Source organism: Betaproteobacteria bacterium (assembly GCA_016713305.1).
GTDB lineage: Bacteria > Pseudomonadota > Gammaproteobacteria > Burkholderiales.
In genome coordinates this window covers 858651-911427 of sequence record JADJPK010000004.1, presented here as the reverse complement: position 1 = coordinate 911427, position 52777 = coordinate 858651, and the positions used below count along the sequence as shown (strand labels likewise).

General features: G+C 64.6%; 42 protein-coding genes, 8 pseudogenes and 1 riboswitch (1 of these 51 running past the window's edge). Of the genes and pseudogenes, 20 read left to right on the top strand and 30 right to left on the bottom strand.

From position 1 onward, the window contains the following. Positions 1 to 75: 75 nt before the first annotated feature. The 12 genes and pseudogenes from IPK20_04945 to IPK20_04890 form a co-directional block, all read right to left on the bottom strand. A pseudogene (locus IPK20_04945) lies at positions 76 to 705 on the bottom strand (LysE family translocator). A gap of 165 nt (positions 706 to 870) precedes the next feature. Continuing rightward, positions 871 to 2406: pseudogene (locus IPK20_04940) on the bottom strand (IS1182 family transposase). Between the two features lie 177 nt (positions 2407 to 2583). Then, a complete protein-coding gene (locus IPK20_04935) occupies positions 2584 to 2850 on the bottom strand; it encodes a hypothetical protein (protein MBK8016115.1) in 267 nt (88 codons plus the stop codon). A 334-nt stretch (positions 2851 to 3184) separates the two neighbouring features. Next, positions 3185 to 4168 (bottom strand): DUF2971 domain-containing protein, encoded by a 984-nt coding sequence (locus tag IPK20_04930; GenBank protein ID MBK8016114.1) that lies wholly within the window; start codon positions 4166 to 4168, stop codon positions 3185 to 3187. Between the two features lie 99 nt (positions 4169 to 4267). Then, complete coding sequence (locus IPK20_04925) at positions 4268 to 4975, bottom strand: hypothetical protein (protein ID MBK8016113.1); 708 nt, start codon at positions 4973 to 4975, stop codon at positions 4268 to 4270. An 81-nt stretch (positions 4976 to 5056) separates the two neighbouring features. Then, the gene (locus tag IPK20_04920; protein ID MBK8016112.1) at positions 5057 to 5482 is read right to left on the bottom strand and encodes a hypothetical protein; all 426 of its coding nucleotides are present in this window, start codon (positions 5480 to 5482) and stop codon (positions 5057 to 5059) included. Positions 5483 to 6236: 754 nt separating this feature from the next. Then, complete coding sequence (locus tag IPK20_04915; protein ID MBK8016111.1) at positions 6237 to 6887, bottom strand: DUF4304 domain-containing protein; 651 nt, start codon at positions 6885 to 6887, stop codon at positions 6237 to 6239. 256 nt (positions 6888 to 7143) lie between these two features. After that, on the bottom strand, positions 7144 to 8676 hold the full coding sequence (locus IPK20_04910) for an IS1182 family transposase (GenBank protein ID MBK8016110.1): 1533 nt from the start codon (positions 8674 to 8676) through the stop codon (positions 7144 to 7146). A gap of 209 nt (positions 8677 to 8885) precedes the next feature. Next, positions 8886 to 9476: a DUF1780 domain-containing protein gene (locus IPK20_04905; protein ID MBK8016109.1), complete on the bottom strand. Its 591-nt coding sequence runs from the start codon at positions 9474 to 9476 to the stop codon at positions 8886 to 8888. 1130 nt (positions 9477 to 10606) lie between these two features. Then, complete coding sequence (locus tag IPK20_04900; protein ID MBK8016108.1) at positions 10607 to 11026, bottom strand: hypothetical protein; 420 nt, start codon at positions 11024 to 11026, stop codon at positions 10607 to 10609. Positions 11027 to 11152: 126 nt separating this feature from the next. Next, the gene (locus tag IPK20_04895; GenBank protein ID MBK8016107.1) at positions 11153 to 12406 is read right to left on the bottom strand and encodes a pentapeptide repeat-containing protein; all 1254 of its coding nucleotides are present in this window, start codon (positions 12404 to 12406) and stop codon (positions 11153 to 11155) included. Between the two features lie 110 nt (positions 12407 to 12516). Next, a complete protein-coding gene (locus tag IPK20_04890) occupies positions 12517 to 13032 on the bottom strand; it encodes a hypothetical protein (protein MBK8016106.1) in 516 nt (171 codons plus the stop codon). 186 nt (positions 13033 to 13218) lie between these two features. Here IPK20_04890 and IPK20_04885 point away from each other — a divergent pair. Together IPK20_04885 and IPK20_04880 are read left to right on the top strand one after the other, a co-directional pair. Next, positions 13219 to 13896 (top strand): annotated as a pseudogene (locus IPK20_04885) (integron integrase). Beyond that, complete coding sequence (locus IPK20_04880) at positions 13835 to 14215, top strand: tyrosine-type recombinase/integrase (GenBank protein MBK8016105.1); 381 nt, start codon at positions 13835 to 13837, stop codon at positions 14213 to 14215. Before IPK20_04885 ends, IPK20_04880 begins: the two are co-directional and overlap by 62 nt. A 56-nt stretch (positions 14216 to 14271) precedes the next feature. On the opposite strand, the pseudogene IPK20_04875 reads toward IPK20_04880, so the two are convergent. From IPK20_04875 to IPK20_04840, 8 genes and pseudogenes are all read right to left on the bottom strand, one after another. Next, positions 14272 to 15148: pseudogene (locus IPK20_04875) on the bottom strand (helix-turn-helix transcriptional regulator). Beyond that, the gene (gene xerC, locus IPK20_04870) at positions 15145 to 16053 is read right to left on the bottom strand and encodes a tyrosine recombinase XerC (GenBank protein ID MBK8016104.1); all 909 of its coding nucleotides are present in this window, start codon (positions 16051 to 16053) and stop codon (positions 15145 to 15147) included. Before xerC ends, IPK20_04875 begins: the two are co-directional and overlap by 4 nt. Further along, on the bottom strand, positions 16053 to 16712 hold the full coding sequence (locus IPK20_04865) for a DUF484 family protein (protein ID MBK8016103.1): 660 nt from the start codon (positions 16710 to 16712) through the stop codon (positions 16053 to 16055). Before IPK20_04865 ends, xerC begins: the two co-directional genes overlap by 1 nt. 22 nt (positions 16713 to 16734) lie before the next feature. Beyond that, positions 16735 to 17583 carry a diaminopimelate epimerase gene (gene dapF / locus IPK20_04860; GenBank protein MBK8016102.1) on the bottom strand — a complete coding sequence of 283 codons (849 nt, stop codon included), beginning with the start codon at positions 17581 to 17583 and terminating at the stop codon, positions 16735 to 16737. A 28-nt stretch (positions 17584 to 17611) separates the two neighbouring features. Then, positions 17612 to 18133, bottom strand: a complete 522-nt coding sequence (locus IPK20_04855; protein MBK8016101.1) for a GNAT family N-acetyltransferase — start codon at positions 18131 to 18133, stop codon at positions 17612 to 17614. Continuing rightward, positions 18130 to 18579 carry a CoA-binding protein gene (locus IPK20_04850; GenBank protein MBK8016100.1) on the bottom strand — a complete coding sequence of 150 codons (450 nt, stop codon included), beginning with the start codon at positions 18577 to 18579 and terminating at the stop codon, positions 18130 to 18132. The genes IPK20_04855 and IPK20_04850 overlap by 4 nt, the downstream gene beginning before the upstream one ends. Before the next feature lie 13 nt (positions 18580 to 18592). Beyond that, positions 18593 to 19453, bottom strand: coding sequence for a lysophospholipid acyltransferase family protein (locus IPK20_04845; GenBank protein MBK8016099.1), 861 nt, complete (start codon positions 19451 to 19453; stop codon positions 18593 to 18595). A gap of 5 nt (positions 19454 to 19458) precedes the next feature. Continuing rightward, positions 19459 to 20331 (bottom strand): lysophospholipid acyltransferase family protein, encoded by an 873-nt coding sequence (locus tag IPK20_04840; protein ID MBK8016098.1) that lies wholly within the window; start codon positions 20329 to 20331, stop codon positions 19459 to 19461. Between the two features lie 84 nt (positions 20332 to 20415). Between IPK20_04840 and IPK20_04835 the strand changes: the two genes are divergently transcribed. Then, positions 20416 to 21579: a methionine adenosyltransferase gene (locus IPK20_04835; protein MBK8016097.1), complete on the top strand. Its 1164-nt coding sequence runs from the start codon at positions 20416 to 20418 to the stop codon at positions 21577 to 21579. 59 nt (positions 21580 to 21638) lie between these two features. Here IPK20_04835 and IPK20_04830 read toward each other — a convergent pair whose 3' ends face one another. Next, complete coding sequence (locus IPK20_04830) at positions 21639 to 22979, bottom strand: DEAD/DEAH box helicase (GenBank protein ID MBK8016096.1); 1341 nt, start codon at positions 22977 to 22979, stop codon at positions 21639 to 21641. A 483-nt stretch (positions 22980 to 23462) separates the two neighbouring features. After that, positions 23463 to 23544: riboswitch (S-adenosyl-L-homocysteine riboswitch) on the top strand. A 77-nt stretch (positions 23545 to 23621) separates the two neighbouring features. On the opposite strand from IPK20_04830, the gene IPK20_04825 reads away from it, so the two are divergent. The 5 genes and pseudogenes from IPK20_04825 to IPK20_04805 all read left to right on the top strand — a co-directional run bounded on the left by IPK20_04825 (position 23622) and on the right by IPK20_04805 (position 29403). After that, positions 23622 to 25043: an adenosylhomocysteinase gene (locus IPK20_04825; GenBank protein MBK8016095.1), complete on the top strand. Its 1422-nt coding sequence runs from the start codon at positions 23622 to 23624 to the stop codon at positions 25041 to 25043. A 218-nt stretch (positions 25044 to 25261) separates the two neighbouring features. After that, positions 25262 to 26031: pseudogene (locus IPK20_04820) on the top strand (methylenetetrahydrofolate reductase). 149 nt (positions 26032 to 26180) lie between these two features. Then, complete coding sequence (locus IPK20_04815; protein MBK8016094.1) at positions 26181 to 28013, top strand: adenylate/guanylate cyclase domain-containing protein; 1833 nt, start codon at positions 26181 to 26183, stop codon at positions 28011 to 28013. Beyond that, on the top strand, positions 28010 to 28525 hold the full coding sequence (locus IPK20_04810; GenBank protein MBK8016093.1) for an SH3 domain-containing protein: 516 nt from the start codon (positions 28010 to 28012) through the stop codon (positions 28523 to 28525). Before IPK20_04815 ends, IPK20_04810 begins: the two co-directional genes overlap by 4 nt. Then, a complete protein-coding gene (locus IPK20_04805) occupies positions 28522 to 29403 on the top strand; it encodes a M48 family metalloprotease (protein MBK8016092.1) in 882 nt (293 codons plus the stop codon). The genes IPK20_04810 and IPK20_04805 overlap by 4 nt, the downstream gene beginning before the upstream one ends. 90 nt (positions 29404 to 29493) lie before the next feature. Here IPK20_04805 and IPK20_04800 read toward each other — a convergent pair whose 3' ends face one another. Continuing rightward, positions 29494 to 30738 (bottom strand): alanine--glyoxylate aminotransferase family protein, encoded by a 1245-nt coding sequence (locus IPK20_04800; GenBank protein MBK8016091.1) that lies wholly within the window; start codon positions 30736 to 30738, stop codon positions 29494 to 29496. Positions 30739 to 31251: 513 nt separating this feature from the next. Between IPK20_04800 and IPK20_04795 the strand changes: the two are divergent. From IPK20_04795 to IPK20_04760, 8 genes and pseudogenes are all read left to right on the top strand, one after another. After that, a pseudogene (locus tag IPK20_04795) lies at positions 31252 to 32228 on the top strand (ABC transporter permease). A 15-nt stretch (positions 32229 to 32243) separates the two neighbouring features. After that, the gene (locus IPK20_04790) at positions 32244 to 33470 is read left to right on the top strand and encodes an amidohydrolase (GenBank protein ID MBK8016090.1); all 1227 of its coding nucleotides are present in this window, start codon (positions 32244 to 32246) and stop codon (positions 33468 to 33470) included. Beyond that, a complete protein-coding gene (locus IPK20_04785; protein ID MBK8016089.1) occupies positions 33470 to 35053 on the top strand; it encodes an ABC transporter substrate-binding protein in 1584 nt (527 codons plus the stop codon). Before IPK20_04790 ends, IPK20_04785 begins: the two co-directional genes overlap by 1 nt. A gap of 16 nt (positions 35054 to 35069) precedes the next feature. After that, complete coding sequence (locus tag IPK20_04780; protein ID MBK8016088.1) at positions 35070 to 36026, top strand: ABC transporter permease; 957 nt, start codon at positions 35070 to 35072, stop codon at positions 36024 to 36026. A 3-nt stretch (positions 36027 to 36029) separates the two neighbouring features. Further along, entirely contained in the window at positions 36030 to 37043 is a 1014-nt protein-coding gene (locus IPK20_04775; GenBank protein MBK8016087.1) for an ABC transporter ATP-binding protein, read from the top strand. Next, positions 37040 to 38035, top strand: a complete 996-nt coding sequence (locus tag IPK20_04770) for an ATP-binding cassette domain-containing protein (GenBank protein MBK8016086.1) — start codon at positions 37040 to 37042, stop codon at positions 38033 to 38035. Before IPK20_04775 ends, IPK20_04770 begins: the two co-directional genes overlap by 4 nt. 289 nt (positions 38036 to 38324) lie before the next feature. Further along, positions 38325 to 38759, top strand: coding sequence for a GFA family protein (locus IPK20_04765; protein ID MBK8016085.1), 435 nt, complete (start codon positions 38325 to 38327; stop codon positions 38757 to 38759). Between the two features lie 110 nt (positions 38760 to 38869). After that, on the top strand, positions 38870 to 39595 hold the full coding sequence (locus IPK20_04760) for a hypothetical protein (protein MBK8016084.1): 726 nt from the start codon (positions 38870 to 38872) through the stop codon (positions 39593 to 39595). A gap of 31 nt (positions 39596 to 39626) precedes the next feature. Here the strand turns inward: IPK20_04760 and ttcA are convergent, their stop codons facing one another. Next, the gene (gene ttcA, locus IPK20_04755; GenBank protein MBK8016083.1) at positions 39627 to 40541 is read right to left on the bottom strand and encodes a tRNA 2-thiocytidine(32) synthetase TtcA; all 915 of its coding nucleotides are present in this window, start codon (positions 40539 to 40541) and stop codon (positions 39627 to 39629) included. Beyond that, the gene (locus tag IPK20_04750; GenBank protein MBK8016082.1) at positions 40538 to 41278 is read right to left on the bottom strand and encodes a pteridine reductase; all 741 of its coding nucleotides are present in this window, start codon (positions 41276 to 41278) and stop codon (positions 40538 to 40540) included. Before IPK20_04750 ends, ttcA begins: the two co-directional genes overlap by 4 nt. Before the next feature lie 225 nt (positions 41279 to 41503). On the opposite strand from IPK20_04750, the gene IPK20_04745 reads away from it, so the two are divergent. The 4 genes and pseudogenes from IPK20_04745 to IPK20_04730 all read left to right on the top strand — a co-directional run bounded on the left by IPK20_04745 (position 41504) and on the right by IPK20_04730 (position 47266). Further along, on the top strand, positions 41504 to 42559 hold the full coding sequence (locus tag IPK20_04745; protein MBK8016081.1) for an SAM-dependent methyltransferase: 1056 nt from the start codon (positions 41504 to 41506) through the stop codon (positions 42557 to 42559). Positions 42560 to 42763: 204 nt separating this feature from the next. Beyond that, positions 42764 to 44776, top strand: a pseudogene (locus tag IPK20_04740) (DUF1926 domain-containing protein). A gap of 277 nt (positions 44777 to 45053) precedes the next feature. After that, positions 45054 to 45443: a ribosome-associated translation inhibitor RaiA gene (locus tag IPK20_04735; GenBank protein ID MBK8016080.1), complete on the top strand. Its 390-nt coding sequence runs from the start codon at positions 45054 to 45056 to the stop codon at positions 45441 to 45443. A gap of 92 nt (positions 45444 to 45535) precedes the next feature. After that, on the top strand, positions 45536 to 47266 hold the full coding sequence (locus IPK20_04730) for a dihydroxy-acid dehydratase (GenBank protein MBK8016079.1): 1731 nt from the start codon (positions 45536 to 45538) through the stop codon (positions 47264 to 47266). A gap of 79 nt (positions 47267 to 47345) precedes the next feature. On the opposite strand, the gene IPK20_04725 is transcribed toward IPK20_04730, so the two are convergent. The 6 genes and pseudogenes from IPK20_04725 to IPK20_04700 all read right to left on the bottom strand — a co-directional run. Continuing rightward, positions 47346 to 48503 carry an alpha-D-ribose 1-methylphosphonate 5-triphosphate diphosphatase gene (locus IPK20_04725; GenBank protein ID MBK8016078.1) on the bottom strand — a complete coding sequence of 386 codons (1158 nt, stop codon included), beginning with the start codon at positions 48501 to 48503 and terminating at the stop codon, positions 47346 to 47348. A gap of 7 nt (positions 48504 to 48510) precedes the next feature. Then, positions 48511 to 48920: pseudogene (locus IPK20_04720) on the bottom strand (hypothetical protein). Beyond that, positions 48913 to 49707: a phosphonate ABC transporter, permease protein PhnE gene (phnE, locus tag IPK20_04715; protein ID MBK8016077.1), complete on the bottom strand. Its 795-nt coding sequence runs from the start codon at positions 49705 to 49707 to the stop codon at positions 48913 to 48915. The pseudogene IPK20_04720 and the gene phnE overlap by 8 nt, the downstream one beginning before the upstream one ends. Continuing rightward, positions 49682 to 50470: a phosphonate ABC transporter ATP-binding protein gene (gene phnC, locus IPK20_04710; protein ID MBK8016076.1), complete on the bottom strand. Its 789-nt coding sequence runs from the start codon at positions 50468 to 50470 to the stop codon at positions 49682 to 49684. The genes phnE and phnC overlap by 26 nt, the downstream gene beginning before the upstream one ends. Positions 50471 to 50484: 14 nt before the next feature. Then, positions 50485 to 51354 (bottom strand): phosphonate ABC transporter substrate-binding protein, encoded by an 870-nt coding sequence (gene phnD, locus IPK20_04705; GenBank protein ID MBK8016075.1) that lies wholly within the window; start codon positions 51352 to 51354, stop codon positions 50485 to 50487. A 178-nt stretch (positions 51355 to 51532) separates the two neighbouring features. Next, on the bottom strand, positions 51533 to 52777 hold the 3' portion of the coding sequence (locus tag IPK20_04700) for a beta-lactamase family protein (GenBank protein MBK8016074.1). 168 nt of this gene lie beyond the right edge of the window; only the last 1245 of its 1413 coding nucleotides appear in the window; its start codon lies beyond the right edge, outside the window — the gene reads right to left on this strand; its stop codon occupies positions 51533 to 51535.

Here is a 52777-nt window from a genome sequence, read left to right as displayed (position 1 = left end):
GCCGCCTAACCTTCAAGGTAACCGGCGCTCTGCCGGCTTTCGGCGGAGCGTCCGTGTTGACCGCAGGGTTAGCCGTCACGCGCGACGCTCCAACGCCAGCCTGACGCCGAGGCCAATGAGTACGGCCCCGCTCGTGCGATAGATCCACGCGAGGAAGCCGGGGCGAGAGCGCAGCCAACCGGACAACAGGCCGGCACTGAAACCAACTGGCCCCTTAACCAAGAAAGTGAGAGCAGCAAACGCGAGGCCGAGGACGAAACACACAGCGTAGGGTGGACAGCACCAGGCGACACAAACTGCGGCAAGAACGCGAAGTAAAAAAGACCGCGACCTTTGGATTGGAGACATTCGATAGCGCACCATTCAGGAACAACCGCGGCAGCGAGCGCGGAGCACCAGACGAAACGGCCAGTACCTGCTCTTTGGAGCGAAGCAACTGGATGCCCAAGTAAACGAGATATGCCGCGCCAACAAGCTTTAGGACCAGAAATAGCCACTCGGAAGTGCGCAAGACTGCACCTAGCCCCAGCGTGGCGAGGACGGTGTGGCCCACGAGGCTGACACTCACACCGGCAGCGGTAGCAACGCCAGCGGCAGCGCCTTGTGCAATTGAGCGTGACATGACGAGAACCATATCTTGCCCAGGTGTCACGATCAGCACGAGAGCGAAGCGACAGTAAATAGCAACCAAGAAATTTCAAGCATTGGCGATTCCTTGTGACGGCTAACGAGGCTGTAGAAAAAGCCGTCTGCGCGGCCAGATGGTATCGATCATACGTGGACACCGTTTTCCATGATGCTTGCGACTGTCGCACGCGGCAATCGCGACTATTGCAAACACGTCTCGATTCTCGTCCTCGCAATGGCCCCTCATCTCGCTTGCCTCGCCCTCATCAGCTTCTCGATGTCTGGAACCAGGCAGTACAACCGCCACTGCCCCTCCACCTTTTCCTGCTTCCGCAGCGTGAATCGGTCGAGCCCCTTGTTGTGCCGCTGATTCGCGAACACGGGCTCCACCGTCGCGAAGCGGCGGGTGATCATCCGGCGGCCTTGCTCGGTGTCGATCTTCCGGCGCATGCGCTCAATGGGACGTTCCATGGCGTGGGCGTGCTTGCCGATGAACACCGCGATCGATCTTGGTGAGTGCTGAGTGGGCTCTCTCAGGCAGCGCTGTCTCAGCGGGCAGTTCGCACAGCTGCTCTGCGCTGCCTTGAACTTGATCGCCCGCTGGCCGCCGATGTTGCAGTTGCCGCCGCTTCGGTAGAGCTTCTTCCCGGCAGGGCATACCGCGTGAGTCCCGTTCTCGCCTACGGTAAAGGCGGTCACAGGAAACCGTCCCTTCTTCGGTCGCTTGCCCGTCTTGTCCCAGAGCGCGTCTTCCTTCGCCTTGTGCTTCTCCTGTCCGGCGTAGCGCTCGTCACGCTCCCGGTAGCCGCGGTCGGCGATGTAGGCCTCGACCTTCTCCGGACTCCAGGTGGGCGAGGTTGGCTTCGCTGTGGTAGCCCGCATCGGCCACGATCACGCTCTCGGGCGTCAGAACAGGCTTCAGGTCTTCCACCATTCTCGGCAGCAGTGCCTGCTCCGAGCCTGTCCCGTGCGCCTGGGCGGCGACGATGATCCGGTGCTTCTCGTCCACCGCCGCCAAGCCGCAGTAGCCCTGCACGACGCCCTTGTCCGTGGACATCTTCGCCGACTCGTTGTCGGTGCGGTTGCTCAGCACCGGCTTCCCGCTCGCGCCGAGGCGGTCCCTGGGGTGCTTCTCCAGCCACGCCCGGATCTACCTGGCGTGCTCCCTCATCCGCTCGATCTTCTGCCTCTCCACGCGTCCGCTGTTCCTGCTCCGGTGGGATCTTCGCAGCGTCCTGCCTCCGATGCTCCGCGAGCATCTTTTCCACGGACTGTTCGACCTTCTGCGCTTCCCGTTCGAAGTCCTCCCGAAGACCGCTGCGGGACTTGGCCGCATTGCTCGGGAGCTTGACCCCGTCGATGGCGAACATCTCGTGGCCGATGAGGCCTTCGCGGTTGCAGATGACCAGCACCTGGGTGAAGAGCGACTGGATCGCCTCAGTGTGACGGCTGACGAAGCCTGCGAGGGCGGAGAAGTCCGGCTGGCTGTCCACACTCAGGGCGATGAACTGCACATGCTGGCGGCAGGCCCGCCGCGATGGCGCGGGAGCTGATCAGGCCGCGGCTGTAGCCGAACAGGATGACTTTGAGGAGAACGGAGGGGTGATAGGCGGGCGCGCCGGTGGCGTCGTTGCGGTAGGTCTCGATGAACGGCGTGAGGTCGAGTTCCTGATCTACCAGCACACTGACGGCGTGCTCGAAGGTGCCGGGGAGGATCTGCGCATCGAAGTCGACGGCGATGAACTTGAGGTTCCTGTCGACGGATCGGAAGTTCGGCATCGGCGACTTCTCCGCAGCAACGCTGTTGCGACGATGATGCCGAGGCCGGGATCGGCGATCAAGGGGAGAAAAGGGGTATTTCTACAGTCTCAACGTGTGAAATAACCGGCCGGGGAAAAGCGCAGCTTTTTCCCGGTCCGGTTGATTGATGGGTTAGCTTGCCATCCGATACGCACGCTAGCTTTTGAAGATGACATAGATGGCGGCTAGGGCGCTTATGACGGCAGCGCATGCCGCTACCCATGCTGCCATATGGGCGCTCTTGGTGGTTTTCAGGTTTTCATTCGCCAATATATCGGCGCGGGATTGTTCTTTCTGGTGCAGCCACTCGATCACGAGAGGTGTCTTTTGCTGCCCATACACGCCTTGGGCAAGCCGAGTTCGCACAGTAGGCTCTCCCTCCTGCTCCAGCTTTGCGAATAATTCTTCTGCGTCTGGGATCATTTCAGGTCGCTGCTCGGCCCGTTGTTAATTTAGGAACCCGATCCATTCTCCATCCTTGGAAAAGAGATTGAATCCTCGGTCAGAGTTATGAATGAGATAGCCTCGCCACTCACCTTCAACGCTGAACCAGTTGTACCCAGTGTCACTATTCGACGCAAAATATCCCTGCCATTTGCCGCTTAGACCGAAGAACAGCAGGAACCCACGTTCGGCTCGAACGGCCACTCCCGCAAGATCACCGTCGAGATCGAAGACCTAAAGCCCAGACCAAGTGGTTTTCGTAGGATCGATTGACGAGTTATACCGAGGGTTTAGCGATGAGTTGTACTGGGGGTTAATCGACGAGTTGTACTTGGGGTTTATTGATGAATTGTACGAAGGATTGATGGACGAGTTGTAGCTTGGGTTTGCCGAGGAGTTGTACTTCGGATTGATCGACGAGTTGTACTTTGGATTTATCGACGAATTGTATTTTGGATTGATCGAAGAGTTGTATTTCGGATCTCGGTCTGCCGGAAGGGTGAGAGCACAAGCAGCCGTCACATAAAGGCAAGACAGGAACCCCGCCAGAATCCTCGATACGTACCTCGACGCTACGTGATCCACAGATTTCACCAAGGCAAGGTAACGTTTGACTTGAGCGGCGCCGGTAGGCGTCCGCTTGAAGGATGGGTTCTGCGTCATCGGGAATATCAATCCTCGCTGCCCGATAGAGCGCCGACCGCGACACAGGCCCCTCAAAGTTTAGAGACTTCCTGAGGAAGTACGTCGCCATACGGATGTATGTCGCTTCCGCTCTTGGATCAAAAAGAATCGAGTCGACCAGGGAATGGGGGTCGATCCGCACGCGCAGATGCTGCGGCGGTTGAACGCCCTTCTTCGGCTGCAGAAAGGCGACGGCTCGAACCTCTGCTTCGTAGTCGAAGGCATCCCGCTTGACGTACAAGGCATCGACCGCTCGGTTCATGCTGAACGTCTGCTTGAGCTCCGCAGCGATCGTAGCCAAGCCTTCATCGACCTCCCTCGCTTGCTTATAAACAACTTCATCAAGTCGAAAAGTGGCGTTATAGGTTGCCTTGATTCGAGCCCCCACGACCAGAAGCTTCGATCGTGTCGACCGAATGCGAATAGCAGTTCGATCAGATGAATAGATGCGCCACATCGCATCAGAGACGGCTCTGGTACACCAGCACTGCGCAAAAGCTAACGAGCTTCCCTTATGCCGCAATACCTTCTCGTACGGGTCGTCCCATGATTCGGGACTGGCGAAGTGCAACTCGCGGGTTTCAAACAGGTCAACGACATGCCGCAGCGGCATGATGCGATAGAGATATGAGTGGCTGCTTCTGAGCATTCTCGTCGCTATGGGGCCGAACGACGCGGCTCAGCGGCGCAGCTTAGAGCCGCTGTATGCCTACTATTCATGCATTCTCGCCTGTACTACGACCTCTAGTTCTTTCAGCATTGCTTCGCCTTCCTTGCGAAAGCGATCGACGGCTGTGTTCGGTTCCTTATGTGGCTTGACTCGCTCCAAGGTTTCGCGAGCGACGAGTGCGTGCCAGATAAATTCGTCCATCACACTAAACCTCTCCTTTATGTCGCGCTTTAGAAAAATGCCATTCTTTGAAAGGTAGACATGCGATTCTCTTGATGCAGCCTTTGCGTCCGCTATGGAATGCCAGAAGATGTGCTCTTGGTAATACTTGTTCCTCTCTCGCGCGGATATCAACTCTTGCTTCTCCCAGTCCTGAAGCGGACACGCGGATAGGAACTCCGCAAGGTGCGCGTCCGTCATCCTTTCGAGGTCCGGATAGGATTGGAAGGGAGAGACGATAACGGAAGCTTTCCAATAAGCCTCGTTCAGTCTCCCCCACGCCTCTGGCAGAACGTCGTACTCCTTCTCGTTGAGCTTCGTCGCGCGGTCGAAGAGGGAGTTAATTCTGAATCGGAACTGTTCCAAGTCCTTCGCTTGCTCGTGCCTGAAGGCCTCGAGCCGTTCAGAGAATCGGGCGTCAATCCACTTCACAGCGAGCACTTTGAAGAGTCCGTACGCTATGGCAACTGCTCCGCCTCCATAGACAACGAGCTGTCCCAAATATCGAAAGAGCATCTCAAGCGTCAGCATGCGTGCGGCTCTAACGAAAAAGCTGTGAGGCCGAGCGCCGCAGACGACCGGTCCCGCACGAGCGCCGGGTTGGACTCCATGCTACGCGCACCCTTCAACGTATCTGAGATGCTTCCAAAGCCCAGCGTAGAAACGAACAACACGGCGGTTCTCGGTCTCGAATCGCCTGCCGAAGCGACCGTCTTGTAAGCGGAGAGTAAGGTAGTGGCCGTTACCCTCGAGATACTTGTGGGGTTCGACTTTCACCCTGGCACCATAGATCTTCTTTATCTGCTCCTCCGTGCTTCCAATCCGCACACCCGACCACGACACAACGCTCAGCGTGTCCACCTCTATCCGGGCGACTTCGCCGCCAATCATCATGAATGAGACGCCGCTCAGGTTTCCAGTTCTGCGTAGATGAAAGCACTCGTTGTTCGGAGAGAAGTCTTCCGCGACATGTGGACCCACTGCCTTCCCTACTTGAGCCGCCGTCATCCCAACACTGATCGGTCCGAGGCGATCCATACGCAATCGCCACGTCTCGCCTGCAGCGCTTGCGACAGAGGCAATCGCGGCAAGAGCCAGAAGGAATGCCGCGCACGGGGCGAACACTACGGGGTCCAACGTCTGACATAACCGGCGCTGCGCGGCTTCATCGCGCAGCGTCCGTGTTGATGGATGGGTTGGGCAGTGTTAGCTGGCAGGTTGTGACTACGATGTTCTCTCCTGGTTGAGCTTCTTGGTAAGTGTATTGATCCCCCCTTAGTACGCCCCATCCGCCCGGCTCGATCCAGTTACCGGAACAGAGCGGGGATTGGTTTAGATCATGGCCCCGATGGCCCTTGGCCACCCAAATGTAATGAGCCTCAAACTGATTTCCCCGATAGATGTAGCCAAACTTGAACATGTAGAGGCCGCGGCTGGGTTGAGATAGGTTGGCTAGATAACGGTATCCGCTTATTTCACGCTTACCCTCCGACAGCTTTACCCCCGACACATTCGTGCCAATTTGTTCTGGCCTGAGTGCCAGCAAGTAGGCTCGCACTTTGGGTTCATTTTGCTCAAGCCACCGCCCGAGCGACATTTCGCCACGAACCGCTGAGGTGACTATGAAGGCAGATATGGCAGCAATAGATTTCACGGCCCAACGTTCGAGCTGAGCGGGCCGGAACCGGCAGAGGCGCCTGGCCCTGTAGGGGACGATATGCGACTGGCCCCGCAAGGGCCAGGCGGCTCTGCCGGTGGAGGTCCGCTCGAGCGAGGGGTTAGGCATCACCGCTCAGGCGAGACCGTAAAGGTGCTTGAGGTACGCGACCTGCTGCACGTAGTTGCCGGGCCGGAGCAAGGTAGAAGGCGACGGGTTGGCCGCCTCTAGAGCGATGGCCGGCTCCAAGTCTGGTCTGTCGCGCAGAAAGCGATTCAGGACTGCCTGAGCTTGGTCCTTCCCGCCAAAACAGTGCGCAAACTCGACCGACGGGACCAAGTCAAAGGCCGGGACTGCTTGCTCTGCCAGCAAAGAGATCAGTCCAGCTGTGTCGCTGAAGCGCGCAAAGTAGGGGAGTACGTCGCTGCGTATGAACGCGACGGCATCTTCGATCGTTTGTCGACGGTCTCTGGGATCAGCTAGTTCCCACTGCACCAAGGCGTACTGAGTGCCGAGTAGGTGCACCATGCCTCCTGCAACGTGCGCGCTTGCCAGTTCGCTGGGCAGACGCTTCTGCCGCCACGCTTGAAGCGCACGCGAGGCCACCGTGGCATGTAGCCAAAGTTGTACATGGCGACCTGAAGCGTTGTAGTGGCTTGACTGGAAACTGACTTCCTCCTGGAAGTCTCCAGCTTGCCGCGAACAGCGTTGTTTACTTTTTGCGTACTTGAACCCTAGCCGAGCAAGCGCTTCGGCGATGGATAGGCAGGCGGCTTGGTACACCACACGAGCTGGCTCATTGCTAAGCAGGCCCGGTTCGGGGCGCTCAGGTGGCCACGGCTCAGTTTGTGGATGCGGCGGCTTGTATAGGACTTGGCGTGGCACAGCCTGTGATGCCTAACGAGGCTGTAGAAAAGTCGCCGTCGCGGCCAGACGTTGTCGATCATACGTCGACCGCGCTTTCGGCGACTTGGATGCCCGCAGCCGTCGATTTTGGCGACCGCCGGCGTGCGTACCGCGGTAGCGGTGTCCATACCGCCCCTCATCTCGCTTGCCTCGCCCTCATCAGCTTCTCGATGTTGTGAACCAGGCAGTACAACTGCCACTGCCCCTCCACCTTCTTCCTGCTTCGCAGCGTGAATCGGTCGAGCCCCTTGTTGTGCCGCAGATTCGCGAACACGGGCTCCACCGTCGCGAAGCGGCGGGTGATCATCCGGCGGCCTTGCTCGGTGTCGATCTTTCGGCGCATGCGCTCGATGGGTCGCTCCGGCGCGGACTCATGCTTGCCGAGGAATAGCGCTACCTGACGGACCGGTGTCTTGTCCGGTTTGCGCAGACACTGTGCTCTGAGCTTGCAGTTGCTGCACGCCGTCTGTGTCCCCTTGAATCCGATCGATCGCAGCCCACTGCGGTTGCAGTTGTTCCCGCTCCGGTAGAGGCGCTTCCCAGCGGGACAGATGCAGGTACTCAGGTCATCGGCAAACTTGAAGGCAGAGGGCGGGAACTGCTTCGGCCTCTGGTCCTTCGGACTCTTGTCCCAGAGCGCGTCGTCCTTCGCCTTGTGCCTCTCCTGTCCGGCGTAGCGCTCGTCCCTGTCCCGGTAACCACGGTCGGCGATGTAGGCCTCGACCTTCTCGGACTCCAGGTGGGCGAGGTTGGCTTCGCTGTGGTAGCCCGCGTCCGCGACGATCACGCTCTCCTCGGTCAGCACGGGCTTGAGGTCCTCCACCATCCCCGGCAGCAGTGCCTGCTCCGAGCCTGTCCCGTGCGCCTGGGCGGCGACGATGATCTGGTGCTTCTCGTCCACCGCCGCCACGCCGCAGTAGCCCTGCACGACGCCCTTGTCCGTGGACATCTTCGCCGACTCGTTGTCGGTGCGGTTGCTCAGCACCGGCTTCCCGCTCGCGCCGAGGCGGTCCCTGGGGTGCTTCTCCAGCCACGCCCGGATTTGCCTGGCGTGCTCCCGCATCCGCTCGATCTTCTGGGCCTCACGTGCCCGCTGTTCCTGCCCCGGTGGGATCTTCGCAGCGTCCTGCCTCCGATGCTCCGCGAGCATCTTCTCCACAGACTGTTCGACCTTCTGCGCTTCCCGTTCGAAGTCCTCCCGCAGCCCGCTGCGGGACTTCGCCGCATTGCTCGGGAGCTTGACCCCGTCGATGGCGAACATCTCGTGGCCGATGAGGCCTTCGCGGTTGCAGATGACCAGCACCTGGGTGAAGAGCGACTGGATCGCCTCGCCGTGACGGCTGACGAAGCCTGCGAGGGTGGAGAAGTCCGGCTGGCTGTCCGCGCTCAGGGCGATGAACTGCACGTGCTGCCGGCAGGCCGCGGCGATGGCGCGGGAGCTGATCAGGCCGCGGCTGTAGCCGAACAGGATGACTTTGAGGAGAACCGAGGGGTGATAGGCGGGCGCGCCGGTGGCGTCGTTGCGGTAGGTCTCGATGAACGGCGTGAGGTCGAGTTCCTGATCTACCAGCACGCTGACGGCGTGCTCGAACGTGCCGGGGAGGATCTGCGCATCGAAGTCGACGGCGATGAACTTGAGGTTCCTGTCGACGGATCGGAAGTTCGGCATCGGCGACTTCTCCGCAGCAACGCTGTTGCTACGATGATGCCGAGGCCCAGATCGGCGATCAAGGGGAGAACGGGGGTTTTTCTACAGCCTCAACGATAAGCTTCAGACGACGCCGACGGTGGGCGAAGCCCGCCTTTGGCGGTCGGCTGTAAGCGCTGGTTGGGCAGCGTGCCTTTCACGCGGACTTCCGCAAGGTGACACTCCCAACCTTATCTATAAGGAACTGCGGAGCAGTGGACTTGGCAACAAAGACGTAACTTCCCCATCCAAATACCGCGGAAACCGAACGCCACGAAAACTCCGAGAGCCGCTCGCAGTTCGGCCACGCTCCAGGACACGGCAAGTGCTCCAAAAGATTCACGTAGATCAAAGAGATCCGTCGTCGCGCGAAATGCGCGGACATACTTATCCGACATCGACGGCATTCGCGATTCAACTAGGTTCACGAGTTCTGATGGCAGCAAGTGTTTCGGGGAGAAGTCCTTAAGAAGTTCTTGTGGATCACGCGCACGCTCCGCTTTGAGCAGTGCCTCTTTGTACTCTGCATGCCTCTTACGCCCAGGGTCGAGTATCTCCTTAACCTCGGCATGGAAGTCACGGAATATCAGGTCAGGGGGATCCGAGGGCGGGGCCATCACCTCGCCTTCGACAAACGAGAGGTTAAGGTTCTGAAGGAACTCGCGTCCAACCCAGAGATTGCGTTCGATGGCGTTGCCACTCCGGAAGTATTCCACCGAGGCCCGTAGCGCCTCTCTTTGGTCCTGAAGATACCGGGAGGTATTCACGTCAAAGATGCCCAACGTTTGAGCTGAGCCGACCGTGGAGGCGAGGCGCCCTGGCCGCGAAGCGGATGATAGACAGCACCGGTTCGCGGCCAGGGTGCCTTGCCGGTGCGGGTCGGCTCGAGCGAAGGGTTAGGCCTCACTCTTCGCCCCAGGCGAGTTGCGGATCGGGTTTGCCAGTTGCTAGCCAGTGCGTCAGAGCGCCTAGAGCAGCCGCGAGAGGGACGGTTGAGTTCTCGTCTACGGAGAACGTGGTGCCTACGTCGCTTGTGAACGCGACCGTGCGACCTGTAGCGATCGCCTCAGTTCGTTTGGCGTAGTAGCCCATGTGCTACAGCAAACGAACATGGGCGACGCCATCGTGGTTGTTGAAGACTAGGAAGTTGCCAAGATCAGCGCCGTCACGAATGTTTGCCACGGTGAGCACTGAGTTCGGTTGAACTCGATCGGTCACCCAACGCAATGTCTCCTCTGGCGTAGGAAAAGACGCGATCAGGGGTGGATTCAGGTACGCCCCCGTAGACCAACTCAAGCTCGAACTTCGATGAACTGGGCGGACGGTGCATATGAGGCCTAACGATTGAGTTGAGCGGCGCGCGCGCCGACGCATGAGCTTGGCACTTTATCCCTCACGCGTCCGCTCCAACGAATTGTTGGACGCACCCCGCAAGCGAGTCCGAAGAGATCGCCAAAAGTGACGGCGTCTGACACTTCCGCGAAGCGTGCGCCCTTATACCGGGCCGAGAGCGTACGGAAAAGTGACTCCACTTCCATCGCGTCTGGTGCGGATTTGTCTGGATAGCACGCCCTGTAGAGTCCTAAGAGGGTGTCAGCAGGACCCAATTGCAACGCGCGTCGGCGCTCAAAGCCGAACTCGTCCACGACGAAGTAGAGAAACTCGCGTATGGCATCTCTTGGCTCGTCCGGGAACGCCTCTCGCCAGGCGCTGCCTGCACAGCTTCGCGTCCAATAGACTTTGAGCGCCGCGCGACGCCGCCGCTCGAGTGCACAGACCAGGCAGCACCGAGACCAAACACGACAAGCAGGGCAACTGTCTCGACGTTCACGTGCGTCCTAACGTTTGAATGCACCGGCCTTGCGCGGCTTTATGCGCAAGGTCCGGTGGAATGATGGGTTGGGCGACTGCCTCAATTGCACGTTGCTGATCCCTTGCGAAGTCGCCTCTTAAGGTAGAACACAGCAGCCCTTGCATGTCCTGCTACTACCGAGTTTTCGTGAGACGTGAAAGGCGCAATGCGTTTTAATTGGGCCTCCGTCCCGACCACTGCTGCAACCTGAACAGCACGACACAGGAAATTCGGATCAGCGGATAACAGCGCCAGTTCGGTAATTTGGTTGGCCCGGGTGAGAAACGATGGGTTGCCCTTCATTCTATCGGCAACAATTTCTTGCAGGTGCTCAACACCAACATAGCCAGGCGGCTCACCACGGGTCTGACTCCAGGTGAATGAATTGCCGTGCGGCCCGTTGCGTAGAAACCACCTCCATAGCTCATCCGTCGGGTCACCACCGAGGCGTCGAATCTCAGCTGTAAGTGCACCATTCATAACTAGTGTGGCCGAGTACTAAGCCGCCCAACGCTTCGCATCACCTGCCGGCAGAAGCGGGCGCAGCCCGCTGTAGCCGGTCGGGTGCATGCATTTGTTGGGCGTCACTTCCGAATGGAAGACGATTCATTTGCATGCCCGATCCCTTAGCGACTTCACATTTGAGCGATCACGTGTGTCGTTGACCAGCCAATGGTTTGGCCTTGAGGGATGCTTAACTACTTGCCATCGCTCTCGCTCGAAGCCCTTAGGCAATTCACCTCTGAAATCCGGATCAAACCACAATAGATCCGGACCCAAGATCACGTCTTGGAAGTCCGCGTTAGTCAGATCCGCACGCCCCAAGTGTACGGTGTCCAATGATGGCACGCTGAAATCGCCGTATCCTGGACGCTTGCTTCCCACGAAATCAAAGCCGCGCATTTCCACATGCGCAAACTTGGCTCGATCTAGAGTTGCCGATATGAGAAATACGTCAGTAAAGTCCGCGCACGTGAAATCCGCATCATCGAGACGAGCAGGCGACTGAATCTGAGGTTCGCTGAACCTTACAAACATGAGCCGCGACCCTCGAAGACTGGCGCCCTGCAGGTCCACCCCACTCAGGGAGATGTCCCGAAGTAGGGTGCCTGATAGATCTGAATTTGCGAACGTGCCGCCCTGCAAGGATGACGCGCCGAGGTTCACGCGGCTCGCGGCTAAACTCATGAGCAGTTGGGCTCGCTCGGGACTAAGTGGCCGAGTTCCGAGGACCGGCGAATTGGGCCCCATGAATTGAAATGTCATAACTCGAGCCCAGAAGTCGCTAGGTAAGGGAGATTTGGCTTCCTCGGCACTTCCACCACCGGTTGGATACGTTACGAAGTAATAAGGCCTTAGCGATCTCGATAGCGCGACGATCCGCGCACCTAGCTCGGCAGAGGGATTGAAAAGCCTTTCGCGATCTTTGCTGGACGCCTTCGATCGCTCATCTCGGAGCTGATCGAGGATGCTTGTAAGTTCGAAGATCAAAGCTGCTCGTCGCTGGGCCTCCGCTAGATGAGTCTGAACATCGAGACGCTCATTCTGGCTCTGCAGCAGCGCATTGGCCTGCCACGCCAGTATTATTCCGAGTACACCTGCAATTCCGACCGCGCTGATCACCGATGTTGTCGTAGCACGGCCAAGCACAGTCCACGCTAGCGCTGATACGGACGCCTTTCGATAAGCTCCTCCTCTGCGCCAGTTTTGGACGCAACTAATAACTGCTTGCGGAAATCGGCGTTCACGCTCGAGCAATTCGAGTTGCACCGCTTCCCGGTGTTCCGCGATCGCCTTCGCGACGGGCTCAGGTATTTGCGAATCGGTTGCCTCGACTCCATTTGTCTGTTCGGAATTCATGGGGGACTAAGTTGCTCGCGACGCCCAACGTAGAGCTAACCGGCGCTGCGCGGCTTTATCGCGCAGCGTCCAGCGACCGAAGGGAGCGAGGTTGAGCGCCATGTTGGGCGTCATTGCTGCTGTTTGCAGTTCTTACCTTCTTTATCACAGACACCTTTCGTCGTCTTCTTGGAAGTTGTCGTGGTAGTTGGACCGGAGCCAGACAGGCAAACCGTGCAATTTAGATCACCATGACAGTTCTCGATGTGGTTAATGGCGTCGCCTTGACATTGAGCTAGATCCAACTCGCGACGCTCAATCTTTGGCTTGCAGGAATCGCACACTAGTTTGTTTCCTTCTACTCGGCACTTTGCGCAGCTTTTGACGTACGAGCCACCCGGCAGCTCCGAGTAGGATTCTCGCGTTGGTGCATTCAGACAGTAGTATTTGTACTCGTCAAGCGGCTGTGATTGTCGGCAGATTGCGCGAGCGTTGGCTAGCGCTGTCTCTTTGGTAGAGCCGGTCGCGCTGTAGGTCGGCGCGGCGCCGCCAATTTGCCAAGTGGCATTCACCTGCCACCAAGCGTGCGCGGTGGTAGCCACACTCAGGATAAGAACTGCGACGACAGTTTTCAGGGTTGAATACATGTGATAACTCCTCTGTTGTTAGCATTTCGATAGGTCTTCTTACACTGACGCCCAACTAAAAGTCGACCGCAGTTTGACGCATAACATTCTGAGCCTCCTCTGTGACGCGAAACAACACGTCGACGAGACGCATAAAATGCGGCGTATACTGTATTCAATAACAGTACTCGGTTCGGATGTCTTTCAATGGACCCTTTACGCTCGCCAGGCGATGCTGCGCTGCCGCAACCCCGTCTGCTTGATGTCGTTCGCGACCGCATCCGCGTCAAGCACTACAGCATTCGCACGGAAAAGTCCTACGTGGACTGGGTCCGGCGCTTCGTACGCTTCCACGGGTTGCGGCATCCACGAGAAATGGGGGCACCCGAAGTCGAGGCCTTTCTAACGCATCTTGCCGTTGCTGGCAATGTGGCATCGTCCACACAGAATCAGGCCAGGAGCGCCTTGCTCTTTCTCTACAAGGAAGTTCTTGGCACTGAACTTCCGTGGCTCGACGGCGTGACATCGGCCAAGGCTTCGCAGCGGCTGCCCGTGGTGCTCACTCGTGACGAAGTGGCGGTCCTGCTTTCCACGATGTCGGGCGTCGCGGGATTGATTGCCCGCCTGCTCTACGGTTCCGGATTGCGGGTGACCGAGGGCGTCCGCATGCGAGTGAAGGATGTCGATCTCGCGCGCGGCGAGATTCTGGTTCGAGACGGCAAGGGCGCAAAGGACCGGGTGACAATGCTTCCCGCCTCGTTGAAGCAACCTCTCGGCGAACAATTGGAATTCAGCCGGCTGCAGCACCTCAGGGATCTGCGGGATGGCTTCGGCAGCGTCTACCTGCCCCATGCGCTCGAGCGGAAGTATCCGTCCGCACCGAAGGGAGTGGGCTTGGCAGTACGTGTTCGCCGCCGACCACATCTCCGTGGACCCTCGGTCCGGTGTTCGCCGCCGTCATCACTTCGATGTCCAGCTCGTTCAGCGCGCGTTGCGGCACGCCTTGGGCGCCTCTGGCATCGCCAAGCCCGCCACGCCGCACACGTTGCGCCACTCGTTCGCCACTCACCTCCTGGAATCCGGCTACGACATCCGCACGGTGCAGGAGCTCCTGGGCCATTCGGACGTGCGTACGACGATGATCTATACGCATGTGCTCAATCGTGGCGGCCGTGGAGTTGCGAGTCCGCTCGATCGGCTGTGATGTCGGCTCCGGTCTGCGGCCGTGCTGAACGGTGGCATGCCGCCCAGCGATTCGGTTCAGGAGGTAGGCAACGCGCCGTCTCGGGCGGCTTTCACTCCGTGCAGCAGGGCCTTCGCGGCTGCGTCCACCGACTGGCCGCAGGTGTCGAAGGTGGCGTCGGCCTGGGCATAGAACGGAGTGCGGCCTTCGAGAATCCTGCGCAGGTCGTTCATCGCTTCGTCGTTGCCGGCCATGGGCCGCAGGTCGCCCTGCGCGATCACCCGGTTCATGTGTTCTTCCGGTCGCGCGCGCAGCCAGATGGTGTAGCAGCGCGACAGCAGCAGATGAAAGGTCTCGTCGTCCGACACGATGCCCCCGGGCGTCGCAATGACGGCGCGGGGGAACTCCTGCAGCGTGACTTCCAGGGCACGGCGTTCGTAACGCCGGTAGGCCGCGGCGCCCGAAAGCGCGTGGATCTGATCGATGGCCAGGCCGGCGATGGATTCGATCTTCCGGCTCAGTTCCACGAAGGGCAATTGCAGAGAATCGGCCAGGCGCCGGCCCAGGGTGGACTTGCCTGCGCCGCGCAGACCGATGAGGGCGATGCGAGACATGCGATCGCTCGGGACTGCCGTTGCCGGCAAAGAGCGCCTCGAGTGCGGCGCGCGCGGCGCGCAGTTCGGATTCGGAACGATTGGCGAGCAGGTTGCGGATGGCCGCCGACTGGGGCGAGTTGTGCGCCCCCGGTTCGAGCAATTCGCCCAGCGGACACCGCAGCGCCTTGGCGACCTGCTGCAGCACCAGGATGGACGCGTTGCCCGTGCCGAGTTCCAGATTGGCCAGATGCCGCTCGGACAATCCCGATACCGCGGCGAGACTCTTGCGCGTGTGGCCCTGTTGCGCGCGCAGGGCGCGAATGCGTTCCCCCAGCAGCGCGAGAAAGGGGTCGGTCACTTCCTTCGGGCGCGGGGGTGCGCGGCGTCGTAGACCTTGGCCAGGTGCTGGAAGTCCAGGTGCGTGTACACCTGCGTGGTGGAGATGCTCGCGTGCCCCAGCAGTTCCTGCACCGCCCGCAGATCTCCGCTCGACTGCAGCAGGTGGGACGCGAACGAGTGGCGCAGCATGTGGGGGTGCACGCCGCGGTCCAGTCCGCTGGCGAGCGCCCGTGCCCTCAAGCGCAATTGCACGGACCGCGGCGAGATGCGCTTGCCCGTCTGCGACACGAACACGGCGGTTTCGTCCGGGGCGGCGATCTTGTCGCGCTCGGGCAACCAGCGTTCGAGCGCTTCGGCCGCCACGCTGCCGACCGGGACCACGCGGGTCTTGGAGCCCTTGCCCAGGACGGTGACGGTGCGTGCGCGCAGGTCGAGGTCGCTCAACGACACGCCCACGGCCTCGGACAACCGCAAGCCCGACGAGTACACCAGCTCGAACAGCGCGCAGTCCCGGATGAGGAGAACGTCGTCTTCCTTTCGATCCAGCAGCTGTGCGGCCTGGTCGGGCGTCAGGGTGTTGGGCAGCTTGCGCGGAGAGCGCGGTGCTTTCAGTCCCACGGCCGGGTTCACCGGCAGCCCGTGGTCACGCGCGAGATAGTCGAAGAACGATCGCCACGCAGAGAGCTTGCGGGCCAGGCTTCTGCCACCGAGCCCCTTGGCGTGGAGCCGCGCGACGAAGCGGCGAAGATCGTGAACGGTCAGGGTCGACGGATGCGCGGTGCCGGCCAGCGCGAGAAGATCGCGGACGTCGCGGGCGTAGTTCTCGACCGTGAGGGCTGCCAGCCGCTTTTCCGCCGCGATGTGCTCGAGGTAGCGCTCGAGCAGCCGCACGGGCGGAAGGGAGTCGGCCGGCGTGCCGGACATCAGCCCGGCACCTTGAGGAACCGCGACAGCACGGCGCTGGCGACTTCGCCCAGACGCTGCACGTAGAGTGAGCCCATGTCGGGACGGAATCGCTGCGGATCGCCCGAGGCGAGGGCGAGCACGCCGAAGGTGTCGCCGGCCTTCAGGGCCACGTAGCCGAACGAGGCCAGCTCGGCGCCGGATTCGCCGAACCAGTCGCGCGTTTCGAACATGGGCGTGGCGCTGAAGTACGGGTTGGCGAGGCTCTCCGCAAACACGCGCACTTCTGTGCTGGCGGTCCCGAACTCGGGGCGGTCCCAACCGCCCTCGGCCCACAGGCGCAATGCCACCTGGGGCACGGCGAAGTCTTCGCGCAGGTTGAAGTAGAGCGCAGCGAGAAAGGCATCGATGTCCCGCGCTGCGACCATCGCCAGCGTGAGCCGGTGCAGCTTCTCGATGATGGCGTCGTTCTCCTGCCCGAAGCGGACCAGCTCGCGCAGCTTGTCCTCCAGCAGACGGGACTTGTCGCGCAGGGTGACGATCTGCCGCTCGGCGATGGGAATCGCCCGGCCTCCGTGGGGATGCGGCACGAAGATCTCCGCCAGCATCTCGGCGTATTCGTCGAAGAACTCGGGGTGGTCCTTCAGGTACTGGGCAACATCGTCGGACGTGAGTCGCATGGGCGCTCCTGTGGTTCTCGTGTCAATCGGTTGTGGGGTCCGGCAGATCGATCTCGCCTTCGAATACGCGCACGGCCGGGCCGGTCATCATCACCGGCTGCCCCTCGCCTTCCCAGCGGATGACCAGCGTGCCGCCGCGCGTACGAACGGTCACGGGGCTTTGCAGCCGGCCGGACCGGATGCCCGCCACGGCTGCCGCACAGGCGCCGGTGCCGCACGCCAGCGTTTCGCCGGCGCCGCGCTCGTAGACGCGCAGGCGGATCTCGTGCGGGGCCACGATCTGCATGAAGCCTGCGTTCACGCGCTCCGGAAAACGTTCGTGCCGTTCGATCAGGGGGCCATCGCGCTCCACCGGGGCGGTGTCGACATCGTCCACGATCTGCACGGCGTGGGGGTTGCCCATGGACAGCACGCTGACGGTCACGGATCGGTCTGCCACTTGCAGTACGTAGTTCTCGGCCCGGGCCGGAGCGGTGAACGGCACGCGCGCCGGCTCGAATTCCGGCGGCCCCATGTTCACGGTGACATCGCCGTCCGGCTCCAGGCGCGGCACGATCACTCCGGAGGCTGTGCCGACTCGGATCTCGGGCTTGGTGGTCAGGCGGTGGTCGTGGACGAATCGTACGAAGCACCGCGCGCCATTGCCGCACTGCTGCACCTCGCCGCCGTCGGCGTTGAAGATGCGGTAGTGAAAATCGGTCCCCGCCACGCGCGGCGATTCGACCACCAGCATCTGGTCGCAGCCCACGCCGAAACGGCGGTCGGCAATGAAGCGGATCTGCCCGGCCGACAGCGCGAACGGCGTGCGGGTCGCATCGATCACGACGAAGTCGTTGCCCGCGCCCTGCATCTTGGTGAAGGAAAGCTTCAAGTCGTCCTGTCCTGTGGCGTGCTGGCGGTCATTCGGGCAGGGGCGCGAGCGCCTTCGCCATCACGTAGTCGTCCATCACGAATCCTCCGCCGATGTCCACGACCAGTTCCCGATCGATGCCGAAGCCGTTCTTGCGATAGGCGGCGATGGCGGAGGCGTTGTTCTTGTTCACCTGCAGATACAGGCGTCCCGCGCCCTTGCTGCGCGCCTCGTTCTCCACGTGCGCGAGCATGACGGAGCCGTGCCCCTGGCCACGCTCGTCGTGCTTCACGTACAGCTTGTCGAGCTTGATCTCGCCCGCTTCGCCGGCGCATTCGTACTGTGCGAAGGCGAGCAGTTGGCCGTTGCGTTCCATCACATCCCACCAGCGGTCGGCATGCGCGAGGTCTTCTTCGATCAGCTCGGGCCGGTAGCGCTGGCCCAGCATGTACTCGATCTGCGCGGTGCTGATGATCGACGGATAGTGCGCGTACCAGGTGTCGCGGGCGAGCGAGAGCAGCGCGGCGATGTCTTCGCGCCGGAGCGGGCGGATGCGGATGTCTTCGTTCATGCTTCTGCGGCGCTGCGGCGAACGCCGCCGCACAGTCCGTTGAAGTCACGAAGAATACAGCGGTCCATCACGGTCCAGATGCCGTGCTCCGCCGCCCGACGCGCCGCGGGCTCGTTCACGATGCCGTCCTGGATCCAGAGCCGCTTCGCCCCCACGGCGATGCAGTCGTCGACGATGCTGTCCAGGGCATCGGCCGCGCGGAACACGTCGACGAGGTCGTAGGGCACGTCGACATCACGCAGGCTGGCATAGGCTTTCTCGCCGAGGACGCTGTCCACGAGCGGGCGGACGGGAATGATGCGGTAGCCGTGCCGCTGCATGGCCCGGGCGATGCGGAAGCTGGGGCGGTTCTCGTTGGGCGACAGGCCGACGATCGCGATGGTGCCGATGCTCTGCAGCTCGCGGCAGATCGAATCGGTGTCGGGATTGCGGAACGGAGCAGTCAAGAAAGGCGGTTCCTCAGTAATAGCGCGCCTCGCCTTCGGGGCGGGTCTTGAAGCGCTTGTGCAGCCACAGGTACTGATCCGGCATTTCGCGCACCCGTTCCTCGATGAAGGCGTTCATGCGACGCGTGTCGGCCTCGGCGTCGTCGGTGGGGTGATTGTCCCATGCCGGATAGGCGCGGATCACGTAGCCGCCTCCGCCGTCGAGCTGGCGGATGACCGCCGGCACCACGGGCGCGCGAGTGAGTCTGGCGATGCGGCTCAACGCCGTGACGGTGGCGGTAGTGACACCGAAGAAGGGCACGAACACGGAGTCCTTCGGGCCGAGGTCCATGTCGGGCGACAGCTGCACGGAGCGGCCTTCCTTGTACCCCCGCAGGATCGCCTTGACGCCTTCCTGCCGCGCCACCATCCGGGCGCCGAAGCGGGTACGCACGCGGACCAGGAAATCATCGAAATACTTGTTCTTCTGGTGCGCGTAGACGGCGAGCCCCTTGTACTCGAGGGTGAGCCGGATGCCCTCCATGTCCAGCGCGATGAAGTGCGGCACCAGCAGGATGAAGCGGCCGTCGGCCGGCACGTGGTGCCAGTCCTCGACGCGAACGACTTGCCGGAGACGTTCGGCGGAGCCGAACCAGGCGATGGACGATTCGAGCACGGCCCGCCCGAAGCGCCGGAAGTTGTCGCGCACCACCCGCTCCCGCTGCTCGGGCGTCCACTCGGGAAAGCACAGTTCCAGGTTCTTGCGGGCGACGAACCGGCGTTCCTTCGAGAGCGCGAAGAGCAGCAGTCCCAGTCCGCGGCCCAGCGGTGCGAGAAGCCGCAGCGGCAGCCAGTGCAGAAGCCACAGGACCCCCAGCGCGAGACGTACGGCGATGTCACTCAAACGGGGGGCTCCTGTCCGGGTGGCGCCACGCCTTTCGGCACCTTGTAGCGGTTGTACGACCAGAGGTACTGCTCGGGGCAGTGGCGGATCAACCCTTCGACCGCATGATTGAGACGTTCGGGCCCGTCCGGCCCGGACAGATCCTCGTCCAGCAGTTCCACTTCCAGCACGTAGCCGCGCCCTTGGGGAAGCCGGCGGCTGTAGGCGAGGATGACGGCGCAGTCCGTGGCCTTCTGGAGGCGGCCCACGAGCGTCATGGTGTAGGCGGGCCTGCCGAAGAACGGCGCCCAGACGCCTTCGCCGAAACCGGGAACGTGGTCGGGAAGCACGCCGACGGCTTCGCCCGCCTTCAGGGCCTTGAGCAACCTGCGCACACCGGCCAGGGACGTCGGGGCGATCCGGCCGCCGGCCCCCGTGCGGCCGGCTTCCATGAGCGGCGCGAGCCACTTCAGCTTGGGAGGCCGGTACAGCACGGTGAATGGCATCTGCATGGCAGCGAACAAGCCGCTGACTTCGAAGCAGCCCATGTGCGGGGTCACGAAGAGGATGCCGCGGCCCCTGGCACGCTGCTCGTCGACGATGTCCCAGTTGCGGCTTTCGACCATCAGCCTTCTCGCGTCGGCGGCGGGGCGAAACCAGATGGCGATCAGCTCGAACACGCCCTTGCCGATTTCCGCCGCAACCCGACGTTCCATGCGCATGCTCCCGGCCTGATCGCGGGGCGCCAGACCGCTCTGCCGCAGGTTCTCGGACAGCCTTTGCGCAAAGCGGGGCGACAGGCGGCGAGTGGCCCGGCCGGCGACGGCGCCTGCCGCATGAAGCCAGCGCAAAGGCAGTCTCGCGGCAAGCCGCAGGATGAACTCAAGCATCGTCGGGGTTGGTTTCGGGACTGGCAGGGATTCTGCTACTCTCGCGCGATCCCCTTTGATGAACAACCCTAAAGGTTCGCGTTGATGAGCGAGTTTCTCTTCACTTCCGAGTCGGTCTCGGAAGGACACCCGGACAAGGTCGCCGATCAGATCTCCGATGCCGTACTGGATGCGATCTTATCGCAGGACAAGTACTCTCGAGTCGCCGCCGAGACGCTCGTGAACACCGGCCTGGTGGTCATGGCCGGCGAAATCACCACCAACGCGACGGTGGACTATCAGCAGGTCGCGCGCGACACCATCAAGCGCATCGGCTACGACAACACCGATTACGGCATCGACTACCGCGGTTGCGCGGTGCTGGTGGCCTACGACAAGCAGTCTCCCGACATCGCCCAGGGCGTGAACGAGGGTCAGGGCATCGATCTCGATCAGGGCGCCGGCGACCAGGGCCTCATGTTCGGTTACGCCTGCGATGAAACCCCGCAGCTCATGCCGCTGGCCATCCATCTGTCCCACCGCCTGATGCAGCGTCAGTCGGAACTGCGCAAGGACGGCCGCCTGCCGTGGCTGCGTCCGGATGCGAAATCCCAGGTCACCGTGCGTTACGTCGACAATCGCCCCGTGTCGATCGACACCGTGGTGCTCTCCACGCAGCATGCGCCGGAGATGACGCACAAGCAGATCGAAGAAGCGGTCATCGAGCAGATCATCAAGCCGGTGCTGCCCAAGGAACTCATCAAGGGCGAGGTCCGCTACCTCGTCAACCCCACCGGCAAGTTCGTGGTCGGCGGCCCGCACGGCGACTGCGGTCTGACGGGCCGCAAGATCATCGTGGATACCTACGGCGGCGCAGCGCCTCACGGCGGCGGCGCGTTCTCGGGCAAGGATCCTTCGAAGGTGGACCGTTCGGCCGCCTACGCAGCGCGATACGTGGCCAAGAACATCGTGGCAGCGGGTCTGGCTTCCAAGTGCCAGGTGCAGGTGTCGTACGCGATCGGTGTGGCGCGGCCGACCAGTGTGATGGTGACCACGTTCGGCACGGGCAAGATCTCGGACGAGCGGATTGCCGAACTCGTGAACAAGCACTTCGACCTGCGTCCCAAGGGCATCATCCAGATGCTGAACCTGCTGCGGCCGATCTATCAGAAGACCGCAGCGTACGGGCACTTCGGACGCGAAGAGCCGGAGTTCACGTGGGAAGCCGCCGACAAGGCGCTGGCGCTGAAGGCCGACGCCGGAATCTGATGTGAATGGTCGAGGCTCCGGCCCGTCCGCTCAGCGAGCGGGCAGGCCGGGGACTCGAATCAGGAAGCTCGACGGGCGCGCTGCGGTGCGCCCGTCGGCTTTTCGGAGCGGCGAACGCCATCGCGGCCACCGTTGCCGAAGCGCCCTTCGGGCCGGCGTCCGCCGGACGAGGGCCTGCCGCCGCCGGGCTTGCCGTGACCGCTCGGAGCGGGACGGAATCGCGGCTCCAGTCCCTCGAGCGTGCTCACCGGCAACTTCTGCGTCGTGAACCGCTCGATGCGGCGGATCTTCGGCGCGTCTTCGTGCTGCGCCAGGGTGATCGCCTGACCGGCGCGGCCGGCGCGGCCCGTGCGGCCGATGCGGTGCACATAGTCCTCGGCGTTGATGGGCAGACCGTAGTTGATGACGTGGCTGATGGTCGGGACGTCGATACCGCGAGCGGCGACGTCCGTGGCCACGAGCACGCGGACGTGCTTGCGGCGCAGGGCCTGGAGTGTCCGGTTGCGTACGCCTTGAGGCATGCCGCCGTGGAGCGACGCGACTGCGTGTCCGTCTCCGGCGAGCTGCTCGGCGACGCGTTCGGCGTCATGCTGGGTCGACGTGAACACGATCGCCTGGTCGATGCTGGGGTCGCCCAGCAGCCGGTCGAGCAGACGTTCCTTGTGCGAGCGGTTGTCCGCCCAGTGCAGGCGTTGTTCGATGTTGGCGTGACGTTCGCGGTGCGATTCGAGTTCGATGCGCTTCGGTTCGCGCATCAGCTCGGCGGCGAGAGGGGCGATGCGGCCGCCCAGCGTCGCGGAGAACAGGAGCGTCTGGCGGGCGCTCGGCGTGGCCGACGCGATGCGATGGATGTCGTCGACGAACCCCATGTCCAGCATGCGGTCGGCTTCGTCCAGCACCAGTGTTTCCACGTTCGACAGATTGAGCTTGCCGTTTTCCAGGTGGTCGATCAGGCGGCCCGGCGTCGCGACCAGGATATCCAGCGCGCCGCGGATCGCCTTGATCTGCGCGCCGTAGGGCACGCCGCCCACGACGGTCGCCACGCGCAGCCACTTGAAGTACCGGCCGTAGGTCTCGGCGGCCTTGGCCACCTGCATCACCAGTTCCCGCGTCGGCGCGAGCACCAGCACACGCGGACCGCGGCCGGCGCCGTCCCGGCGGGGTGAGTTCGACAACCGCTGCAGGGAGGGAAGCACGAAGGCGGCGGTCTTGCCGCTGCCGGTGGCGGAACAGACCATCAGGTCGTCTCCGGACAGGGCGCCGGGAATGGTCGCGGCCTGCACCGGGGTGGGCTGGGTGTAGCCCGACTGGTCGAGGGATTTCAGCAGGGCATCGTGCAGCCCGAGCGAAGCAAAAGCGGAAGAGGAAGCCTCGGCCGAGGCGCCGGGAATCTGGGTCATGACAGCTCCGAACACTTATGGCTCCGGCGCGTGCCGGAGCAGGTGGGTCGCCTTGGGCGACGGCATCGCCGCCAACCAATCACGCCCGCCATGGAGGGGGTCGAAGTCAGAGCCGATGAAGGATCCCTCGGTGTGTGGACAGTCGCGAAAGGACCATCCGCAAGGGAGACGGCGAGGATAACGGACTTGCTGCGGCGCAGCAACCGATTTCTCGGAAATCTTTCAAAAAAGAATGTTTGCGCATGAAGTCCGGTCCGACCCCGGACGCCGCGTGAGGCAGTGGCGTGCGTCCCTACGGCGTCCGTGTCCGGCGGTCCGGACCTCGCGGCCCCCGCCAGGCCGGCCTTCCCGACGACCAGGAACATTTCTCTTGCACAGCCACCCTAAAGATTCCCGCCTTCATGCCGACAACATGGGTCGTTCCGCCAGCCAGCGCCCGCACACTTCCGGCGCGGCAGAATTTGGACTTAGAATCCGGCCTCTCGCCCCGAGGAGCGTTGCAACGGGACTCATCCCGCCAGGCTCGGGGCGGCCTCACAGGCCTTTGCAACGGCGCTCGTTGATCCGTGACCACTCACGGGAGACGAGCCTGCGCAAACCGCCGCCTTCCCGCGTGTGCGTCCTTCGACCAGGAGTGACCGCATGTCCGCAGTGACCCAGCTCAAACCCGCGGCGGCCGACTACGTCGTCGCCGACCTGTCCCTCGCCGATTGGGGCCGCAAGGAAATCCGCATCGCCGAAACCGAGATGCCCGGTCTCATGGCCATCCGCGAAGAGTTCGCGAGCCAGCAGCCGCTGCGCGGCGCACGCATCACCGGCTCGCTGCACATGACCATCCAGACGGCCGTGCTGATCGAGACGCTGCAGGCGCTGGGTGCCGAAGTGCGCTGGGCCTCGTGCAACATCTTCTCCACCCAGGATCACGCTGCCGCCGCCATCGCGGTGAAAGGCACGCCCGTGTTCGCGGTGAAGGGCGAATCGCTGGAGGAGTACTGGGACTACACCCACCGCATCTTCGAATGGCCCGACGGCGGCTACTCGAACATGATTCTCGACGACGGCGGCGACGCCACGCTGCTGCTGCACCTGGGCACGCGTGCCGAGACCGATGCGTCGCTGCTCAACCATCCGGGCAGCGAGGAAGAGGAATACCTGTTCGCCTCGATCAAGGCCAAGCTCGCGGCGGATCCCAAGTGGTATTCCGTGCGCCTGGGCCGGGTCAAGGGCGTGACCGAGGAAACCACCACCGGCGTGAAGCGCCTTTACCAGATGGCCAAGGACGGCACCCTCAAGTTCCCCGCCATCAACGTGAACGATTCGGTGACGAAGTCCAAGTTCGACAACCTCTACGGCTGCCGCGAGTCGCTGGTGGACGGCATCAAGCGCGCGACCGACGTGATGGTCGCCGGCAAGATCGCCCTGGTGGCTGGTTACGGCGACGTGGGCAAGGGCTCCGCCCAGGCGCTGCGGGCGCTGTCGGCGCAAGTGTGGGTGACCGAGGTGGATCCCATCTGCGCGCTGCAGGCGGCGATGGAAGGCTACCGCGTCGTGACCATGGACTACGCGGCGGACAAGGCCGACATCTTCGTCACGGCCACCGGCAACTTCCACGTGATCACGCACGATCACATGAAGAAGATGAAGGACCAGGCGATCGTCTGCAACATCGGCCACTTCGACAACGAGATCGACGTCGCGTCGCTGTCGAAATATGAGTGGGAAGAGATCAAGCCGCAGGTCGATCACGTGATCTTCCCCGACGGCAAGCGGATCATCATGCTTGCCAAGGGCCGCCTGGTGAACCTGGGTTGCGGCACCGGCCATCCGAGCTACGTGATGTCGTCGTCGTTCGCCAACCAGACCATCGCGCAGATCGAACTCTTCCAGAACACGGACAAGTATCCGATCGGCGTGTACACGCTGCCCAAGCACCTGGACGAGAAAGTGGCGCGGCTGCAGCTGAAGAAGCTGAACGCCCAGCTCACCGAACTCACCGATGCGCAGGCCCGCTACATCGGCGTGACGAAGGAAGGCCCGTACAAGCCGGAGCACTACCGCTACTGAGCGGGGCCGGGCGAAGCGCGGCGTGCGCGGCACATCGCGCTTTCGCCCCAGCTGTACGAGCCGCAGCGCCTGCATGCGGCTCCCCGTCCCCTGCCGATGGTCCCATTCGTGAACCGTCGGCACGGCGCGGGAAGCAGTCTGCAGCCGAGCGGTGCCCGCGAGCCCGTTGCCGGAAGGCTCGCCGGTTTGTCCAATCTCCCTCGCGAGACTTCCCCCGCATGATCGCTCCCTCTTCCGTCTCGTCCGAAACCTCGCGGGCCCCGTACGGTTCTCGCAGCCTGTCGTTCGAGCTGTTTCCTCCGCAGACGCCGGAAGGAATGGCGAAGCTCGACGTGACCGTCTCGCAGCTCGTGCAGCTGCACCCGCAGTATTTTTCCGTGACCTACGGTGCAGGCGGATCGACCCGGGAACGTACCCTGGGTGTGGTCCGTGCCCTATCGTGGCCCTGCGCGGCGATCTGCCCTCGGGCATGGTGGAGGTGGGCGAGTTCCGTTACGCGGCCGACCTCGTCTCGTTCCTGCGCCAGACCTATGGCGACGCGTTCCACATCGAGGTGGCCGCGTATCCGGAAGTCCATCCCCAGGCGAAGTCGGCCGAGGACGACCTGCGCAACTTCAAGGCGAAGGTGGACGCCGGCGCGGACACGGCCATCACGCAGTATTTCTACAACGCCGACGCGTACTGGAACTTCCTGGAACAGTGCCAGGCGGCCGGCGTGAACGTTCCGATCGTTCCCGGCATCATGCCGATCACACGCTACGCGCAGCTCGCGCGGTTCTCCGATGCGTGCGGCGCCGAGATCCCGCGGTGGATCCGCCGGCGATTGGAAGGGTACGGTGACGACTCCGCGTCCATCCGCGCCTTCGGCCTCGATGTCGTCGCGCGGCTGTGCGACGACCTGCTGCGGCAGGGCGCGCCGGGCCTGCACTTCTACACCCTCAATCAGGCAGGCACCGTCTCGACGCTGTGGGCGCGGCTCGGACTGTAGCCGGTGCTCGGGCGAAGTTCCGGCCGGCGCGCACGGTGTGTGCGGCAGGCGCCGGTTCTGCGCGTCTTTTCAAGCCGCGACTGCCTCCGCTGACGTGACATTCGCCGGTTCAATTGCCCGGTTCCGGCGGGTGAAATAGACTCCCCGCCGTGCTCTCCGCCCGCCAGAAGTTCCTCGCCGCCTTCTCCGGTCTCGTGCTGCTCGTCGCATGGGGAGACTGGCAATGGCTGCGGCTCACCGACGCGCTGTCATTGCGGGTGATGGACGCGTTCGTGAAGCATCGGTCGCTCGCGCAGACGGCGGACCCGCAGATCGCGCTCGTCGACATCGACGAGCGCTCTCTCGCCGGAATGATCGAACACGCCGGCCGCTGGCCCTGGCCCCGCTCCGTGCACGGAGAACTGGCCGCGGGCATCGCGGCGCAGAAGCCGCGGGCGATCGTCTTCGACATCATGTTCGCCGAGCCGGATTACTTCAATCCGGATCACGACCGCGTCTTCAACGAACTCGTGCGTCCGCTCGCGAACGTGTACTTCCCCACCGCGCGGCACGACCCATCGGGCGATCCGCTCGGGCAGCCCATCGCCGAACTGGAGCGAGCGCTGGGAGCGGTACGCAGCCCGGTGTCCCGGCGCGACGCGCGCATCGACGTGCTGCGGCCGCTGGCCCTTGCGCCGGAGAACTGGCGGCTGGGGCTCATCAACTTCCTGCAGGACCGCGACGGCGTGGGGCGCCGCTACGGCGTGTACCTGGATGCCTACGGCTGGAAGATCCCCTCCCTGCCGGTGCGCGTGGCGGTCGATCAGGGCTGGGACGTCCCTTCCGGCGAGGACATGATCATCGGCTGGCGCGGCGGCGTGGACGCGCACCCGCGCGTGTCGTACGTGGACCTGTACGAGGACGTGAACCGCGAGCGCAAGACTCGCCCTGCGGACGAGTTCCGTGACCGCATCGTGATCATCGGCGCCACGGCCACGGGGCTGCATGACATCCGGGTCACGCCCATCAGCAACGTCCACCCCGGCGTGGAGATCCTGGCGTCCGCCATCGACAGCGTGAAGAACCGCACGTGGCTCGAGGCCGCCCCGCGCTGGACCGAGCCGGCGATCGCCGTGGCGCTGGTGGCGCTCCTGGCCGGCGCGTTCCTCGCCAGGATGAACACGCTCGTCACGGGCGGTGCGCTCGCGGTGGCGACGCTGGCGGTGCTGGCGGCGAGTTACCTGCTGCTTTCCGCGCGCGTGTGGACGCCGGTCGTGACGCCCGTGATCTACGGCTGGATCTTCTTCCTCGCCACCGTGCTGCGCGACGCCCTGGACGAGCGCCGCAGCCGCGAAGCGGCGGTGCGCGAATTCAGCCGCTTCGTGAATCCGCACGTGGTGCAGGAACTCATCGCCAAGGGCGGCCTGTCGCGCCAGGGCGAGAGCCGGGAAGTGACGCTGCTGTTCTCGGACATCCGCGGCTTCACCACGCTGTCGGAGACCCGCACTCCGCAACAGATCGTGGACATCCTCAACCGCTACTTCTCGAAGCAGGTCGCGGTGCTCTTCCGGCACCAGGGCACGCTGGACAAGTTCATCGGCGATGCCATCATGGCGGTGTGGGGCGCGCCCGTGGACGATCCCGAACACGCGAAGCACGCCGTGGCGGCCGCGCTGGAGATGGCCGACACACTCCTGGCCTTCCGGGAGGAACTGGGTGAAGTCGGGCTCAACTTCGACGTGGGGATCGGCGTTCATTCCGGACCGGCAGTGGTCGGCCTGATCGGATCGGATGCCCGCCGGGAGTACACGGCCATCGGCGACACGGTCAATCTGGCCAGCCGGATCGAGGGGCTGACGAAAGGAGTCGCGCGCATCCTGGTCTCGGAGGACACGCGCCGCATGTGCGGCGATGCCTTCGAGTTCATCGATCGGGGCGCCTTCAAGGTGAAGGGCCGGGCCCAGGACGTGCGGCTGTACGAACCGAAGAGGAAGACGACATGAATGGATGGCGATGGCTTGGCGCCTGCCTGCTGACGTCGGCGGCGGCATTCGCGCAGGCCGAGGAAAAAGGCTTCACGCTGCGCGACCTCGACGTGCGCGGCAAGCCCTTCCTCGATTCCGAAACGGTGGGCAAACTGCCGCAGCAGGCGCCGGTGACGGTGATCACCCGCCAGGGAGGATGGATCCAGATCAAGGCGGACAAGACCCAGGGCTGGGTGCGTCTGCTGAGCGTGCGCCTGGGCAATCCCGACCCGGCCCGCAACGAATCGTCCGTGGCGTCCGTGTTCGGCGCAGGGCGGCGCGGCTCCTCGACGGCGACGGTCACGACCGGCGTTCGCGGCTTCTCCGAGGAAGACCTGAAGCAGGCTCAGCCCAATCCCGAGGAGGCGAAGAAAATGGAGGGCTACGCCGCGGGCATCAATTCCGCCGCCTTTGCGGCGAGCGGGAGCCTCACGCCTCAGAACGTTCCATACTTCGACGCCGAAGGCCAGCCGGAAGGGGGCAAGAAATGAAAGTAGTGCGCGCGTTTCTCCTGCATCTGGGCGTGGGTGTGGCCGTGGCGGGGGCGGTTGCCGGCTGCTCGCAGCAGCAGATGGATGCTTTCGTGAAGAACTCCGGCGGCGTGGATGGGCTCACCTCCACGCTCAAGCAGGCGTTAGGCAAGATCGACGAGCCTCGCGAGATCGAGATGGGCCGCGGCATCGCCGAGACGCTGCTTGGAGCCCGTCCGCTGCTGGACGATCCCAAGCTCCAGCGCTACGTGAACGAAGTGGGCTCCTGGGTGGCCAGCCGTTCCGAACGTCCGCAACTGCCCTGGCGGTTCGGTGTCAACGACAGCGATCACGTCAATGCCTTCGCGGCACCGGGCGGCTTCATCATCGTGACCAAGGGCATGATGAACCTCCTGCAGAACGAGGCGGAGCTGGCCGGCGTGCTGGGACACGAGGTAGGTCACGTGATCCGCAAGCATCACCTCAATGCCATCAAGAAGGGCGCCTGGATCAACCTGCTGGGTGCCGGCGCCGGTGCGGCCGCCGCGGGCAAGCCCAGCGAGGAACTGGTCAACGCGCTGGTGGGCCCGACCAAGGAGCTGTACTCGCGCGGACTGGACAAGGACGACGAGTTCGAGGCCGATCGCGTGGGCATCACGCTGGCCGCCCGCGCGGGTTACGACCCCTGGGGCCTGCCCGCCGCCCTGCAGACGCTGGCCAAGATCAAGCCGGACGACAAGTATCTGGCCCTGCTCACCAAGACCCATCCGAGCCCCGGGCAGCGCCTGGACCGGATGGGCCAGGTGATGGGCGCTTCGTTCGACCGCTTCGATTCGCAGCCGCGCAATGCCGAGCGCTATCTGGCAGCCACCCGCAATCTGAAGACCGCGGCGAACTGAGCATCGCGAACATCGGCCGTTCGGCTACGGCGGCGTCCAGACGAAAACGGCGGGCCCAGGCCCGCCGTTTTCGTTGGTGCAGGCTGTCCGTCAGGCCGCGCGCTTCTTCTGCTGCGCTGCTGCCTTGTGCATCTGAGCGTAGGCATCGTGCGCCGCGCCTTCCGCGTCGCCCACGTGCACCGGCATGCCCATGTCGGACAGCACCGAGCCCAGGGCGGACAGGCACAGCATGACGTTCTCGGGACGGCAGGAATAGCCCATGGTGCCGAAGCGCCAGATCTTTCCGGCCAGCGGCCCGAGGCCGGCGCCGATCTCGAGGTTGAACTCGTTCAGCAGGCGCTTGCGCACCTCGGCTTCCTTCGGCGCGATGGCTTCCGGAATCTTGACGGCGTTCATCTGCGGGATCTGGCACTCCTCCTTCACCAGGAAACGCAGGCCCATGGCTTCGATGCCGGTCTTGAGCGCGACGTGGTGACGGCGGTGGCGGGCCCAGCAGTCTTCCAGCGTTTCCTCACGGATGAGCAGCAGGGCTTCGTGCAGCGCGAAGAGGGAATTGGTCGGCGCGGTGTGGTGATACGTGCGGGTGGTGGCGCCCCAGTAACCCAGCAGGAGGTTCATGTCCATGAACCAGCTGTGGATCTTGTCCTTGCGCGCCTTGACGTGCTCGACCACGCGGTCGTTGAACGACACGGGCGAAAGCCCCGGGGTGCAGGACAGGCACTTCTGGCTGGCCGAGTAGACGGCATCGGCATTCCACTCGTCGAGCAGGACCGGCACGCCGCCCAGCGACGTGACGGCGTCCATGATCGTCAGCGCGCCGTACTTGTGCGCCACTTCGATGATCGACTTGGCGTCCGACAGGCAGCCCGTGGAGGTCTCGGCGTGGACGAACGCGACGATCTTGGCGTCGGGGTTGGCCTTGAGCGCGTCTTCCACCCGCTGGGGATCCACCGGCGAGCCCCACTCGTGCTCCAGCACGACGGGCGTGCCACCACAGCGGACGACGTTCTCGAGCATGCGGCCGCCGAACACGCCGTTGATGCAGACGATGACCTTGTCGCCGGGGGCGACCATGTTCACGAAGCAGTATTCCATGCCCACCGATCCGGGGCCGGAGACCGGGAACGTGAGCGCGTTCTTCGTCTGGTAGACATAGCGGAGCAGGCCCTTCAGCTCTTCCATCATCTCGACGAAGATCGGGTCGAGGTAGCCGATGGCCGGCTGGCTCATGGTCGTGAGCACCCGCGGATGAATCTCGGTCGGCCCGGGGCCCATCAGCGTGCGCTGAGGCGGATGGAAGGAGTGGATGCGCTTGGCCGGCGCGAATGAATTCATGGTGTCGCTCCCTGCGAGTGAGGTTCCGTGAAAGATCTCGTCTTCGCCCCGGGACTTCACACGCACGGGGCGGCGCTCGTTGGCCTCGTTCAGGACCTCCACCGCGAGAACCTGCCCCTCGGTGACAGCCTCGACCTCCATGGCCCAGCGGGCCGGGACGTAGCCGGACTTCACCCAGTTGCTGACCACGGCGCGGTCGAGCTTGAAGCGCCGGGCCACTTCGGCCTGGCTGCCGAAGAGTTGGACGAGTCGTTCAGCGCAGTTCATGGAAAGGATCGAAAACGAGCTAGGGCTGGACTTTGCCTTATCAAAATTATTTTGACAAGCCGAACGCGGCAAGGGTTATTGAGGGTCGATCCGGGGGCGCGTGCCCCGCGCAGGGGCGCGCGTTGACGCTCCCGGGCGCATTGGGCACCATCCCCGCAACCATCTCCAGAGGGTCGGCGCGGCCGGCCGCGGTCCTTTCCGCATGAGCCGCGGCGGAAACAGGACCGCGCCGTCCGTGCGCACTCCATGCTCGCTTTCTCGATCCGGCGACTCGCCCAGGCCGTGGCCGTCATGCTGACCGTGGGCCTGATCGCGTTCTCCCTGTTCCGCTTCGTGGGCGACCCGGTCGTGTTCATGCTGGGCCAGGATGCCACGCCGGAGGAGCGCGCCGCCATGAGCGCCGACCTGGGCCTCGATCAACCGTTCCACGTCCAGTATGTCCGCTTTCTCGGCCGCGCCGTGCAGGGAGACTTCGGCATGTCGCTGCGGCAGATGCGCCCGGTGTCCGTGCTCTTCGTCGAACGTCTGCCGGCCACGCTGGAGCTGTCGCTCGCCGCCGCGATCTTCGCCCTGGCCGTCGGCATCCCCATGGGCGTGCGCACCGCGCTTGCCCCCCGCTCGTGGTCGAGCCAGATCTTTCTGGTGGTGTCGCTGATCGGCGTGTCCCTGCCGACGTTCGTCATCGGCATCCTGCTCATCCTGGTCTTCGCGGTGCAGCTCGGCTGGCTGCCTTCCTTCGGCCGCGGCGAGACCGTCGCGCTGGGTGGTGGTCCACGGGTCTGCTGAGCGTCTCGGGTCTCAAGGCGCTGATCCTGCCGGCCATCACGCTCGGGCTGTTCCAGATGACCCTGATCATGCGGCTCACGCGTTCGGAGATGCTGGAGGTGCTGCGCGCCGACCACATCCGCTTCGCCCGGGCGCGCGGCCTGACCGACCGCGCGGTGCACCTGCGGCACGCGCTGCGCAACACCCTGGTGCCGGTCATCACGGTGGCGGGGCTGCAACTCGGCTCGATCATCGCGTTCGCCATCATCACCGAGACCGTGTTCCAATGGCCCGGCATGGGCCTGCTGTTCATCCAGTCGGTGATGTTCGCCGACGTGCCGGTCATGGCAGCCTATCTCTGCCTGATCGCGCTCATCTTCGTGCTCATCAATCTGGCCGTCGATCTGCTGTACCACGCCGTCGACCCGCGACTCAAGTTCGACCGGGCGGCCGCCTGAAACGAGGACACCACCATGACCACTCCCGTCGATTACATCCGCCGCTACCACGACGACCTGATTGCCGTGCGCCGCGACATCCACATGCATCCGGAACTGGCCTTCCAGGAATCCCGCACCGCGGGCATCGTCGCCCAGCGGCTCGCGGACCTGGGACTCGAGGTCCACCGCGGTCTCGCCGGCACCGGTGTGGTGGGCGTCATTCCCGGGCGAAGCAACACGAACGGCCGGTCCGTCGGACTGCGCGCGGACATGGACTGCCTGCCGATGCACGAGGCCGGCGACAAGCCGCACGCCTCGCGCACCGCGGGCAAGATGCACGCGTGCGGCCACGACGGCCACACGACGATGCTGCTGGGTGCGGCGCGCTACCTGTCCGAGACGCGCAATTTCGACGGAACGGTCTATGTGATCTTCCAGCCGGCCGAGGAGCACGGCGGCGGCGGCGGCGTGATGGTGCGCGACGGCCTGTTCGAGCGCTTTCCCGCGAACGAGGTGTATGCCCTGCACAACTGGCCGCAGCTGCCGGCCGGCAAGATGGCAGTCAGACCCGGCCCCGTGATGGCCGCCACGGACGAGATCCAGATCACCGTGCGCGGGCGCGGCGGCCACGGCGCGCTGCCGCACCTCACCGTGGATCCCGTCATCGTGGCCGCGCACATCATCACCGCGCTGCAGACCATCGCCAGCCGCAACGTGTCTCCGGTGGACGCGGTGGTGGTGAGCATCTGTTCCATGCACACGAGCCAGACAGGCGCCCACAACGTGATCCCCGATGCCGTGCACCTGCTGGGCACATTGCGCACGTTCCGGTCGGAGACGCGGGACCTCGCCGAGCGGCGCATCCACGAGGTGGCGGCAGGCGTGGCGCTCGCGCTCAACGGGTCCGCCGAGGTGCAGATCAACCGCGGTTATCCGGCCACGGTAAACAGCGCAAGAGAGGCGGAGTTTGCCGCCCGCGTGGGAGAACAGGTCTTCGGCGTCGTGAACGTGGTGCGCGATGCGGACCCCACCATGGGCGCGGAGGATTTCGCGTACTTCCTGCAGGAACGCCCAGGGGCCTATGTATTCCTCGGCCAGGGCGGTTCGGATGGCGGATGTTTCCTGCACAACCCGCACTACGACTTCAACGACGCGGTGATTCCGCTCGGCGCCGGCTATCTCGCGTCGCTGGCCGAGGCGGCCCTTCCCCTGGCCGGATCCCGGTCCTCCGCGGACGTCGCTGCGCTGGAGATCGTCTGATGATCGCTCGACGAATCGCCGCGGCCCTCGTCACGGGTCTTGTCGCGCTGTACATCGGCACCGCACCCGCCGGAGCGAAGACCTTCCGCTTCGCGAACCAGGGAGATGCGCTGTCCGTCGACCCGTACATGCACAACGAGGCGGTGCTGCTGTCACTCACCGGAAACGTCTATGAAGGCCTGACAGGCCGCGGAAAGAAATTCGAGCTGACGGCCGAGCTGGCGACGGACTGGAAGCAGACGTCGCCCACGGTCTGGCGATTCAACCTGCGCAAGGGCGTGAAGTTCCACGACGGCAGCCCCTTCACCGCAGACGACGTCGTGTTCAGCTTCGAGCGGGCACGCGGGGAAGGCTCCGACGTGCGCGTGTACGTCGCCGGCATCAGAGAGATCCGCAAGGTCGATACGCACGCGGTGGACATCGTGACGCAGGAACCCTTCGCGATCCTGCCGCAGAACATCAGCCGCTGGTACATCATGTCCAAGGCGTGGTGCGAGAAGCACAACGCGGTGAAGCCGGTGGACGTGCGCAAGGGCACCGAGAACTACGCAAGCACGCACGCCAACGGCACCGGGCCCTTCATGCTGAAAACGCGCGAGCCGGGAGTGCGCACGACCTTCGCCCCGAACCCGGACTGGTGGGCGAAGGCGGAGCACAACGTGACCGAGGCGATCTTCACGCCGGTGGGCAACGACGCCACGCGCGTGGCCGCGCTCATCAGCGGGGAGATCGACATGGTCGACCCCGTGCCGCTGCAGGACGTGCCGCGGGTGAAGGGCAGCCCGGCCCTGCAGATCATGCAATCGCCGGAACTGCGCACGATCTTCCTGGGCATGGACCAGAAGCGCGACGAACTCCTGTTCTCGAACGTGAAAGGGCGCAACCCGCTGAAGGACCGGAAAGTGCGCCAGGCGTTCTACCAGGCCATCGACATCGAGGCCATCCGCACGCGGATCATGCGCGGCGTATCCACGCCCACGGGGCTGATGGTGGCGCCGGGCGTGCAGGGCTTCGTGCCCGACATGAACAAGCGCCTGCCCTACGATCCCGACGGCGCACGCAAGCTGCTCGCCGAAGCCGGCTATCCGTCGGGTTTCGAGGTCGGCATGAACTGTCCGAACGACCGTTACGTGAACGACGGCGAGATCTGCCAGGCCATCGCCTCCATGCTGGCGAAGGTGGGGGTGAAGGTGAATCTCGTGGCCGAGCCCAAGACGCTCTTCTTCCCCAAGGTGCTCTCGCGCAACGTGTCGTTCTACCTCGCCGGATGGACGCCCACCAGCCAGGACAGTCACAACGCCCTCTACGCACTGATGTCGACTCCGGGCGAAGCCGGCCAGGGCCAGTTCAATGGCGGTGCGTACTCGAACCCGCGGGTCGACGACCTGACCCGCCGCATCGGCGCGGAGAACTACGCGAACAAGCGGAACGCGATGATCGCGGAGGCGTTCAAGATCCATCAGGACGAGATCGGCCACATCCCCCTGCATCAGCAGCCGATCACGTGGGGCATGAAGAAGTCGGTGGAGATGGTCCAGACCCCGGACAACTTCGTCTACCTCCGCTGGGTCACGGTGAAGTGATGGTGCCGCCCGGCCGATGAGCGATCCCGCCGCATCGCAGAGTGCCGGCGCGGCGGTCGCTCCCGGCGTGCTGCGGCGCTGGTTCGACTCCGATCTCGTCTGGTCGCTGCGCCATTCGCCCGTCGCGATCGGCGCAGGAACCGTCGCGTTCGTGATTCTGTTCGGCGCCGCGTTCGCCTCGTGGCTTGCGCCGCACGACCCCTTCGATCTGGCGTCGCTGGAGCTGATGGACGCCCTCACGCCGCCCGCGTGGTTCCCCGAGGGCCGTTCTGCCTATCTGCTCGGCACCGACGATCAGGGGCGCGACGTGTTCTCGTCCATCCTGCACGGCAGCCGCATTTCCATCGTCGTCGGATTCGCCTCCGTGCTGGTCGCGATGGTGCTGGGCGTTGTCCTGGGGCTGATCGCGGGATACGCAGGCGGAGCGGTCGACGCCTTCATCATGCGAGTCGCCGACGTGCAGCTGTCGTTCCCTGCCATTCTCATCGCGCTGCTGATCGATGGCGTCGCCCGCGTCGTGCTGCCGGATGCTGCGCAAGGCGGGCACGCCCTTCTGGTGCTGGTGATCGCCATCGGACTGTCCGGCTGGGTGCAATACGCACGCACCGTGCGCGGTTCGACCATGGTCGAGCGGCGGAAGGAGTACGTGCAGGCGGCACGGGTGATCGGCCGCCATCCTCTGGCGATCATGCTGTTCCACGTGCTGCCCAACGTGCTGGGGCCGGTGCTGGTGATCGCGACCATCCATCTCGCGACCGCCATCATCACCGAGGCGACGCTCAGTTTCCTGGGCGTGGGCATGCCCATCACCACGCCTTCGCTCGGCACCCTCATCCGCATCGGCAACGATTTCCTCTTTTCCGGCGAGTGGTGGATCACGGTGTTCCCGGGCGCGGCGCTGGTGTTGCTGGTGCTGTCCGTGAACCTGCTGGGCGACTGGCTGCGCGACGCGCTCAATCCACGGCTGCACTGACCCATGACCGCCTTGCTGGAAGTGCGCAACCTGCGTGTGGAGTTCGTCACGCGCCGCGGCACGCTCGTGGCCATCGACGACCTGTCGTTCGCCCTGGCCCCCGGCGAGATCCTGGGCGTGGTGGGCGAGTCCGGTGCCGGCAAGTCCGTGACGGGCACGGCGATCCTCGGGTTGCTGGAAGCGCCGGCCCGCATCGCCGGAGGCGAGATCCGGCTCGAAGGCAGGCGCATCGACGGTCTGCCCGCGGGGGAGATGCGGCGCATCCGCGGCAAGCAGATCGGTGCCATCTTCCAGGACCCGCTCACCGCACTGGACCCGCTCTTCACCGTGGGCGATCAGCTCGTCGAGACGCTTTGCACGCATCTGCCCCTGTCGGCCCGGGAGGCCAGGGCAAAGTCCTTGTCGTTGCTGGCGGAGGTCGGCATACCCGCCCCCGAGACCCGTATCGACCAGTACCCGCACCAGTTCTCCGGCGGGATGCGCCAGCGCGTGGTGATCGCGCTCGCCCTGTGTGCACAGCCGCGTCTGGTGATCGCGGACGAACCCACCACCGCGCTCGACGTGTCGACGCAGGCTCAGATCATCGCGCTGCTGAAGAAGCTCGCTCGCGCGCACGGCACGGCGGTGATCCTCATCACGCACGACATGGGGGTGATCGCGGAAACGTGCGATCGCGTGGCCGTCCTGTACGCCGGCCGTCTGGCGGAGATCGGCAATGCGCGCGACGTGATCCATGCGCCCAGGCATCCCTACACGCGCGGTCTGATGGGAGCGATCCCCCGGCTGGGTGCGCTTTCCGAGCGGCTGCCCCAGATCCCCGGCGCGATGCCCCGGCTGGATGCGATTCCCGCCGGCTGCGCGTTCCACCCGCGCTGCTCGGAACGGTTGGACGTCTGCAGCGTCGACCGGCCGGGCACCGTCGCCACGGAGCGGGGCGAGGTCGCTTGCTGGCTGCATCGCCACGAGATAGGTGATCTGCAGCAATCCGCAGCTTGCGAACGCACCGAGCCAGGATGAGTCCCGTGGACGCGCCTCCCACCCTGATCTCCTTCGACCGGGTCGGTCGGGACTTCGACGTTTCGCGACCGTGGCTCGAGCGCACGCTCGGACGCCTGCCGCGCAAGACGCTGGTGGCCGCGGACGAAGTCTCGTTCGAGATCCCCAGAGGCCGGACGCTGGCGCTCGTGGGCGAATCCGGATGCGGCAAGTCGACGGTCGGCCGTCTCGCCGTGGGCCTGTATTCACCGACGCGCGGCCGCGTACTCTTCGACGGTCGGGACATCTCCCGGTCGCGCGGTCCGGAACTGGCGGGCATGCGCCGCCGGATGCAGATGATCTTCCAGGATCCCCACGCAAGTCTGAATCCCCGCTGGCGCGTGGAGGACATCGTGGCGGAGCCGCTGCGTGTGCTGGGCCTCGTGACCTCGCGGGCCGAAGGCCGGCGGAAGGTCGGCGAACTGCTGGAACAGGTCGGCCTGTCCGCGGCCGACGCCCGCAAGTTCCCGCACCAGTTCTCCGGCGGACAGCGCCAGCGGATTTCGATCGCCCGGGCGTTGTCGTCTTCCCCGGAGTTTCTCGTTTGCGACGAGCCGACCTCGGCGCTGGACGTCTCCGTTCAAGCCCAGGTGCTCAACCTGATGCGGGATCTGCAGGCCCGGCTGGGACTCACCTACCTCTTCATCTCGCACAATCTCGCCGTGGTCGAGTACGTGGCCGACACGATCGGCGTCATGTATCTCGGCCGCATCGTGGAACTGGGTCCGGCGACGGACATCCTCGAGCGGCCCGTCCACCCCTACACGCGGATGCTGCTCGCGGCCATCCCCAATCTCGAAATGACCGGGATCGCCCGAACGCCGGTGGCCGGCGAGGTGCCGAATCCGATCGACCGGCCCACGGGGTGCGCATTTCACCCGCGATGCCCGGAGGCGGGTGAGCGCTGCCGCGCGGCCGCCCCCGACCTGTTGCCCGACGGCGACCGTCGAGCCGTCGCGTGCTGGGCGGCTTGATCGCTGCACGGGATTTCCGGCCACCGGTGGTCCGTCCGTCGATTCGGCCGTCGAGTTCCCCGGTGTGAAGGTCTCGGGCGGCATTCCAGCGGTTCCCCTGCGGTCCCTGGCGAGGGCACCGACCTTGTACTCCTGGAACCGCATTGCGCAATGGCAGGGATGACGCCGCCGACTCGCACGGGAAGGCACCAGGTGGCGCCGGATGTTGCGGTCGGCCGGGCCGCCGTTTACATTGACTTGGATCGCGGTCGATCGACGCGGCGATACATTCAAATATGGGAGAGAGCAAATGAGCGACAGCAACACCTACCAGGGCGCCTGTTTCTGCGGCGCGGTCAAGTTCCAGGTCACCGGGGCCCCGGTGGCCGCCGGATACTGCCACTGCGATTCCTGCCGGAAGTGGTCGGCCTCGCCGATCAACGCGTTCTCCCTGTGGAAACCGGATGCCCTGCAAGTGACCCAGGGCGAGGACAACATCGGCACCTACAACAAGACCGAGCGCAGCTTCCGCAAGTGGTGCAAGACCTGTGGCGGCCACATCTTCACGAGTCATCCGGAACTCGGACTCGTGGATGTCTACGCCGGGGTGATTCCCGACTTTCCCTTCGAACCGCACCTGCACGTGTTCTACGAAGAGACCGTGCTGCACGTCAAGGACGGCCTGCCCAAGATGGCGGACATTCCGGCGGACTTCGGCGGTACGGGAAAGACGCTGCCGGAGTGACGGCCTGCGCCGGACTCGCCTGACTGGCCCGGCGATTGCATTCCGGCAGAGACGTTCGAGCCCTGCCAGGGAGCGGGGCCTGTTCACAACAACAAAGGAGATCCAAGAAGATGAAAGCCTTCCCCTGGGTGACCGCTTCGATCGGCGCCGCCATGCTGGGCGCGGCGTCCCTCGGCGCACATGCCGAACTTTTCGGACCCACGCCCTATGCGAAGTTCTCCGACAGTCCCTTCGCCAGCGTGCCCGATCTGGTGGTCCGCGACTTCGAGGATGGAAACACGTCGTTTCCCGGCGTGACGTTCTCCACGGGCTGGATCCATTCCGGTCCCGGCATCTATTCCGATTCCGTGGATGGCGACGACGGCGCGCTGGACGGTTCCGGGCTGGCCGGAAGTGCCCTCTATTCGGGCAATTCCCAGTACGTGCTGACCGTGACCTTCGATGCGGCCGGCCTGGGGGGCGCTCTGCCCACTCACGTGGGCATCGTCTGGACCGACGTGGGCAATGTCTGGTCCGGGACGACCGGGTACGGCGAGGTTCATTTCGCCGCGAAGGACGGATCGGACGCGACGCTCGTGTCCACGGCCTGGATCCCCGTGGGCGACGGGAATGCCCAGGGCGGCACGGCCGAGGACCGCTTCTTCGGCGTGACGAACGCCGGTGGCGTGAAATCCATCACCCTGACCATGTACAACAGCTACGACTGGGAAGTGGACCACCTGCAGTACACCACCGCCCCGGTACCGGAACCTGGCACATGGGCGTTGGGCGCCGCAGGGGGCTTGTTGCTGGCGGGCCGGCTGGCTGCCCGCCGGGGAAGAAAGCCCGCGAAGTGACCCGTGGAGGTCCGATGCCGCGCAGGTGGCGTCAGACCTCCACGATCCTGAGCCGGGACGGGACGGACGGCACGAGTACCGGATCGTCGAAGAGCGTGTCGCCGTCCGGCTCCGCCTCCCCGGTGGGTTCGAGCGCGGCGAAGTCGTGCAGCGCGGTATCGGCGAGATGGGAAGGGACCACGTTCTGCAGGCTGCGGAACATGGTCTCGATCCGCCCCGGAAACCGCTTGTCCCAGTCAGCCAGCATCTGCTTGATCTGCTTTCTCTGCAGGTTCTCCTGCGATCCGCACAGGTCGCACGGAATGATCGGAAACTCCCTCAGTTCGGCATAGGCCGCGAGATCCTTCTCGGCGCAGTACGCGAGCGGCCGGATCACGATGTGGCGGCCGTCGTCCGAAACGAGCTTGGGCGGCATGCCCTTGATCTTGCCGCCGTGGAACATGTTGAGGAACAGCGTCTCCAGCATGTCTTCGCGGTGGTGGCCCAGCGCGATCTTGGTGGCGCCCAGCTCCCCGGCGACGCGATAGATGACGCCCCGCCGCAGCCGCGAACAGAGCGAGCACATCGTCTTGCCCTCGGGGATCACGCGCTTCACGATGGAGTGCGTGTCCTGCCTCTCGATGTGGAAGCGAACGCCCCGCTCGGCGAGGTAATTCGGCAGGATGTCGGCCGGGTAGCCGGGATGCGCCTGGTCCAGGTGCATGGCGATGACTTCGAAGTCCACCGGCGCACGCCCCTGGAGCGACAGCAGGATGTCCAGCAGTCCGTAGCTGTCCTTGCCGCCGGACAGGCAGACCATCACGCGGTCCCCCGCCTCGATCATCCGGTAATCGACGATGGCTTCCCCTGCCTGACGGCGCAGGCGCTTCGCCAGTTTGTTGCCCTCGAAGCGGTCCTTGCGGGAATCGGCAGCGTTGCCGCTCGACTGATCCATATCCTTCCTCATAAGTGCACACTGCGCCCGCCGTCGACGGCGATGATCTGGCCAGTGATGTAGGGAGCGTCCTCGATCAGGAATCGCACCGTCTTGGCGATGTCGCCCGGTTCGCCGACACGCTTGAGCAAGGTGGTGCTCACGATGCGGTGGCGAGCAAGTTCGTCCGACCAGGTCTCGTCTTCCGGCCAGAGGATCGCACCGGGGGAGACTCCATTGACTCGCACCTCCGGCCCCAGTTCGCGAGCCAGGGAACGCGTGAGCGACATCAATCCGCCCTTCGCCGCGTTGTACACCACATAGTTCTTCATCGGCCGGTCGGCGTGGATGTCCACGATGTTCACGATGCAGCCCTCGGTCTTCCGCAGGTGAGGGGCCGCGGCCTGGGACAGAAACAGCGGCGTCTTGAGGTTGGTGCCGATGAGGTCGTCCCACTGCGCTTCGGTGATGTCGCCCACGGGGGTGGGGAAGAAGCTGGAAGCATTGTTGACGAGCACGTCGAGCCGGCCGAAGTGGCCCACGGTTTCGTGAACGAGCGAGGGCAGATGCGCGATGTTGAGCAGGTTCGCCTGGACGATCGCCACCGACTCGGGCCGCGTCTCGTTGAGTTCCGCCTGCAGGGCGCGGGCGTCGTCGCCGGACGAGTGGAAGTGGATCATCAGCTTCGCACCTCGCGCATGCAGCGCCCGGCAGATGGCAGCGCCAACGCGGCGGGCGCCGCCCGTGATGAGTACGACCTTGTCGTGCATGTCGTCCGGGAAGAGGGATTTCGCGAGGGACGGATCCATGGTCGGGATCCACGGCGCTCCCGAAGCGGCGGGAAGCGTTTATAGTCGATTCTACGCCAGCTCCCCTCCGCTCCCTTGCCGCCGCCGCCCGTCCCGTCCTCCCTGACCCCTTCCGCAGACGCGGCCGCGCACAGCGAGCGGCTCGTCCGGCGCATCGTCAACGAGATCGAGGATCGGGGTGGATGGATGGGGTTCGACCGCTACATGGAGCTGGCCCTGTACGAACCGGGACTGGGCTACTACGCGGGCGGCAGCACCAAATTCGGAGGCAGCGGCGACTTCGTCACGGCGCCCGAGATCTCCTCGCTGTTCGGACGCGCGCTGGCGCGTCAGTTGGCCGAAGTGATTGCCGCCACGCGCGGCGACATCCTGGAACTGGGTCCCGGCACGGGTGCGCTGGCCGCCGACATCCTGACCGAACTCGATCGTCTGGGGGTTCTCCCGGGCCGTTACCGCCTGTTGGACGTGAGCGCCGAGCTGCGTGCCCGTCAGCAGGGCCGGTTGAATGGGCTGGCGCCGGAACTTCGGGACCGGGTGGAGTGGGTGGACCGGCTCCCCGACGAGATTCGCGGAGTCGTTCTGGGCAACGAAGTGCTGGATGCGCTTCCCGTGCGTCTGGCCGAGTGGACAGACGACGGCGTCTTCGAACGCGGAGTCGCCTGGGGCACGGAAGGTTTCCGCTGGGCCAGAGGCGGCCCCTGCGACGGTGAGTTGGCGCTGGCTTTGCAGGGCATCGAGGTGCCGCCGCCTTACGTCACCGAAGTCGGCCTGCAGGCCCGGGCGCTCGTCGCGACGCTGGCGGAACGGCTGCACGCCGGTGCCCTGATCCTGATCGACTACGGCTTCGGGTCAGGGGAGTTCCACCACCCCCAGCGTTCCCAGGGCACGCTCATGTGCCACTACCGACATCACGCCCACGGCGACCCCTTCCATCTGCCCGGTCTGCAGGACATCACCGCTCATGTGGATTTCACGGCCGTGGCCACGGCGGGCGTCTCGCACGGTCTGTCCCTGGCCGGGTATACGACCCAGGCTCACTTCCTCGTCAACTGTGGCATCACCGAGTTGCTCGCCGAGGCCGCTCCGTCCGGGTCACGCAGTTACCTCGCCTTGGCGGCACAGGCTCAACGCCTGTTGAGCCCCTCGGAAATGGGCGAACTGTTCAAGGCCCTGGCTCTCGTCCGGGGCCTGGAGCGCCCGCTCACCGGATTCGCCCATGGGGATCTGTCCCGTCTGCTCTGAGGGGTCGCCCCCGGTCCCCGCCGGCAGCCGGACGCACTGCCGCGGAGCGCGGCATGTGCCGATTTGCGTCCCGATGCACCGCAGCAGACCGGCGGCGCTCGAGTTTCCGCCCGCCATGCCGTTGTGGTCCCTCGGGTGCGATTCCTGCGCAACCCGGGGCTCGCGGCCCTTCCTCATCCGCCCCTTCGAGCGAACCAGCCTTTCATGACCTCCACCGTTTCCCTGCTGTTCGGCGTCCACGCGCATCAACCGGCCGGCAATTTTCCTTCGGTCGTGGACGAAGCGCACGAGAAGTCCTACGGACCTTTCCTGCGCGTCGTGCACCGCTATCCGGAATTCCGCTTCGCGGCCCACTTCAGCGGCTGGCTGCTGGAATATCTGCTGGAGCGGTTCCCGGAAGACATGGCCCTGTTGCGAGAGATGGTGGAACGGGGCCAGGTGGAGCTGTTCGGAGGAGGCGACATGGAGCCGGTGCTCGCGTCGATTCCCTACCGGGATCGCGTGGGACAGGTCAACGCGCTGTCGAAGCGGCTGGAGGAGGCCTTCGGGCAGCGTCCCGGAGGGGCATGGCTGACGGAACGTGTCTGGGAAGCCACGGTCGTTCCCGCCCTGGCGGACGCGGACATCGAATACGTGACCGTGGACGACTATCACTTCGTCTGCGCCGGCCGCGACCTTGCCGAATTGACAGGCTACTTCTCCACGGAAGAGGACACGCGCCGGCTGGATCTCTTTCCCATTTCGGAACAGCTGCGCTACCGCATCCCCTTCGCCCCGGCGGTGGAAACCGTGCGGTATCTCGAGTCGCTGGCCGTCGAAGGCCGGGAGGTCGCCGGCATCTACTTCGACGACATCGAGAAGTTCGGCATCTGGCCCGAGACCTACGACTGGGTGTACGGCAAGCGCTGGCTCGAGGATTTCATCGAGGCGGTGCTCGCCTCGAACACGGTGCATCCATGCCACTTCGGCGAGTTCCGCGCGCAGCAGGCCACCCGAGGTGTGGTCTATCTGCCCACCACGTCCTACATCGAGATGGGCGAATGGACGCTTCCCGCGCATCGCGCCGACGATCTCGCGGAACTCGTCGCGCAGCAGAAGGGTCAAGGGCAGTACGAGCGCTTCAAGCCCTTCCTTCGTGGAGGCATCTGGCGCAATTTCCTTTCGCGCTATCCGGAAGCGAACTGGATGCACAAGCGGATGCTGTCACTCTCGGATCGCGTGGCGGCGCTCGAACCGGCCGCACGCACGCCCGGAATCGTAGACCGGCTCTATCGAGCGCAGGCCAACGACGGTTACTGGCACGGCCTGTTCGGCGGGATCTACCTGCCGCATCTGCGCCGCGCCATCTGGAATGCAATCGTCGGCCTGGAACGCGATCTCGACCGGCTGAGTCCGCGCTCGGACGTGGTGGTGCAGGACCTGGACTTCGACGGCTGCGACGAAGTGTTCCTGCATACCGCGCACCTGCAGGCGGTGGTCAGGAACGATGCCGATGCGGCGTTGTGCGAGCTGTCGAGTTACGACCTGTCGCACAACTTCGCTGACACGCTGACACGGCGGCGCGAACACTACTATCGCAATCTCGCCAGGCGTGACGAACACGCCTCACAGCACGGCGGCATCGCATCGGCTCACGACCGGGTGGCCTTCCGTCACGAGATCCGTCCGGAAGACACGGTTTCCGACGACCGCCTGCGAAGCTGCTTCCTCGACAGCGTCGTCGACGAAGGTGAAGAGCTGCACCCTTGCTATGCCCGCGTGCCGGGCACCGACGCGGAGTTCGCCGCCGGGCTGTCGCACGGACATGTCACCAAGACCTAAGCACTGGAGGGAAACCGCCTTCGTGCCGCCTATGTGATCGAACTCACTCACGCGTCCGAGTTCCGGGTGCAGCTCAATCTGGCGATGCCCAGCTGCGACGGATTCCTCGGACGCATCGGCCGCAACGGTGTCGTCGCTGGCGGGTTCGGCGAACCGATGGACCACGGGTCTCCGGCCGAGCTGTTGCTCGAGGACGGCGTTCTGGGCGGCCATGTGTCCGTGCGCGCGCAGCCGGCAGCGCGCATGACCAGCGCGCCGCTGCACACGGTGTCCCAGTCGGAAGCAGGGTTCGAGAAGATCATGCAGGCACTGACGACGAATCTTGCTTGGTCATTGCCGGTGGGACGCACGCGCATCGACGTGGAATTGCGATTCGGCACGGCTGCGCAAACGTAACGATTTGTTGCGCACGGAGCAGTTGTTCGCACGATGCGACAGGGGCATGATTGACGCAGGAGCGTCGTGCTGACCCAGCAAGTTTGCGTACGCGGGAAACCGTGTATGTGTGAGGGCCAATGCCGGCACGGCCGGCGGATTTTTCGAAGGAGGAGCGGCAGCCCGCAGCCAACGGGCATGGACGAACCGGTGCGCCGGTGAACGTCAGCAACAGGAAACACGCGGAGCACGCCGGGTGTGCTCCGGATCGAAGTCAGGCTCCAAGGAGGAATAACGCATGCAAACTCCGCTGCAGATCACTTTCCGCGATGTGCCACATTCCGACGCGATGGAAACGCACATACGGGAAAAAGCCGCGAAGTTGGAGTCCCTCTTCTCGCCGATCATGGCGTGCCACGTCAAGGTCGAACTTCCCCACAAGCACAAGCACCAGGGCAAGCATTTCTGCGTGAGCCTGGATGTCCGGGTTCCGGGTGCCGAGCTGGTCGTCAATCATCACCGCCACGAAGACGCCTACATCGCCCTGCGCGATGCCTTCGATGCCGCCAAGCGGCAGCTGGAGGACCATCACCGACGAGTGAGAGGCGGCGTCAAGCATCATGCCGGAGGCAGGGCGCTCGTCGCGCACCTCGCGGCTGCAGAGACCCCGGAGATGATCAGCGCCTGAGGCGCTCGCCACTTCCAGGAAATGGCGGCCTGCGGGCCGCCATTTTCTTTGGCACGCGCGATAATCGCGGCCTGCATCCCGGAGGAGCATCCATGACGCAACGCAAGAAGACGCCCGAGCAGCTGCGCTCGAACCGCTGGTATGGCCCGCAGGATCTGCGCAGCTTCGGCCACCGGTCCCGCACGCTGCAGATGGGCTATTCGCACGAGGACTACAAGGGCAAGCCGGTCATCGCGATCATCAACACCTGGAGCGATGTGAGCCACTGCCACTCGCACTTCAAGGAGCGCGTCGAGGACGTGAAGCGCGGGGTGTGGCAGGCCGGTGGATTTCCCCTGGAAATGCCGGCGATCACGCTTGCCGAGACACTGCAGAAGCCCACGACGATGATGTACCGCAACTTCCTCGCGATGGAGACGGAGGAGTTGCTCCGGTCCTACCCCGCCGACGGCTGCGTGCTGATGGGCGGTTGCGACAAGACCGGTCCGGCGCTGCTGATGGGCGCCATCAGCATGAACCTGCCGGCCATCTTCGTCCCGGCGGGACCCATGCTCACGGGCCGCTGGGCCGGCAAGACGCTGGGCTCCGGATCGGACGTGTGGAAGTACTGGGACGAATTGCGTGCCGGAAACATCACCGCGCGCGACTGGAAGGAGATCGAGGAAGGCATCTCGCGCTCCGCCGGCACCTGCATGACCATGGGCACGGCATCCACCATGACCAGCATCATCGAGACGCTGGGGTTCAGCCTGCCGAATGCCGCCGCGATTCCGGCGCCCGATTCCAACCATCCGCGGATGGCCTCCAACAGCGGACGGCGCATCGTCGACATGGTGTGGGAGGACCTGAAGCCTCGCGACATTCTCACGCCGCGCTCCATCGACAACGCGATCAAGGTGCTGATGGCCCTGGGCGGTTCCACGAATGCCCTGATCCACGTGATCGCCATCGCGCGTCGTGCCGGCATCGATCTGCCCCTCGACCACTTCGAGGAGATCGGCCGCCATTCGCCCTATCTCGTGAACATGCGGCCCGCCGGCAAGTACCTGATGGAGGACTTCTACTATGCCGGAGGCCTCGTTGGCCTCCTCGAGGGCATGCGGGCTCTGCTGGATGTGGATGCCCTGACCTGCACCGGCAGGACGCTCGGAGAGAACGTCGCAGGCGCCAAGATCTACGAGAGCGACGTGATCCGGACGCCGGCCGATCCGATCCGCCCCGACGGAGGCCTGGTCGTATTGCGGGGCAATCTTGCGCCCGACGGCGCGGTGATCAAGGCCAATGCGGCGGACCCGCGCCTGTTGCAGCATTCGGGCAAGGCCATGGTGTTCGAGGACTACAACGACATGGCGGCCCGCATCGACGATCCGGCACTTGATGTCGATGCGGACTCCGTGCTGATCCTCCGCAACGCAGGTCCGCTGGGCGGACCGGGAATGCCCGAATGGGGCATGCTGCCGATCCCGAAGAAACTGCTGAAGCAGGGCGTGCGCGACATGGTGCGAATCTCCGATGCCCGCATGAGCGGCACCAGCTACGGGACATGCGTGCTGCACGTGGCGCCCGAATCGTGGATCGGCGGTCCGCTCGCGCTGGTCAGGACAGGAGACATCGTCGAGCTTGACGTTCCGGGCAGACGCCTCGACCTCAAGATCAGCGACGAGGAAATGAGCGCCCGCCGCGCAGCCTGGGAGCCGCATCCACCGCGCTACGCCCGTGGCTTCGGCGCGATCTTCAGCCAGCACGTCTCGCAGGCCAACGAGGGTTGCGACTTCGACTTTCTCGAAGGCACCCAGCCCACGCCAGATCCCGAGATCCACTGAGCGGCGCGAGCCGGCTGCAGCCCTTCGCTCGCAGCCGGCTCTTCCTGCTGCTGCCTGGAGAGCCCGATCGATGCCCTGCTCAGCCCGGGTAGCGGGCGCGATATGTCAGCCTGCCAGCGCACCAGGCATGCGTGGCCTGCGGTGTGCCCTGGATGTCCCTCACGGCAATGAGATCCGCCCGCAGCCCCGGTGCGATCTCACCGCGATCACCGAGGCCTGCTGCAAGCGCGGGTGCACGGGTGACCATGCGGATCGCTTCCCATAGAGGCATGCCGGTGAGAGAGGGCAGCCTCATCGCCGCGGGGAGCATCGTCGCGGGCGCGTAGTCCGCACACAGGCAATCGGCAACACCGGCGCGAACCGCTTCCAGAGCACGCATGTTTCCGGACTGGCTGCTGCCGCGCAGGATGTTGGGCGCACCGAAGACCGTCGAGAGACCCAGCCTGCGTGCCTCCGTGGCCGCCTCGAGATTCACCGGGAATTCGGAGACGCTGACGCCGAGCGCCTTCATGCCGGCGACCCGCTGGCCGCTGTCGTCATCGTGGCTTGCGAGGCAAACGCCACCTCTCCGTGCCTGCGCGGCGAGCGCGTTCACGCGCTCGGTGGCAGCTTCTCTCGAGACGATCTTGTCGAGCGCCATCCGCTCCGCTTCCTCCGGCGTCCGGTTGTATGTGCGGACCACGTAATCGCGGTAGGACTCCAACGTCTTGAACTGTCCCTGCCCGGGCGAGTGGTCCATGAACGACAGCAGCTCCAACGCCGATTCGTCCAGCAAGGCCGCGAGCACCGGCGCACCTGCCGGATCGGTGATCTCGTAGCGCGCGTGCACACGATTGTCGACCAGCGAATTGCGGTAGGCATGCACGGCCCGTATCGCATCGGCCGCCATGTCCACGTTGCGCACCCCCAGTTCGTCGTGTGCGAACGACAGCGCGTGATAGACCGTCGTGATGCCGGCGCAAGCGTTTCGCTTGTCGGCATTGGCAATGGCGAACGCCAGCGGGAAGTGCACGCCGGGCCGCGGTTCGATCTCCTTCTCCAGCGCGTCGCAATGCAGATCCACCAGACCGGGCATGAGCCACTGACCTTCCAGGTCGACGACTTCCGCGCCCCGAGGAGCCCGCTCGGGTTCGACAGCCGCAATGTGGCCGTCCTCCAGGAGCAGGGACGCGTCGTCCACAACGCCATCCGGCAGGACGATCTTCGCGCGCGTGATGCAGGTCAGTCCGGCTCGCATGGGCTCCTCAGTGCAGCCGGCCTCTGAGCCAGGTGGAAAGGGCATCGATACCGACGATGGTGACGAGCATCACGATGATGAGCGCTGAGGACTGACCGTAGTCGAACAACCGCAACAGATTCCGGGCAGCCAGAGGCGCCACGAAGAAGGCGACCCCAGGGCCAGGGCCGTGCCCCAGAGCGCCGTGGCCAGCGTCTGCAACATGAGCGTCGCGTAATGGCCGATCCGGGAGAAATCAGGCGAACCGTAACGGCCGAAGTACTCGACCATGTCGTCGACGCCGTAGAGCAGATCCTCGAGCGCCATGTCGAGGTCGCGCACCGCGAGCCAGAGGATGCCGAGGGCGGCGGAGAACCACAGCGGCAGAAGACTGCGCGGGCGCGCGGGAAGCGGCTGCGGCGCCGCAGGCTCACCCATGAATGACACGGGAACGGATCCGGTCCGATGCGCGATCGAGAAGCGTCACGCACAGGTAGATGGCGCCGGCGATGGGGAGCAGCCGGTCATAGTCGAACATGCGCATGGCCATCACCATGTCGTAGCCGATGCCGCCGGCACCGACGAGCCCCAGAATGGCGGCGGCGCGGACATTGTGGTCCAGCACGTAGAGCGTGGACCCCAGCAGATCGGGGAGAGCCTGCGGAAGTATCGCGAAACCGAATACCTGGAGCCGTCGCGCGCCATGTGCGGACACCCCCTCGACCGCGCGCGAATCCACCACTTCCACCGATTCGGCGAACACCTTGCCCATGAATCCCACGGTCACGACAGCGAGTGCCAGGATGCCGGGCAGCGGCCCCAGCCCCACGGCCGAGACGAACACGAGCGCCCAGACGAGTTCGGGCAACGCGCGGATGAGCGACAGAACGCTTCGTGAGCACCAGAACACGGCCGGATGAGGCGATACGGTTCGGGCCGCCAGCAAGGCGAAGGGGATGGACAACACCAGCGCGACGGCCGTCGCGATGAGCGCGAGCTCCACGGTTTCCAGCATGCGCCGCCCGAGCTGCGGGAGATAGGTCCAGTCTGGCGTCGTCCAGAGATGCCCCAGGAACTCGGCCATGCGACCCACCGCGCCGGTCGAGGTTCCGGTCCCGATCTCGACGAGCGGGGCGGTGGCGACAAGCATCGTCAGCACCACCACCGCGGCCACGGAGATCCGCCGGGACGGGCGCCCGTCAGGCGTGGAGAACCGGTATCGCATCGGGGACCGCTTCCCCGGCGTGCCCGCCGGCACCGCGCAGATAGACACGGCGAAGAACATCGTCGGTCAGGGCGGCGGGAACGCCGTCGAAAACCAGCTCGCCGCGGTGGAGGCCGAGAACGCGATCGGCATACTGCCGGATGAGGTCGACCTGATGCAGACTCACCACCACGGTGATGCCGTCCTGCCGGTTGATCTCCCTCAGGAGATCCATGATCTCGAGCGCCGTGACCGGATCGAGACTGGCGACCGGTTCGTCCGCGAGGATGACTCGCGGCTGTTGCGCGAGCGCCCGCGCGATGCCCACCCGTTGCTGCTGCCCGCCCGAGAGTTTGTCCGCCCGCTGCCACGCCTTGTCGACGAGGCCCACGCGCGACAGCGCGTGGCGCGCGATCTCCACGTCCTCGTGGCGAAAGAGGTACAGCAGACTGGCCAGGGAAGAACGGTGGGACAGGCGCCCGGTCAGCACGTTGGCCATGACCGACAGACGTCCGACCAGATTGAACTGCTGGAAGACCATCCCCGTACCCGACCGGATCGAGCGCAGGGTCCCGGCATCCAGCGTCAGGCCATTCACGACGATGTGCCCCGTCGAGGCCGTCTCGAGCCCGTTCACGAGCCGGATGAAGGTCGACTTGCCGGCGCCCGACGATCCCATGACCGCCACGAACTCGCCGGGCTCGATGGCGACGGACAGGGGCGCCAGCGCCAGCAGCCCGTTCGGATAGCGCTTGCTGACGCCCTGGAACTCGATTGCCGGCATGGCCGCAAGCCCCGTTACTTGAGCATCTGCTCCTTCGTGAGGCCCAGTTCCTTCGCCATGTCACGGATCGACTGGTACTCGGCGGAAGTGACGGTCACGTACTTCGACAAGGGCACGTATCCGGAAATGTCCGTCTCCTGATGAGCGTTCAGGATCGCCTCCAGCACCTTCTTCTTGAGTTCCGGCGCGAGATCGGCACGGTACGCGAGCGGTGGTCCCGGTATGGGGGATGACTGGGCGATGACGCAGTTCGTATCCCGGCCGATCAGCCCCTTCGCCACCATCCGCTCGTAGGTGATGTCGGCATCGGCCGCCGCGTCCACCGTGCCGTTCTTCACCGCGAGTTCGGCGGCGTCATGGGTGCCCGCATAGATGAACTTGCCGAAGTAGGCCTGCGGCATCTGGCCCGTCTCGCGCTTGACCATGAAAGTCGGCACCAGTCCGCCTGACGTGGAGGCCGGGTCGACGAAGGCGACGCTCTTGCCCTTGAGGTCCTTGATGGAGCGGATACCGCTGCCGCACCGCGCGACGATCACGCTCTTGTACGAGGCCGAAGTCGTGCCGGCCCGGATCCCGACCGCGAAGGCCTCCGCCCCCGCCTCCTGCTCGGCGAGGATGTAGGACATCGGGCCGAAGAAGGCGATGTCCACGCGCTTCTTGCGCATCGCCTCGATCACGCTCGTGTAGTCGGTCGCCGTGAAGATCTTCACGTGCTCGCCCAGCTTGTGCTCCAGATATCCGCGCATGGGCTCGAAGCGCTTCAGCATCTCTTCGTTGTTCTCGGCCGGCACGAGGCCGAGCACCAGGTCACGCGACCAGGCGGCTCCTGCACCGGCGGCGAGAATCGCGGCGAGCACGAGACCGGAAATGCGATGTCTGCACATGAAGCGGGCTCCTTCGGTTTTGGACAGGCCGCGCGATGATGTCACGGTCGCTTCGAATGCGCGATGACTAAGGTCAGGTCTTGGCGCCTGCTGGACGCAAGGCGCCGCGTGCCCCGGTGGGCACGGCTCCCCCCCCGCGCGGTCTTCGCGCATGCCGCCTGCTGCAGAGGGGCGCTCCCTACTCCGCTTTCACCGCCTGCAGAACATCGGCGACGAGCTGGTGGGCGTGGAACCGCTTGCCGTCGGGGTCCACTCCGGTTCGCACGACGACCAGGTCGTGGCCCGGCACGACCGTGACGTATTGCCCCTTGTTGCCCGCCGTGGAAAATGTGCCGGGCGGCACGCCGGGCATCCGGTCGAACAGCCAGAACTGGGCACCGTAGCCCCACTGGCCGGCTTGCGGCGGCTTCGAAGGCGCGGGCGTCGACGCGAATTTCACCCAGCCTTCGGGAAGCAGGCGCCTGCCGTTCCAGACGCCGTCGGCCGCGAGAAACAGACCGAAGCGGGCGAGATCGCGAGCGGTCGTGTAGGTCTGGCTGGAGGCGACAAAGTTGCCCAGGTGATCGATCTCCATGGTCGTGTGGTGCATGCCCAGGGGAAGCAGCAACTCGTCGTACGGAAAGCGCAGATACCGGAAGTCGTCTGCCAGCACGTGCTTCAGTGCGCGCATCAGCAGCAGCGTGTCGTTGTTGGCGTACTTCCAGCGCTTTCCGGGCTCCGCTTCGAGGGGAGTCGTGGTCGCCGCGCTGATGACGTCCTGCCCGCCGAAGTAGATGGCGCTGGTGTTCGGCCCGCCGCTCAGCAGTCCGCTCGACATCCACAGCAGGTGCTTGTACGTGATGGCCTGCCGGGGATCGCCGGGATAGGACCATTCCGGGATGTCCGCCGGCGCATCGAGGTTCAGCAGGCCCTGTCTCGCAGCAATGGCCAGCAGCGCGGCCGTCATGCTCTTGGTCGTGGACCACGTGCGGTACCCGGAGCGGATGCCGAAACCGGGGCGGTAGCGCTCGGCGATGATGCGTCCGCCGCGCAGAACGATGACCGAGGTCGTGACCACGCCTTCCTTTTCGGCGTACGCCTTCGGATCGAAGGCGCGGTCCAGTACGGGTGCCAGGCCCGGATATGCCGGATCGAGGCCCGACGCGGGAATGTCGACACGGTCGCCCGCGGGAAACGGCACCGAACCGAGATCGGGCGCGGGCTCCCGGTGCACGTAGGGCAGCCGGGGAATGTCGCCGGTGTTCCAGTGCGGAGGCAGGATCGTGCAACCCATGGTGTCCCGGAACACGGCGGTGCGGACGATCGTTCCGTCGGCGCTCGCGGCGGTCACCAGCTTTCGCCGCTCGTCGATCACGGGAGCGGGATAGCCGGGCAACGCCACGTCCACCAGTTCGACCTTGGTGATGTCGTCGAGCGGCCGGCC

What these genes read in the sequence shown, in the direction of transcription:
- IPK20_04935 (MBK8016115.1), bottom strand. Translation starts at nt 2,850, where the DNA reads ATGATCCCAGACGCAGAAGAATTATTCGCAAAGCTGGAGCAGGAGGGA.
- IPK20_04930 (MBK8016114.1), bottom strand. Translation starts at nt 4,168, where the DNA reads ATGCCGCTGCGGCATGTCGTTGACCTGTTTGAAACCCGCGAGTTGCAC.
- IPK20_04925 (MBK8016113.1), bottom strand. Translation starts at nt 4,975, where the DNA reads ATGCTGACGCTTGAGATGCTCTTTCGATATTTGGGACAGCTCGTTGTC.
- IPK20_04920 (MBK8016112.1), bottom strand. Translation starts at nt 5,482, where the DNA reads ATGGATCGCCTCGGACCGATCAGTGTTGGGATGACGGCGGCTCAAGTA.
- IPK20_04910 (MBK8016110.1), bottom strand. Translation starts at nt 8,676, where the DNA reads ATGCCGAACTTCCGATCCGTCGACAGGAACCTCAAGTTCATCGCCGTC.
- IPK20_04900 (MBK8016108.1), bottom strand. Translation starts at nt 11,026, where the DNA reads ATGAATGGTGCACTTACAGCTGAGATTCGACGCCTCGGTGGTGACCCG.
- IPK20_04895 (MBK8016107.1), bottom strand. Translation starts at nt 12,406, where the DNA reads ATGAATTCCGAACAGACAAATGGAGTCGAGGCAACCGATTCGCAAATA.
- IPK20_04890 (MBK8016106.1), bottom strand. Translation starts at nt 13,032, where the DNA reads ATGTATTCAACCCTGAAAACTGTCGTCGCAGTTCTTATCCTGAGTGTG.
- IPK20_04880 (MBK8016105.1), top strand. Translation starts at nt 13,835, where the DNA reads ATGGCTTCGGCAGCGTCTACCTGCCCCATGCGCTCGAGCGGAAGTATC.
- xerC (MBK8016104.1), bottom strand. Translation starts at nt 16,053, where the DNA reads ATGTCCGGCACGCCGGCCGACTCCCTTCCGCCCGTGCGGCTGCTCGAG.
- IPK20_04865 (MBK8016103.1), bottom strand. Translation starts at nt 16,712, where the DNA reads ATGCGACTCACGTCCGACGATGTTGCCCAGTACCTGAAGGACCACCCC.
- IPK20_04855 (MBK8016101.1), bottom strand. Translation starts at nt 18,133, where the DNA reads ATGAACGAAGACATCCGCATCCGCCCGCTCCGGCGCGAAGACATCGCC.
- IPK20_04840 (MBK8016098.1), bottom strand. Translation starts at nt 20,331, where the DNA reads ATGCTTGAGTTCATCCTGCGGCTTGCCGCGAGACTGCCTTTGCGCTGG.
- IPK20_04835 (MBK8016097.1), top strand. Translation starts at nt 20,416, where the DNA reads ATGAGCGAGTTTCTCTTCACTTCCGAGTCGGTCTCGGAAGGACACCCG.
- IPK20_04830 (MBK8016096.1), bottom strand. Translation starts at nt 22,979, where the DNA reads ATGACCCAGATTCCCGGCGCCTCGGCCGAGGCTTCCTCTTCCGCTTTT.
- IPK20_04825 (MBK8016095.1), top strand. Translation starts at nt 23,622, where the DNA reads ATGTCCGCAGTGACCCAGCTCAAACCCGCGGCGGCCGACTACGTCGTC.
- IPK20_04810 (MBK8016093.1), top strand. Translation starts at nt 28,010, where the DNA reads ATGAATGGATGGCGATGGCTTGGCGCCTGCCTGCTGACGTCGGCGGCG.
- IPK20_04805 (MBK8016092.1), top strand. Translation starts at nt 28,522, where the DNA reads ATGAAAGTAGTGCGCGCGTTTCTCCTGCATCTGGGCGTGGGTGTGGCC.
- IPK20_04800 (MBK8016091.1), bottom strand. Translation starts at nt 30,738, where the DNA reads ATGAATTCATTCGCGCCGGCCAAGCGCATCCACTCCTTCCATCCGCCT.
- IPK20_04790 (MBK8016090.1), top strand. Translation starts at nt 32,244, where the DNA reads ATGACCACTCCCGTCGATTACATCCGCCGCTACCACGACGACCTGATT.
- IPK20_04785 (MBK8016089.1), top strand. Translation starts at nt 33,470, where the DNA reads ATGATCGCTCGACGAATCGCCGCGGCCCTCGTCACGGGTCTTGTCGCG.
- IPK20_04780 (MBK8016088.1), top strand. Translation starts at nt 35,070, where the DNA reads ATGAGCGATCCCGCCGCATCGCAGAGTGCCGGCGCGGCGGTCGCTCCC.
- IPK20_04775 (MBK8016087.1), top strand. Translation starts at nt 36,030, where the DNA reads ATGACCGCCTTGCTGGAAGTGCGCAACCTGCGTGTGGAGTTCGTCACG.
- IPK20_04770 (MBK8016086.1), top strand. Translation starts at nt 37,040, where the DNA reads ATGAGTCCCGTGGACGCGCCTCCCACCCTGATCTCCTTCGACCGGGTC.
- IPK20_04765 (MBK8016085.1), top strand. Translation starts at nt 38,325, where the DNA reads ATGAGCGACAGCAACACCTACCAGGGCGCCTGTTTCTGCGGCGCGGTC.
- IPK20_04760 (MBK8016084.1), top strand. Translation starts at nt 38,870, where the DNA reads ATGAAAGCCTTCCCCTGGGTGACCGCTTCGATCGGCGCCGCCATGCTG.
- ttcA (MBK8016083.1), bottom strand. Translation starts at nt 40,541, where the DNA reads ATGAGGAAGGATATGGATCAGTCGAGCGGCAACGCTGCCGATTCCCGC.
- IPK20_04750 (MBK8016082.1), bottom strand. Translation starts at nt 41,278, where the DNA reads ATGCACGACAAGGTCGTACTCATCACGGGCGGCGCCCGCCGCGTTGGC.
- IPK20_04745 (MBK8016081.1), top strand. Translation starts at nt 41,504, where the DNA reads ATGGGGTTCGACCGCTACATGGAGCTGGCCCTGTACGAACCGGGACTG.
- IPK20_04735 (MBK8016080.1), top strand. Translation starts at nt 45,054, where the DNA reads ATGCAAACTCCGCTGCAGATCACTTTCCGCGATGTGCCACATTCCGAC.
- IPK20_04730 (MBK8016079.1), top strand. Translation starts at nt 45,536, where the DNA reads ATGACGCAACGCAAGAAGACGCCCGAGCAGCTGCGCTCGAACCGCTGG.
- IPK20_04725 (MBK8016078.1), bottom strand. Translation starts at nt 48,503, where the DNA reads ATGCGAGCCGGACTGACCTGCATCACGCGCGCGAAGATCGTCCTGCCG.
- phnE (MBK8016077.1), bottom strand. Translation starts at nt 49,707, where the DNA reads ATGCGATACCGGTTCTCCACGCCTGACGGGCGCCCGTCCCGGCGGATC.
- phnC (MBK8016076.1), bottom strand. Translation starts at nt 50,470, where the DNA reads ATGCCGGCAATCGAGTTCCAGGGCGTCAGCAAGCGCTATCCGAACGGG.
- phnD (MBK8016075.1), bottom strand. Translation starts at nt 51,354, where the DNA reads ATGTGCAGACATCGCATTTCCGGTCTCGTGCTCGCCGCGATTCTCGCC.